The sequence below is a fragment of the Streptomyces sp. 1222.5 genome, from assembly GCF_900105245.1.
GTDB lineage: Bacteria > Actinomycetota > Actinomycetes > Streptomycetales > Streptomycetaceae > Streptomyces > Streptomyces albidocamelliae.
The window spans coordinates 4937647-4993319 of sequence record NZ_FNSZ01000001.1; the positions used below are offsets into that span (position 1 = coordinate 4937647).

Consider the following 55673-nt stretch of genomic DNA (forward strand, 5'->3'; position numbering starts at 1 on the left):
GCTGAAGAAGCGCCGCTTCCGCGCCCACACCGCCGGTGACGCCGTCGCCGCCGAGAAGGGCTATCTGCGCGAGGTCGGCAACCTGGTCTTCCACATCGCGCTGATCGTGCTGCTGGTCGCCTTCGCCTCCGGCCAGCTGTACAAGTCGGACGGCACCAAGCTGATGGTGGAGGGCGACGGCTTCGCGAACGCGCTGCCCATGTACGACGACTTCAAGTCCGGCAGCCTGTTCCAGAACGACGACCTGGTGCCGTTCAGCTTCGATCTCAAGGACTTCACGGCCACCTACGAGACCAGCGGCCCCAACAAGGGCACCCCGCGCACCTTCGAGGCGAAGATCGCCTACGGCGTGGGCGCGTACGGCAAGCAGCGGACGACCAGCGTCAGGGTCAACCAGCCGCTGAAGATCGACGACGCCAAGGTCTACCTCGTCAGCCACGGGTACGCGCCCGTCGTCACCGTCCGCGACGGCAAGGGCAAGGTCGTCTACCACGACGCCGTACCGCTGCTGCCGCTCGACGGCAACGTCACCTCCAACGGCGTGGTGAAGGTGATGGACGGCTACCGCGACGCCCGGGGGAAGAAGGACCAGCTCGGTTTCCAGGCCTTCTTCGTGCCGACCTTCGACCCGAAGAGCGGCACGATGCTCTCGCAGTTCCCGGCGCTGGTGAACCCGCTGCTCGCGGTGAACGCGTACCACGGCGACCTCGGCGTCGACACGGGCACCCAGAACGTGTACCAGCTCGACAAGACCCATATGAAGGCGTTCAAGGACGCCAAGGGCCAGCTGCTGAAGAAGCTGCTCCAGCCGGGCGACACCATGAAGCTGCCCGACGGCGCCGGTTCCATCACGTTCGAGAAGGACGTCAAGGAATGGGCCGGCTTCGAGATCGTCCAGGAGCCGGGTGGCGGCTGGGCGCTCGGCGGTGCCTTCGCGGCGATCTTCGGGCTCGCCGGGTCCCTGTTCATCCAGCGCCGCCGCGTCTGGGTGCGGGCGGTGCGCGGTGCCGACGGCGTCACGGTCGTCGAGATGGCCGGGCTCGGCCGCAGCGAGTCCGCCAAGGTGCCCGAGGAGCTGGGCGTGCTCGCCGGAACCCTCTACGACCACGCGCCGGGGGCCCCCGAACCCGACGACGCCAACGAATCCACCGTCGTACCTGCCGAAGGGGCTGAGAAGTGACTCTCGCCGCCGCGACCAACGAACACCTGGCGAGCATCAGCAACACGCTGATCTACTCGTCGATGGCCGTCTACACCCTGGCCTTCTTCGCGTACATCGCCGAATGGCTCTTCGGCAGCCGCAGCAAGGTCGCCCGTACGGCCGCCGCGCTGACCACGGACGGCGCACGGCAGGGCGGCGCCCCCGCCGTCACCGTGCGCAAGGCCGGCGGTACGGCCGTCCTGGAGCGGCCCAAGGTCGTCGTCCGCTCGTCGTCCGGCACGCGGGACGTGCCGGACGGGCCGGGCGCCCACGGCGGTGACGTGCAGGGCGACCTCTACGGGCGGGTCGCCGTCTCGCTCACCGTGCTCGCGTTCCTCGTGGAGCTGGGCGGGGTCGTCACCCGCGCGGCCTCCGTGGAGCGGGCGCCGTGGGGCAACATGTACGAGTTCAACATCACCTTCTCCACGGTCGCCGTCGGCGTCTACCTCGGGCTGCTGGCGCTGAAGAAGAACGTGCGCTGGCTCGGCCTGTTCCTGATCACCACGGTCCTGCTGGACCTCGGTCTCGCCGTCACCGTCCTGTACACCGCGAGCGACCAGCTGGTGCCCGCGCTGCACTCGTACTGGCTGTACATCCACGTCTCCACCGCGATCTTCTGCGGTGCGGTGTTCTACGTCGGCGCGGTCGCCACGATCCTGTACCTGTTCAAGGACTCCTACGAGAACAAGCTCCAGACCGGCGGCAAGCCGGGCGCGTTCGCGAGCTCGGTGCTGGAGCGCCTGCCCTCCTCCGCGTCCCTGGACAAGTTCGCCTACCGGGTCAACGCGGCCGTGTTCCCGCTGTGGACGTTCACGATCATCGCGGGCGCCATCTGGGCGGGCGACGCCTGGGGCCGCTACTGGAACTGGGACCCGAAGGAGACCTGGTCCTTCATCACCTGGATCGCCTACGCCTGCTACCTGCACGCCCGTGCCACGGCCGGCTGGAAGGGCCGCAAGGCCGCCTACCTGGCGATGATCGCCTTCGGCTGCTGGCTGTTCAACTACTACGGCGTCAACATCTTCGTCAGCGGCAAGCACTCCTACGCGGGCGTGTGACCACCCCGTCGGTGACACTGGTGTCATGAGCGGTTCCATCGAACAGGGCATGAGCCAGACGCACGGGAACACGCACATACTCCACTTCCTGGTGCGGATCCCGCTGCGCATGGAGGACGTCTGGCCGGCGGTGGCCACCCCCGAGGGCCTCGGGGCCTGGTGCACCGCCGTCGACGTGCTCGAACCCCGGCTCGACGGCATGGTCGCTATGCGTGACCTGGGCACCGGGCAGGTCACGGCGTGGGACGTGGACCGGGTCGCCGAGTACACCGTCGGCAGCGGCGGCCGCATCCGGTTCCACCTGGAGCGGGAGGGGGCGGCGGAGAGCGCGCTGCGCTTCACCCACGAGTTCCAGGGCGAGGGGGAGTCGGAGGCCGGCTGGCGGGCCCGATTCGAACGGCTGATCGCCCATCTGGGGGGTCCGCAGGGCCCCTCCGGGCCGGAGCCGGAGCCTTCGGAGCCCCTCCCCGGCCAGTTCACCTAGGACGGCGGCGGCCGGTTCAGGAGGCCGCCGGGAGGCTCCCGTGGGCCACCGAGGCGATGTGGTCCCGCAACCGCTCCACGTAGAGCCGCAGGTTCTTCGCCGCCACATCGGTGTCCGGGTAGCGGCTCGCCAGCCACAGCCCCTCGTGCAGCCGGTTCACCCACACGCACACCTGGTCGCCGTACGAGACCCGGAGCAGGCCGTGCGCCTTCAGCTCCGCCCACCGCTCGGCGCCGGGGATGTCCCGGGCGTCGACGTAGGAGACGATCGAGTACAGGTCCGGTGAGGTCGGCCGGAAGTCCGCGCCGAGCAGGCTCAGCACCCGGGCCAGCGGCATCCGGGACAGCGGCCGGTTCGCCTGGAGCTCGGCCCGCACCGCCCGCAGCGTGTCCCGGAGGCCGGGGCCCGGGCCCACGGGCACCTCGATCGGGGCGCCGCCCACGTACCAGCCCACCGAGTCGTTCCACCGCGACTTCACCCGGGTGTGGAACGGCACCACCGTCCGGTACACCGACTGCCCGCCCAGTTCTCGGACGATGAGCGCGGTCGCGGCCAGCAGACCGACCAGGCTGCCGCCGTAGGGCCGGCAGTACGCCTCGAACGCCGCCGCCTCGTCCGCGTCCGCCAGCGGCTCGCACAGCATCCGCTGCGGGGGCAGCGGGCCGCCCGGCTCCAGGCCGAGGTCGACCGGGAAGCCCGGCAGCGTCCCGTCGCAGCGGTGGATGAACTGGCGCCAGCGCTCCACGACGGCGTGCCGCCCGTCGATGCCGTCGGCGTCCGCCCGCTCGATCTCGCAGAAGTCCACGTAGCTCGCGGCCGGGGCGGGGCGGTCCGCGGCGACTCCGGCCGGGCCCGCCGCGTACAGCTCGTGGATCTCGGCGGCGATCCGGTGCAGGGAGTAGGCGTCGACGTTGCTGTGGTCGAAGGCCATGTACACGCTGACGCCGTCGTCCCGCACGACCGCCGTGTAGATCAGGTTCGGCCAGCGCAGCGCGTCCGCGACGGTGTCGAAGCGGTCCTGGAGGTGCCGGACGAGGTCGTCGGCGTCGGGGAAGTCGCCCACGTCCTCGCGGCACAGCGTCACGTCGGCGGCGTCGAGGGTGAACCGGCGCAGTTCCTCGCCCGCCCAGCGGAAGCCGCTGCGCAGCGTCTCGTGCCGTACGGTCCAGGCGCGCAGCGCCTCCTGCAGCCTGTCGAGGTCGGCCGGGCCGGGGATGTCGAAGGCGGTGCCGAGCCAGGTCGGCACGAACAGCCCGTCCTCCCGGACGCTCCGGGCCGTCCTGATGTGCGACTCCTGGATGTAGGCCGGTCGCCGGGAGTCCTCCGGCAGTGCGGTCGCCACCGCTACGGTCGCCGGGCTCAGCGTCCACTCGACGAGCCGTCCCGGCCGGACCTCGCAGCGCTGGATGTCAGTGATTCGCACGCGTCTCCCATCACAGAAGGGGGCCCCTGGTTGCGGGTCCCCCTCAGGCAATGCCGAGGGACGCGGCCGGGACATGCCCGTCGGGTTCATTTCAACGGAACGGGTGGCAGGCCGAACGCGGAAGTGATTAACCGACGGTGCGGTTCGGGGCTCAGCCGACGCTGATCGAATCGAGCTTCTCGCGCAGGTACACGTGCGAGTCGACCGGCGGGTACGCGACCCGGCCCACCGGCGCCGGTACCGACTCCACAAGGGTGCCCGGGGTGCACTCGCCGAAGTAGACGAGAGACATCAGCTCCTCGGCGGGCGCGTCCACGGGCGGGGGCAGCACCCGGTGCCGTCCCGACCGCCACCGGTCACCGGTCCAACGGGCGAGCAGGTCACCGATGTTGACGGTCAGGGCCGCCGGGTCCCAGGGCGCGTCCTGCCAGCCGGCGCCGCCGTCCGCGGGGTCGGTGTACACCTGGAGTCCGCCCCGGCCCGTCTGCCGGTCCAGGATGGTGACGGTGCCGAAGTCGGTGTGCGGCCCGATCCGGAACTGCCCAGGCCGCGGCCGGCCGACCACCTCCGTGCCCGGGTACCAGTTGATGTTGAAGCCGTACGTCGGACGGTCCATGTGCCGGGAGAAGATGTCCGGTTCCAGCCCGAGCGCGTGGCCCAGCAGGGACAGCAGCTCCTTCTCCAGCCCGGCCATCCGTGCCAGGTACTCCTGGCACAGCGGACGCAGCCCGGGGACCTCGGCGGGCCACACGTTGGGCGCGTACCACTCGGCGTCGACGGCCGGGTCGCCGAAGGGCTCGTCCGTGGCGAAGGTCAGCGACTCCTTCAGGTCGGGCGGCGTCTCGGTGCCCTCCGCGTACCCGTTGGCCTCGGCGCCGGGGCCGAGCCAGCCGCGTCCGCCGACCCGGGCCGCGTACCGCCGCTTGACCCCGGGCGGGAGCAGGAAGAACCGCCGGGCCGCGGACCGGATCCCGGAACGCAGGAGCGGGTCCACACCGTGCCCGGTGATCAGCAGGAACCCGGCGGTCTGCAGGGCCCGGTCGACGGTGCGGGCGAGGTGCGCCCGGGCCTCGGCGTCCCCGTCGCGCCACGGACGCAGGTCGACGGCCGGGATCGGGGCGGGCGTCTCAGTCACCGATGTCCTCGTTCCACAGGTCCGGCTGGTCCTCGACGAAGGAGCGCATCATCGCCGTGCACTCCGCGTCGTCCACGACCAGGATCTCCACTCCGTGCGCGGCCAGCCAGTCGTGCCCGCCGTGGAACGTCCGGGCCTCGCCGACCACGACCCGGGAGATGCCGAACTGGCGGACCAGGCCGCTGCAGTACCAGCAGGGGGACAGGGTGGTGACCATGGTCGTGCCGCGGTACGTGCGCTGCCGGCCCGCCGCGCGGAAGGCCGCCGTCTCCGCGTGCGCCGAGGGGTCGCCGTCCTGGACCCGGCGGTTGTGCCCGCGGCCGAGGAGGGCACCGTCCGGGCCGTACAGCGCGGCGCCGATCGGGATGCCGCCCTCGGCGAGGCCGGCCCGGGCCTCCTCGACGGCGGTGGCGAGCCAGACGCGGACCTGTCGTTCGTCCATGACCTCACTCTGCCTCCGGGACGGGCCGGCGTCACGCACCGAAGGGGTGAGGCGGGCCTTCCACAATTATCTGACGGTCCTTCACATGCGCGTGGCCGCACGTTGGTTGGGCGTTCCGCCGGCCGTCGTCTCGGACGGCGACGATCCTGCCCCCGCTGACGCAGGAGAAACGGGTGGCCACACACAGAGCCGAGACCGACAGACCCCGTCAGGCCGGCGAGCCGCGCCTGAAGGTCGGCGCCCCGGCCGTCACACCCCGGCGGCGCTCGCCGGCGCGCAGGCTGATCCCCCGCGCCGTCGCGGCGGCCACCGCCCTGTGCGCGATCGTCGTCCTCGCCCGGGGGCACGTCGGACTGCCGTTCGCGCGCATCGTCACGATCCAGGCCAAGATGGCCTCGAAAGCCGACTGCTTCGAGGACCCCGAGGTCCAGCGGCTGCTCGTCCGGCACGGCTTCCGCGTGCACATCACCCGCATGGGATCCCGCGGCATCGCCCAGCAGAGCTACGACGACTACGACATCGTCTTCCCCTCGGGCCAGCCCGCCGCCGACCTGATCACCCGCAGACGCGCGGCCGAGGGCCACCCGGCGACGACGTACCACCCCTTCGTCAGCCCGATCGTGCTCGGCACCTACCGCGAGTACGCCGAGACCCTCCGGGCGGCCGGGATCGCCACCCCGCTCCCCGGCGCGCCCGCCGGAGCCCGGCCGCTGTACTACTCGCTCGACATGGCGAAGTTCCTGCGGGCGACCGCCGACGGCCGCCGCTGGGACGGCCTCGGCATCGACCGGCACGGCATCCACAACGGCAACAAGGTGCTCGCCCAGACCTCCGACATCTGCGAGGCCAACTCCGCCGGCACCTACCTCGGCCTCGTCTCCTACGTGTGGAACCACGACAACATCCCGCAGACCCCGGCCGAGGCGACCCGCTTCGCCGAGCGGATCCGGCTCCTCCTCAACGACCAGGGCATGCCGTCCTCGGAGAAGAACGAGACCTACGTCTCCGCCGAGGGCAAGAGCATCTCGCCCATCGCGGTGATCTACGAGCACCAGTTCCTCGCCCACCAGATCGCCGCCCGCGCCGGCACCGGACACGTCGACGGCGAACGGGTGCTGCTCTACCCGTCGGCACGGTTCGTCACCGAGCCCCAGCTCATCGCGCACCGGCCGCCGAGGTACCGCTCAGCGAGATCGGCGAGTTCGTCATGGTCACCGGACGGTTCGAGGCCGGCGACCGGCGCGAGGCGACACTGGTGATGCGGGCACCCTACGGGGACGGCGGACCGGCCGCCCGTCTGCGGGTCGTGCCGCGCGCCGACGGACTGCTCACCCCCGAAAGGGAGCTGCCCGAGGGCCAGTTCCAGGCGCACTGCCTGGGCAAGGTGACCAGCTGGGACCCCCGGGCCCGCCAGATCGTGCTCCAGTACCCGGTGGCCGTCTTCCGCTGACCCGCCCGCGCCCGGCCCGGCCCGTGCCCCGCATCGGGCAGGCCGTCACTCGGACCCGGGCTCGGGCTCGTCCTTCCTGAGGGACTTGAGGAACTCGGGGTTGTCGTCGGGGGCGACCCAGCCGGCACCCGCGGTGCCGTGCCCGTCCGGCGAGGCGGAGCCGTACGCCCCGGCGCCCCGCGCCTTGCCGGTGATCAGCCAGGCGACCGGCCCGACCAGGACCTCGCCGAAGAGCAGGATGATGATCACCCACACCACCTTCGGCAGGTGGCGCACCTCTTCCTCGGGGGTGTTCAGACAGTCCACGAACGCGTAGATCCACAGCGCCAGGACCAGCAGGAACGGCAGATACCTGAGCATGGTCGTGCGATCTCCCGACGGTGTGAGGCGGCCCCGGTGACCGGGCCAGGGTAGCGGGTGGCCATGATGGTTGTTCCTTGATCGCCGATGACCGACGGCGGATCGAAGGGAACGGGGGAAGGCGCGATGGGAGTGCGTACACGCAGGCGCCGGGCGGCGGCCGGGGTGGCCGCCGGCGGGCTGCTCCTCGCCGGGCTGCTGGTGGCGCGGGAGCTGTCCTCGCCGGTGTTCGGCCTGCGGCAGGGGCCGTTGGCGAAGGACGCGGCGTGCACGCGGATCGCGGACCGCTACCCGGACCGGCTGGACGGCGACCGCCGCGACCGGGTCACCTTCGAGGGCCTCGCGGTGTGGGGCCACGGGGCGGTGCGGCTGCGCTGCGGCCTGACACCGCCGGTGCCCACGAAGGACCCGTGCTTCTCCGTGAACGGCGTGGACTGGGTACTGAGGGAGGCCGCGTCCCGGGACGGGCGGAAACTCGTCGTCACCTACGGCAGGCGCCCCGCCGTGGAGCTGTCGATCGCGGACTCGGTACGGCAGCCCGACGCCGTCCTGACGGAGGTGAGCCGGCTGGTCGCGCCGGTCCGCCAGAACGACCACTGTCTGCGGAGCGGTTGACCGGTCAGCGGGCCTTCTCGCGCAGCAGTGGGCGGGTGAGGCCCGTGACCTCCGCCTCCGTGAGGGGGCTGACGCACAGGCCCGCCAGCTTCCCGTTCCGGTCGATGAGCAGGGTGTACGGCAGCGACTGGGGCCGGAACTCCCGGGGCAGCCGGGTGAGCAGCCGGCCGCCGGGGTCGTGCAGGCTCGGGTAGGCCAGGCCGTGGTCGCGCTGGAACGCCAGGCCCGCCCCGCGCTCCGCGTCCGTCTCCAGGCCCAGCACCTGTACGCCCTTCGCCTTCAAATGCTTCTGCGCACGGGAGAGTTCGGGCGCCTCGGCACGGCAGGGGCCGCACCAGGGCGCCCACACGTTCAGGACCACGACCTTCCCGCGGTAGTCGGAGAGGCGCACGGACCGGCCGTCGAGGGTGCTGCCGGCGAGGTCCGGCGCGGCACCGCGGTCGGCCGCCGGGACGCTCCTGAGCGGCGGCCCGGACGCGCCGCCCGGCTCCGTCGCGGGCGCGCACCCGGCCAGGGCGAGCAGCAGGGCGAGAAGCGGCAGCCGGCGGTGACGTCTCATGATCGACGAGTATTCCAGCCGCGCCACCGGCGAACGGGCGGGGGTGGCGCCGGGACAAAGCGGTACGTCGGCGATACTTGGCCCCATGGCTTACGACGATCTTCGCTCCCTGCTGCGGGCGCTGGAGCGCGAGGGTGACCTCAAGCGCATCAAGGCCGAGGTCGACCCCTACCTCGAAGTCGGGGAGATCGTCGACCGGGTACAGAAGTCCGGGGGCCCGGCGCTGCTCTTCGAGAACGTCAAGGGCTCCGCGATGCCCCTCGCGATGAACGTCTTCGGCACCGACCGGCGGCTGCTCAAGGCGCTGGGCCTGAAGTCGTACGGCGAGATCTCCGAGAAGATCGGCGGCCTGCTGCGGCCGGAGCTGCCGCACGGCTTCGTCGGCGTGCGCGAGGCCTTCGGGAAGCTCGGCGCCATGACGCACGTGCCGCCGAAGAAGGTGAAGTCCGCGGCCGCGCCGGTGCAGGAGGTCGTCCTGCACGGCGACGAGGTCGACCTGGACCGGCTCCCGGCGCTCTTCACCTGGCCCCAGGACGGCGGCTCCTTCTTCAACCTGGGCCTGACCCACACCAAGGACCCCGAGACCGGCATCCGCAACCTCGGCCTGTACCGCCTCCAGCGCCACGACAGGCGCACCATCGGCATGCACTGGCAGATCCACAAGGACAGCCGGAACCACTACCAGGTCGCCGCGCGCCGGGGCGAACGGCTGCCGGTCGCGATCGCCTTCGGCTGCCCGCCGGCGGTGACGTACGCCTCCACCGCCCCGCTGCCCGGGGACATCGACGAGTACCTCTTCGCCGGGTTCGTCTCCGGCAGGAGGATCGAGATGGTGGACTGCAAGACGGTTCCGCTCCAGGTCCCGGCGAACGCCGAGGTCGTCCTGGAGGGCTGGCTGGAGCCGGGCGAGATGCTGCCCGAGGGGCCGTTCGGCGATCACACCGGTTTCTACACCCCGCAGGAGCCCTTCCCCGCGCTGAAGATCGACTGCGTGACGATGCGGAAGCGGCCGCTGCTCCAGTCGATCGTGGTCGGCCGCCCGCCCACGGAGGACGGCCCGCTCGGCCGCGCCACGGAACGCTTCTTCCTCCCCCTGCTGAAGATCATCGTCCCGGACATCGTGGACTACCACCTGCCCGAGGCCGGCGGCTTCCACAACTGCGCGATCGTCTCGATCGACAAGAAGTACCCGAAGCACGCGCAGAAGGTGATGCACGCGATCTGGGGGGCGCACATGATGTCCCTGACCAAGCTGATCGTCGTCGTGGACGCCGACTGCGACGTGCACGACCTGCACGAGGTCGCCTGGCGCGCCCTCGGCAACACCGACTACGCCCGTGACCTCACGGTCGTCGAAGGCCCCGTCGACCATCTCGACCACGCCTCCTACCAGCAGTTCTGGGGCGGCAAGGCGGGCATCGACGCGACGAAGAAGCTGCCCGAGGAGGGCTACACGCGCGACGGCGGGTGGCCGGACATGGTCCTGTCCGACCCGGATACGGCGGCCCTGGTGGACCGCCGCTGGAAGGAGTACGGCCTGTGAGCAGCGCGTCCGCCGCGATCCCCCGGCCGGGGCGCACCAAGGCGTTCCTGCGGCTGGTGATGATCGAGCACTCGGTCTTCGCCCTGCCCTTCGCGTACATCGCCGCCCTCACGGCGATGTACCAGTGGGACAGGAACATCCACTGGGGCCGGCTGCTGCTGGTCACCGTCTGCATGGTCGGCCTGCGCACGTTCGCGATGGCCGTCAACCGGATCATCGACCGCGAGGTCGACGCCCGTAACCCGCGCACGGCCCACCGCGAACTGGTGACGGGCGCGATGTCCGTGCGCCACGCCTGGACCGGCGCCCTCGTCGCTCTGGTGGTCTTCCTCGGGTCGGCCGCCCTGCTGAACCCGCTGTGCCTGGCCCTCGCGCCGGTCGCGGTGATCCCGATGGTGGTCTACCCCTACGGGAAACGGTTCACCGACTTCCCGCAGGCCATCCTCGGTCTCGCCCAGGCCATGGGCCCCATCGGCGGCTGGCTGGCCGTCTCCGGGTCCTGGTCGTGGGACTCGGTGATCCTCGGCCTCGCCGTGGGCGTCTGGATCGGCGGCTTCGACCTGATCTACGCCTGCCAGGACGTCGAGACCGACCGTGAGATCGGCGTCAGGTCGGTGCCGGCCCGCTTCGGCATCCCGGCGGCGATCTGGGGTGCGCGCGCCTGCCACACCGTCACCACGGCGCTCTTCGTCTGGTACGCCCTGGCCACCCACGCCGGCGCGTTCTTCTGGCTGGGTCTGGCGATCGTGGCGGGCGCCTTCGTCTACGAGCACCGCATCGTCCGCCCGCACGATCTGTCCCGCCTCGACCGGGCGTTCTTCTCGGTCAACGGCTTCATCGGCATCGCCCTGTTCGTGTGCGCGCTGCTGGACCTCCTGGTGCGTGGTCTGACCGTCTGACCGGCCGGCCTGACACCCGGATTCCGCGCGGTGGGCGACCCGGCCTGAGGCATGGGCGACCCGCCGGTACGCTCAAGGTGTGAACGCAGGAGAATCGCGGCGCGAGCCTTGGATCGTGGGGGTGTCCGGAGCTTCCGGTACGCCGTATGCGGCTGCCGTGCTGCGGGCGCTGCTGGGGGCGGGGGAAGCGGTCGACCTGGTGGTCAGCCGGGCCTCGCGGCTGACGCTGCTGGACGAGACGGGGATCTCGTTCCGTGACGCCCACTGGCAGGAGGACCTGCGGGAATGGCTTGCCCGGGGCGCCGACGGCAAGCCCGGGACCTTCGACGTGGACGTCAGCGGGGTGCGGTACTGGGGCGCGGGCGACCTCGCCGCCGGGCCGTCCTCGGGGTCGTACCCGGCGAAGGGGATGCTCATCGTGCCGGCCTCCACGGCCTGTGTGGCCGGTGTGGCGCTCGGCCTGTCCAAGGACCTGCTCCAGCGGGCGGCGAGCGTCACACTGAAGGAGCGCCGCACCCTGGTCGTCGCCGTGCGGGAGACCCCCCTGAACGGACAGACACTGCGGCATCTCGTCGCGCTGGACGACGCCGGCGCCACGGTCGTGCCGGCCTCGCCCGCCTTCTACGCGGGCGCCACCCACATCCAGGACCTGGTGGACTTCGTCGCCGGCCGGGTGCTGGACGCGGCGGGCGTCGGACACGGCCTGTACCGGCGGTGGCGGGGCGAGCTGGGCGGCGGCACAGCCGGCCGGTAGCGCCCGCCGGGAGCAAGGCGCAGTACCTCTCATCACACTTCGGAACTCTTCAGCGGAAGGCTTCGATCGCATGGACGCGGTGGACAGGCAGCTCATCCAGGCCCTGAGGGAGAACGGCCGGGCCTCCTACGCGGAGCTTGGGCGCCTCGTCGGCCTGTCGGGACCCAGCGTCACCGACCGCATCAACCGGCTGGAGGCGGCGGGAGTCATCACCGGCTACCGCGCCACGGTGAACGCGGCCTCCCTCGGCCTCGGCGTCATCGCGCTGATCGGCATCTCGCTCTCCGACGCCGCCGACCACGAGGACGTGGCCCAGCGGCTGCGGGACCTGCCGGAGATCGAGGACTGCTGGTTCATCGCCGGTGACGACTCCTTCATGCTCAAGGTGCGTTCGACGGACGTCGACGGCCTGGAGAAGACGATCAGGCGGCTCAGCGGCACCAAGGGCGTCTCCCGCACCCGTACCACGATCGTGCTGTCCACGAAGTGGGAGAACCGGGTCGGGGAGCTTCCCGAAGAGGTCTAGGGATACCGTTGGTCGGGCTGTCGGAGAAAGGTGTTGGCATGGACGTCGGTCTCAAGCGCGAGCTGGAGGAGAAGGTCCGCTCCGGTGAGCGGCTGTCCCGCGAGGACGGCATCGCGCTGTACGAGTCGGACGACCTGGCGTGGCTCGGCGGGCTCGCGCACGAGGTGCGGACCCGCAAGAACGGTGACGTGGTCCACTTCAACGTCAACCGGCACCTGAACATGACCAACGTGTGCACGGCCTCCTGCGCCTACTGCTCGTTCCAGCGCAAGCCGGGCGAGAAGGACGCGTACACGATGCGCATCGAGGAGGCCGTCAAGCTCGCCAAGGCGATGGAGTCGGACAACCTCACCGAGCTGCACATCGTCAACGGCCTGCACCCGAACCTGCCGTGGCGGTACTACCCCCGGTCGCTGCGCGAGCTGAAGGCGGCCCTGCCGAACGTCTCGCTGAAGGCGTTCACGGCGACGGAGATCCACCACTTCGAGACGATCTCCGGTCTGTCGGCCTCCGAGATCCTGGACGAGCTGATCGACGCCGGTCTGGAGTCGCTGACCGGCGGCGGCGCCGAGATCTTCGACTGGGAGGTCCGGCAGCACATCGTGGACCACCGGACCCACTGGGAGGACTGGTCGCGCATCCACCGGCTGGCGCACGAGAAGGGTCTGAAGACCCCGTGCACCATGCTGTACGGCCACATCGAGGAGCCGCGGCACCGGGTGGACCACGTGCTCCGTCTCCGCGAGCTGCAGGACGAGACGAACGGCTTCCAGGTCTTCATCCCGTTGCGCTACCAGCACGACTTCGTGGACATGAAGGACGGCAAGATCCGCAACCGCCTTCAGGCCCGTACCCAGATGGCTACCGGCGCGGAGGCCCTGAAGACCTTCGCGGTCTCCCGTCTGCTCTTCGACAACGTGCCGCACGTGAAGGTGTTCTGGGTGATGCACGGCGTGCAGACCGCCCAGCTGGCCCTCCAGCACGGCGCCGACGACATGGACGGTTCGGTCGTCGAGTACAAGATCACGCACGACGCGGACAACTACGGCACGCCGAACAAGCTGACCCGCGAGGACCTGCTCGACCTGATCCGCGACGCGGGCTTCCGCCCGGTGGAGCGCAACACCCGCTACGAGATCATCCGCGAGTACGACGGCCCGGACCCGGCCCGCCGCGACTCCCCCCAGCCGATGCGAGTCTGACCTCCTGACCGGCGCCCGCTGTCCCCACCCAGGGGCGCGGGGAACTGCGCGCCCGGCCACCGCGCACCCGCGGACGACACACGGCCCGGGTGCGCCGACGGGCGGTGCCTTCCCGGTCGGCGCCCGCTGTCCCGACCCAGGGGCGCGGGGAACTGCGCGCCCGGCCACCGCGCACCCGCGGACGACACACGGCCCGGGTGCGCCGACGGGCGGTGCCTTCCCGGTCGGCGCCCGCTGTCCCGACCCAGGGGCGCGGGGAACTGCGCGCCCGGCCACGAGGCACCCGCGGACGACACACGGCCCGGGTTCCGCCACCACGCACCCGCGGACGACACACGGCCCAGGCCCCCGCGGCGGGTACTCGGTCCCCATGGCCACCCGAACCCCCGAGGACGCGTACACGGCGGAGCCCTTCGTCCCCGCCCGCAAAGGACTCGCCGCCCTGCGCCGGGCCGCCGCCGACTGCCGCGGCTGCCCCCTGCACCGGGACGCCACCCAGACCGTCTTCGGAGCCGGCAAGGCCTCCGCCCGCGTGATGCTCGTCGGCGAGCAGCCCGGCGACCAGGAGGACCGTCGGGGCAGGCCCTTCGTCGGCCCCGCCGGCAGACTCCTCGGCCGCGCCCTCGAAGAGGCCGGCCTGAACCCGGCGGACGCCTACGTCACCAACGCCGTCAAGCACTTCAAGTTCACCCGGTCCGAGCCGGGCAAGCGACGCATCCACAAGCCGCCGACGCTGCGGGAGGCAGCCGCCTGCGCCCCGTGGCTCGCGGCCGAGCTGGCCGTCGTGGAGCCGGAGCTGATCGTGATCCTGGGAGCCACGGCCGGCAAGGCGCTGCTCGGCTCCTCGTTCCGGGTGGGCCCGGTGCGCGGGACCGTGCTGGAGGAGGAGATCCACGGGCGCCCGGAGCGGCTGGTGCCGACCGTGCACCCCTCGGCCGTGCTGCGCGCGGACGACCGGGAGGGCGCCTACCAGGGCCTGGTGGCCGATCTGAAAGTGGCTGTGCAGGCCCTCGGGTAATAGATACACTCCCGCCATGCCCCTTACCTTCACGCTGAACCCGGCCCTCACCCCTGCCCTGCGCGACGGCATCCTCGATCTGTGGACGGACGTCTCCAACGCGGGCGGAGCCGTCGGCTTCGTGCCCCCGGTGACCCGCGAGCAGGTGCGGCCGGAACTGGTGCGGCATCTCGCCCAGATGACCGAGGGGCGTACCCGGCTCGTCGTCGGTCACGACGAGGGCGGCGAGGTGGCCGCGACCGCCTTCCTCACCCACAACACGCACCGGCTGATGACGCACTGGCTGTGGCTGTACACGGTGATGGTCCACCCGAGGCACCAGGGCAAGGGGTACGGCCGCGACCTGCTGGCCGCCGCCGCGGACGCGGCCCGCGGTCTCGACGGCATCGAGGCGATACGGCTGACCTGCCGGGGCGGGCTCGGCCTGGAGCGCTTCTACGGCTCCTGCGGCTACAAGGAGGTCGGCCGGGTGCCCGCCGCCATCCGCGTCGCCCCGGACGACGACCGCGACGACGTCACCATGCTGCTGCCGCTCGGCTGACCCCGCTGAATGATCGCCTGCCGGCCGTGCTTCACTGGACGATGACCCTTTTTGGAATCGGAAGACTGGATTGAGATGCTCCGCTACACGCTGATGCGCTTCGGCATCTTCGCCGGCTGCCTCGTCGTCGTCTGGGGAGCCGTCTACTCCGGCATCTTCCCGCGGGGCTACGGCAACGCCAACTTCTTCTGGGTCCTGCTGCTCTCCCTGGTCCTCTCCGCGCCGGTCAGCTGGGTGGTCCTGCGCAAGGAGCGCGAGCGGGCCTCGGTGCACGTCGCCGGCCGGGTCGACCGGATCAAGGCCAACCTGGACGCCAACCGCAACCAGGAGGACGGCGTCGAGGACCCGGCCGCCGCGCAGGGCCGCGCATCCTGACCGAGTACCCGACTCCCGGTGCCCCCGGCCCCAACTAGGCTTGTCCCATGGGTGCCGTGAAGACCAAGCGGATGCCGCGTGCGGTGCGGGAGCAGCAGATGCTGGACGCCGCCGTACGGATTTTCGGCCGACGCGGGTACATGGCGGCGTCGATGGACGAGATCGCCGAACTGGCGGGCGTGTCCAAGCCGTTGGTGTACCTGTACCTGAATTCCAAGGAAGACCTGTTCACCGCGTGCATCCGCCGGGAGGCCGCCGCGCTGACCGAGGCGGTGCGCACCGGCGTGCGGCCGGACCTGCCCGCCGACCGGCAACTCTGGGACGGGCTCCAGGCGTTCTTCGCGCACACCTCGGAGCATCCCGACGCCTGGTCCGTGCTGCATCTGCAGGCCCGTACCCACGGTGAGCGGTTCGCGGCCGAGGTCGCCTCGATGCGCGAGGAGATCGTGGCGTTCGTGACCCGGCTGATCGCGGTCGCGGCGCGGGACGCCCACGGGGATCCGCACCTGCCCGAGCGTGAGGTCGCCGGGCTCGCCGAGGCGCTGGTCGGCGCGGCCGAGTCCCTCGCCGCGTGGGCCAACACCACCGCCGGCGTCACGGTCCGTCAGGCGGCGGCCACCCTGATGAGCTTCGCCTGGTCGGGCCTCGGCGCCCTGCTGGGCGGCCAGGTGTGGACCCCGCCCACGACCGAGGCCTAGGGGCGTCTCGTTTGGATCATGCCCGCGTCGCGCGAAAAGGCACCGTGAGCCAGGCCGGCCTGATCCACACGACAGGCCCTAGTAGTGCTTCGTTAGGTTCTCAGTCTGGTTCTGTTGCGGGGCAGGGTTCGGCCGCAGGTAGTGCAGGTGCCGGTCCAGCACTTCAGCAGGTCCTGGAGTGTGTCGAGGACCTGGTAGAGGGTCAGGCCGGCGTCTGGGCTTTTGGGTCGAGTCGCCTGAGGGTGAGGAAGGCCTGGGCGGCGGTGACGAGGGTGACGTGGTGGTGCCAACCGCGCCAAGTGCGGCCCTCGAAGTGGTCCAAGCCCAGGCCGTGTTTGAGTTCGCGGTAGTCGTGCTCGATCCGCCAGCGCATCTTCGCCCACCTCACCAGGTCGGCGATCGGGGTGCTGGCTGGCAGGTTGCTCATCCAGTAACCGGTTGGTTCGGCCGCGTCTTCGGGCTGTTCGACGAGCAGGGTCCGCAGCGGCAGCACTCCGTCCCAGCGGCTGCGTCCGCCGGCCTGTTCTTGCGCGGTGCGGGTGGCTTCCTTGCCCGACGGCCGCACCTTCAGCATGGCGAAACGCGAGGTCATTCCACCTTTGCTGCCCTGCCGCCAGGTGACCTCCTCGAAGCGGGTGCGGGCGTCGATGAGGTCGGGCAGGGGCCGGGCCGGCTCGCGGTAACGGGGCAGTGTGGGCGGCCCCAGGCCGCCATAGGCAGGCTGAGACGGCTCAGCCGTCGCAGGTCGAACGATCTCTTTGGGATCCACCGCCATCACGTAGGACCAGCGGCGTTCCTCGAGCGCGAGCCGGAAGGAGACGCTGCGGCCATAGCCGGCGTCCGCCACGATCACCGGCACCACCAGCCCCTGGTCGGCGAGCCGGTCCAGCAGGCCGAGTGCCAGACGTGTCTTGGACGCGTGGTCGACCTCGTCGGGCACCCCGGCCCGTCGGCGCCGCAGCTGGTCCCCCGCCCATTCCTCGGGCAGGAACAAGTCCCACTCCAGTGGGCACGAAGCGGTGTCGGTGGCCGCGTGGACACTGACCGCGACCTGGCAGTTCGCCCGCTTGCCCAATGCTCCGCAGTACTGCCGGGCCACCCCGACCGACGCGGTGCCGCACTTGGGGAACGACACGTCGTCGACCACCCACACATCGGGAGCGATCACCTCGCACAGCCGCTCGGCGATCCGCCGCCGCACCGGCGACCACTCCCACGGCGACTGGTTCACGAACTGCTGCAGGGCCTGCATGTTCCCGTCCGGCAGCCGTTCCGCCATCGGCTGGATCGACTTGCGGCGGCCGTCCAGCATCAGACCCCGCAGATAACACTCGCCCCAGCGGCGTTGATCCCGCCGCGGCACCGACTCGAACACATCGGCAACGAACTCCGCTAACTCACCCCGGAGCAGTTCCACTTCCCCCAACCTCATACCGGAAAGGCTGCCCACCACCAGGCGAGATCACCCAACGTAACGAAGCACTACTAGGGGGCTTCGCCCCGAACGCCGCCGGACAGCGGAACCACCTCGCCGGTGAGGTGGAGCCTGCCGTCCGGGCCCCGCAGGGAGAAGCGGCCGGCGCCGTCGGCCCCGTACGTCACCGCCCCCGGCAGCAGCACCGGCGCCCGGAACTCGGCCCGCACCACGGCGGAGCCCGCCGTGCCGTGGGCGGCCAGGCAGCGGGCCACGGTCCACATGCCGTGCGCGATGGCCCGCGGGAAGCCGAACAGGCGGGCGGTGAACGGGTGCAGGTGGATGGGGTTGCGGTCGCCGGAGGCGGCTCCGTACCGGCGTCCCACGTCCCCGGCCAGCCGCCACTCGGCGACGGCGGGCAGCGCGGTGTCGTCCCGCCGCGCCCCGGCTGCCGTACCGCCCTCGGTGCGGTGCCGGGCCAGGTAGGTGCTGCGGGACTCCCAGACGAGGTCGCCGCCGGACCGCAGCCCGGTCACCACGGTGGCCTCGGTCCCGCGCCGGTGCGGGGTGAGTCCGTCGACGTGCACGGCGAGTTCGTACTCCCCGGTGGCGGGCAGGTCGGCGTGGCGGACGATCTCGATGGACGTGTGGACGAGGCCCAGCAGCGGCAGCGGGAAGTCCCGGTCGCTCATCAGGCGCATGGCGAGCGGGAATCCGAGGACGTGCGGATAGGTGACGGGCAGCGCATCGGCGCCGGTGGCGAAGCCGCACACCCGCTCGTACGCGGCCAGTCTCGCGAGGTCGACGCGGAGGCCGGGGAGCAGGAGCCGGGTGCGCGGGTGGCCGGCGCCCCGGGCCGGGCGCTTGAAGGGGGAGCGCAGGGCGCCCCGGGCCAGCAGCGGGGCCAGTGCCGGGGGCGCGCTCAGGGTGACGGTGCTCATCTGGGGCTCCGGTGGCGGTCGGCCATGTGTGACTCCCGCGCGGCTCGGTTCCGAAGGGCTGACAAATTCTTACTCCAGAGTAAGGTTACCGGAGGTAAGTCAAAAGTGAGCCCCCCTCACATAACCCGTGAGGCTGCACATCCCCGGCCCCGGACCCTTCCCGAACCCGCACAACCCCCTCACGGCGGACCCGTACGATCACCTGCCTAACCGTCGGTAACCCTCATTTCGGTGGCCACCGCCGGTGTACGCACGCCTGAGGAGCCGCCCGTGTCCACCCCGTACCAGAACGCCCCCGTCTCCTCCGGCGCCCCGGTCTCCGCCACCGACTACGACGGCCGCCCGGTCCTCGTGGAACCCGAGGTCCGGCGCCTCGACGGGGCCGTCCGGGAGGCGTCCGTACCGCCGTTCGCGCCACCGGTCACCCATGGCTCGCTGGCCGACCTGCCGTTCGAGAACGCCGAGGCGGCCCCCGGTGCCGTCGCGCTCAGCCGCCGACTGCCCGACGGCAGTTGGGCGGACGTCACCGCCGCGCGGTTCGCCGAGCAGGTGCTCGCGGTGGCCAAGGGGCTGATCGCCGAAGGACTGCAGCCGGGCGACCGGATCGCCGTGATGGCCCGCACCCGGTACGAGTGGACCCTGCTCGACTTCGCCTCCTGGGCCGCGGGCCTCGTCACCGTCCCCGTCTACCCCACCTCCTCCGTCTTCCAGACCCGCTGGATCCTGCACGACTCCGGCGCGGTCGCCCTGGTCACCGAGACCGCCGCGCAGGCCGCCGCCATCGGCCCCGAACTCCAGCACCTGCCCGACCTCAGGCACCTGTGGGTGATGGACAAGGACCACGTGGAACGGCTCGCCGAGGCGGGCGCGGAGGTGCCGGACGGCGAGGTGGCCGTACGCCGGGGCATGCTCGGCCCCGACACCCTCGCCACGCTCATCTACACCTCGGGCACCACCGGCCGCCCCAAGGGCTGCGCCCTCTCGCACGGCAACTTCTTCGCCGAGGTCGACAACGCCATCGAACTGCTCCACCCGGTCTTCAAGGCGCGGGGCGAGGAGCCGTCGGTCCTCCTCTTCCTGCCCATGTCCCACGTCTTCGGCCGGATGGTGGCCATCGCCTGCGTCCGCGCAGGTGTCCGCCTCGGCCACGCGCCCAGCCTGGCCGCGGACGACCTGCTGCCGGACCTGGCCGCCTTCCGGCCGACCGCGCTGCTGACCATCCCCTACATGCTGGAGAAGATCTTCAACTCGGCCCGCGCCAAGGCGGAGGCGGGCGGCCGGACGGCCGTCTTCGACCGGGCGGTCGCCGTCGCCCGCCGCTACGGCGAAGCCCTCGAAGCCCGCCAGACCGGCACCGGCAGCGGACCGAACCGCGCCCTGAAGACCCAGCGCACCCTCTACGACCCGCTCGTCTACCGCCGTCTGCGCGCCGCCATGGGAGGCCGCGTCCGGTACGCGATCTGCGGCGGCTCCCCCCTCGGCCGGCGCCTGGCCGCCTTCTACGCCGGAGCCGGCATCGAGATCTTCGAGGGGTACGGCCTCACGGAGACCACCGGCGCCTCCACGGTCACCCCGCCGCTCAAGCCCCGCCTCGGCACCGTCGGCTGGCCGATGCCCGGCACCCGGGTCCGGATCGCGGCCGACGGCGAGATCCTGCTCGCCGGCGACCACGTGCTGCGCGGCTACTGGGACCCGCAGGCGGGCGGAGTCGTCCCGGCGACCCGGGACGGCTGGCTGGCCACCGGCGACCTCGGCGAACTGGACGACGAGGGCTATCTGACCATCACCGGCCGCAAGAAAGAGCTGCTGATCACTGCGGGCGGCAAGTCGGTGGCCCCGGCCCCGCTGGAGAACTGGCTGCGCCAGCACCCGCTGATCTCCCAGGTGATGCTGGTCGGCGACGGACGCCCGTACGTCGGCGCGCTGATCACCCTCGACCCCGACGGCATCACCCACTGGCGCCAGATGATCGGCAAGCATCCCGTGCCGCCGGAACTCCTCACCGGCGACCCGGAGCTCGCGGCCGTCCTGCAGCGCGCGGTGGACGAGGCGAACAAGCTGGTCTCCCGGCCCGAGTCCATCCGCCGGTTCGCGGTGCTGCCCGTGGACTTCACCGAGTGGTCCGGCCATCTCACCCCGTCGATGAAGCTCCGCCGGGACCAGGTCATGCGGGACTTCGCGAAGGACGTGGAGAGCCTGTACGAGCGCCGCTGACCGACGGTCGGCACCCGCTCCTCGCCGGTCCCGTCTCGTCCGGACTCGACGGGGCGCGGAGCGGGTTGCCGCCTGGGTCGGTCGCGGCCCGCACACGATCCTCGTACGCGCCCAACGCCCAGTCAATCCTTGGGTTTTCTCCTCAACCCCAAGTGCTAGCTTGGGTGTTGTGACCCTGGACGATCTCCGTGTGTTCGTGGCCGTGTGCCGCGCGGGCAGCCTGAGTTCGGTCGCCCGCGACCTCGGCTGCACCCAGTCGGCCGTCAGCCAGCACGTCAAACGGCTGGAGCGGGAGACCGGGGTGGCGCTGCTGGAGCGCCGCCCGCGCGGAGTCGTCCCGACCGGGGCCGGCCGGCTGCTGGAAGCCGCCGCGGCCGAGGGCATCTCCGGTCTCGACCTCGCCGTACGACAGCTGCGCGACCTGGTCGACGGCCACGGCGGCCACGTCCGCGTGGCCACCGGCGCGACCACCGTCCGGCACTTCATGTCCGACGCGGTCGTCACGTTCCGCCACCGCCACCCCCGGGTCAATCTGGAGTTCCGCACGGTCAGTTCGGGCCGGGGCGCCTTCGACGCCCTCGCCGACGGCACGCTGGACCTGGCCTGGATCACCATCGGTCCGCCGGTGCGGGGCATCGAGCAGCGGACGGTCGCGCAACTGCCGTGGCTGCTCGCGGTCCGCGCGGACGACCCGCTCGCCGGCCGCCCGCGCCTGGACCCCGCGGAACTCGCCGACGTCCGCCTCATCCGGCTGCCACCCAACTCCACGTCCGCCGCCCATCTCGAAGCGGCGTGCGCGGAGCGGGACGTGCGGTTCTCCTACGAGCCCAGCGTGGCCGACTGGGACACGGCGCTGCTCCTCGCCGAGCTGGGCGTGGGCCGGGCGGTCGTCCCCGCCGTACCCGGCCTGCCCGTCCCCGGCGAGGGCCCGTTGCGGCTGGTCCCGCTGCCCGGCCTGCGGCCGTTGCCCGTCGGCTGGGCCGTCCGCCGCTGGGACGCGCTCAGTCCTCCGGCGCGGGCGTTCGCGGACACGGTCGCCGCCTCGCGCTGAGCGGCAGCTCCGCCCAGACGGTCTTGCCGACGTCCCGCGTGGTGACGCCCCACAGCGCGGACAGCACCTGGACGACGACGAGTCCGCGACCGTGCTCGTCCAGCAGGCCGCCGTCCAGGAAGCGCAGGGGCCGGTCGCTCCGGGTGTCGCTCACCTCGATGCGCAGGGTGTCCCTGCCGGGCAGGAGTGCCAGTCGCAGCTCGAAGTCCCGGCCCGGGACGCGACCGTGGGTGACGGCGTTGGCGGCGAGTTCCGCGACGAGGAGCTGGGCGGTGTGGCTGAGGTCGCCGTCGTGCGGGAACCCCCAGGTGGCGAGCGCGCCGCCGGTCAGCCGACGGGCCAGCCGGGCGCCGCGGGGCGTGGCGCTGAGCCGCTGCACGAGTTCGGTCCGGGGGGTGGAGATTTCTACGTTCACCTCACCGAGCGTGGCCGGTTCTCCCTACGCTGACCAGGGATGACCCGGCGACTGTGCGTAGCCGTACGGGTGCGGTGGGTCCGGTGTACGGCTTGTCGGAGGGTGGCGTGGCGGAGGAGCGGAGGCCGGAGACACCGGCGGAGGCTAACGGGGCGGCGGCGGTCTTCGTCGTCCTGGGCAAGCAGCTGAGGTTGATGCGGGAGCGGGCGGGCCTGAACCAGCGGGAGTTCGGCAACCTGGTGGGGTACGGCCCCGACCAGATCTCGGCGGTGGAGCGAGGGGTACGGACACCGAGGCCGGAGTTCCTCCAGCGGGCGGACGAAGTCCTCCGGGCGGAGGGCTTGTTCACGGAGGTCATCCCGCAGGTGGAGGAGGCGATGACGAAGGCACGGACTCGGCATCCGGAGTGGTATCGGGGGTATGCGGCGCTGGAGGCACAGGCCGTCTCCCTGCACGACTACAGCACCATGGGTGTGCTGGGGCTGCTGCAAACCGAGGACTACTCGCGTGCGGTGTTCACACAGCGACACCCACCTCTCGATGAGGAGACCATCGAGAGGCGAGTGGCGGACAGGCTTTCGCGCCAGCAGATCTTCGAAGAGTGGCCGCCACCGGAGTTCAGCTTCGTCATGGAGCAGGCTGTGCTGGAACGGCCCATCGGTGGGCCGAAGGTGCACACGGACCAGCTGAGGATGCTGCTGCGGATCGGGTGCATGCGGAACGTACAGCTTCAGGTCATGCCGACAGGCCGGGAAGTGCACCCCTCACTTGGCGGCTCTTTCACCTTGCTGATCCCGAAGGGGAAGGAGCAGGTTGCGTACATGGAGGTTCAGGGCCACCCCAAGCTGATCACCGACCGAGAAGAGGTCCGCGTTCTCGCTGCTCGCTATGGGATCATCCGGGCGCAGGCCCTCAACCCGCATGAGTCCCTGGCCCTGATCGAGGAGGTGCTGGAAGAGCGATGAACATAGAGCAGTTGACCTGGTCCAAGTCCAGCTACAGCGACGGCGAGGGCGGCCAGTGTGTCGAGGTCGCCCTAGAGGCCACCGCCATCCACATCCGCGACTCGAAGCGGCGGCCCACCGCCCCCCATCTCACCGTGACGCCCACCGCGTGGTCACTCTTTCTTCTGGGCGAGAAGGAACGCCTGCGGGACTGACTCGCCCCACGCCTCCACGGGTTCCCGGACGGTGACGGCGCGAAGGGCGAACCCGGCGCCGGACAGCAGTTCCGCCATCCGCTCGGGGCGGCGCCGGTGGAAGTCGAGGACCACGGGCCGGCCCCAGGGACGGTCGAGGCGGAGCGGCACGTCACCGGACTGGAAGGCGAGCAGCGCGAGGCCGCCGGGAGCCAGTACACGGTGGAACTCGGCCAGCAGCACGGGGAGTCGTTCCACCGGCGTGTGGATGCTGGAGTACCAGGACACGACACCGGCCAGCGAACCGTCGGTGAGGGGCAGCTCCAGCATGGAACCTTGCTGGAACCGGACCGCGGGGTTGTCCCGGCGGGCGATGGCGATCATGGACGCGGACAGGTCGAGGCCGAAGACGGACAGGCCCAGCCCGGCCAGGTGTCCGGTGATCGCCCCGGGACCGCAGCCGAGGTCGGCGACCGTGCCGTCGGGCCCCACCTGCTCCGCGAACGCGCCGAGCAGCGCCCGCTCCAGCGGCCTGTCGTCGAGCGGGTTCCGGAAGTGGTCGGCGTAGTCCTCGGCGATGGTGTCGTAGAAGGAGCGGGTGGCGGTCAGGAAGTCCTCGGTCTCGGTCATGGGGAGGGACCGTAGCGAGCGGCACTGACATCCCCTCTAGGCTGCTGCCGTTGGCCGATGCATTTAGCGGGGGGTTGTGGGCCGATGGACCAGGCGACGGAGGTCTTCCAGCCGCTTCAGGCGGACGACCCGCCCGTGGTGGCGGGTTACCGGCTCGCCGCCCGGCTGGGGGCCGGCGGCATGGGCCGGGTCTACCTCGCGCACACCCGGGGCGGCCGGCCGGTCGCCATCAAGGTGGTGCGGCCGGAGCTGGCGGACGACCCGGACTTCCGGCGCAGGTTCGGCCGGGAGATCAAGGCGGCCCGGCGGGTGCGGGGCGCGTACACCGCCGAACTGATCGACGCGGACGCGGACGCCGTACCGCCGTGGCTGGCCACCCTGTACGTGCCCGGACCCTCGCTGACCGAGGCCGTGGCCCGGCGCGGGCCGCTGCCGGTGGCGGCGGTGCTGTGGCTGATGGCCGGGGTGGCCGAGGCGCTTCAGGCCATCCATGCCGAGGACGTCGTGCACCGGGACCTGAAGCCGTCGAACGTGCTGCTGGCGGCCGACGGGCCGCGAGTGATCGACTTCGGTATCGCGCTGGCCGCCGACGGGACCTCGTACACGGCGACGGGCGGCACGATCGGCACGCCCTCGTTCATGGCGCCGGAGCAGGCGTCCGGGGGTGATGTCACGGCGGCGACCGACGTCTTCGCGCTCGGCCAGACCGCGGCGTTCGCGGCGCTGGGCCGACCGCTCTACGGCGAGGGCGCGGCCCTCAACGTGCTGTACCGGATCGTGCACTCCGCACCCGACCTCGCCGCGCTGCCCGAGCCGCTGCGTCCGCTGTTCGCCCGCTGCCTGACCGCCGACCCGGCGGAGCGGGCCACCCCGGCGGAGATCGTCCAGTGGTGCCGGCAGCGGCTGGGGGCGGACGCCGATGCGGGCGGGGGACCGGCCGTGTGGCGGGAGATCATCGGGCCGGACGTCACGGTTCCGGCGCCGGTGCCCGACCCCACGCCCGTCGTCCCGCAGCCGCTGATCGCGTATCCGCAGCGGCCGACGGCGGCGCAGGGCGGCACCCGGAGGCGTCGCGCGCTGATGACCGGCGCGGGGGTGGCCGGCGGCGCACTGCTGCTGGTCGCCCTGGCGTGGTCGCTGATGGACGCGGGGTCTCCGGCGGGCGGCAAGGACGCGGACCGCGCCCGGACTTCCGCGACGGGACCGGCGGCACGGTCCTCTTCCTCCTCGGCGCCCGCGAAGGGCTCCTCCGGCTCGGCGCGACCGGCCGGGGAGGGGGAAGCCGGCACCTCGCCGTCCCCGGCGGCCTCGCCCCGGCGGCCGCGGGCCGATGTGTACGCCCCGCTGACGGTGGACGCGCAGCATCCGCTGAACCTCGACGACCCGGACGGCGGAGCGAAGAACGGCAAGGACGCCGTCCGCTTCGACTGCCGGGAGCCCAGCTGTGAACTGACGAGCGGCACGGCCGCGTTCGTCCAGATCGTCGGCGGTCACGGCACGACGCTCGACATGTGCCGCCTCATGCTCAGGAGCGGCAAGTACCACGACTGGACGCTGGCCTCGGTGGCCGCCGGCAGCGAGATCTGCATGAAGGACACCAAGGGGAACATCGGGCTGTTCGTGGTCCAGACGAAGTCGACCGCGATCGCGGACCTCGCCTTCCTCCAGGGCGACCTGACCGTCTGGCGGAAGGCCGCCTAGGCCACCCCCGCCAGCCGCAGCAGCGCCGTGGTCGCCGCCGCGGCCAGGACCACGAGCGCGAAGGGCGCCCGGCGCCAGGCCAGGACGCCCCCGACCAGGACCCCGGCGGGGCGGGACCAGCCCGCGAAGCCGCCGCCCTCGGTCAGCGCGCCCGTGGTCAGCAGGGCGACGAGGAGCACCACCGCGCCGGCCGAGGCGAGTTCCTGCACCCGGGGCGGGACGGTGACCCGCCCGTGCAGCACCGGCCCGACGAGCCGGAAGGCGTACGTGCCCACGGCCAGGGCGAGGATCACGGCGAGTGTGGCGTTCATGCCGCGGCCCCCCTTCCGGCCGGGCGGCGGTGGAGGAACAGCCCGGCGAGGGCGAGCAGCACCGGCACCCCGGCCGGGACGGCGGGCGTGACCGCCAGCGCGACCGCCGCGCCGAGCAGGGCGCACCGCCGTACCGCCGCGTCCGCGCGCACGGCGGGCAGGACCAGCGCGACCAGGACGGCCGGGAAGGCGGCGTCCAGTCCGTAGCGGGCGGTGTCGCCGAGCGCGCTCCCGGCCAGCGCCCCGACCGCCACGCCCACGTTCCACACGGCGAACAGGCCGAGCCCGGAGATCCAGAACGCCCTGCGTCGCCGTACCGGATCGGACTGGGCGAGAGCGAAGGCGACCGTCTCGTCGGTGACCAGGTGGGCGCCGAGGAGACGGGTGGCGCGGCCGGAGCCGATGATCTCCGCGACGGCCAGACTGAAGGCCGCCGTCCGCGTGTTCAGGAGCAGCCCGGTGACCGCGGCCGCGACCGGCCCACCCCCGGCGAGCAACACCCCCACCGCGCTGAACTGGGCCGATCCCGCGTACACGATCGCGGACATGAGTACGGGCACCCACACCGGCAGCCCGCCGGCGACGGAGACGGCACCGAAGGACACACCGACGATGCCGCCGGCCAGCCAGACCAGTGAGCTGTCCCGGACGAGGGAGCCGTCGCCTGACTCCAGGGGTAGGGGTGTTCGTTGCAGCGAACGCATGTTCTCTACAATGAACAGCAGACGGCCGGTCCGTCAAGGCGAACGATCGTACCGATGGAGCGAACGACATGTCCGAGGTCCCCGCCCGGCTCCCGATGGAGTGGATCGCCGCGTCCCTCAAGCGCGAGCGCGCCCGTGCCGGGCTGTCCCTGTCCGAGCTGGCCAAGCGCGCCGGCATCGCGAAGTCGACGCTCTCCCAGTTGGAGGCGGCGGGCGGCAACCCGAGCATGGAGACGATCTGGGCGCTCGCGGTGGCACTCGGCGTGCCCTTCAGCGTGCTGGTGGAACCGCCCGCTCCGGCGGTCCAGGTGATCCGCGCCGGCCAGGGGCCCACGGTCCACTCCGAGCAGTCGAGCTACCTCGCCTCACTGCTCTCCGCCTGTCCGCCCGGCGCGCGCAGGGACATCTATTACGTGTGGCTGGAGCCGGGCTCCGTGCGGGATTCCGCACCGCACATTCCCGGGACCACCGAGCACATCGTGGTCGCGGAGGGCGGCGTGAAGGCGGGGCCGCGAGGGCAGGAGGTCGAACTGGAACCGGGCGATTACCTGTCCTACCGCGGAGACGTGCCGCACGCCTACGAGGCGCTCGCCGACGGAACGAAGTTCGTCCTGATCATGCAGCACATGTAAACCGGAAATGAACGGGAAAAGGCAGGAGCCCCATCGCCGTACGGCGCGGGGCTCCTTGGGTACTGCACTCAGGTTCTGCGATCAGGCAGTGATCAGACGGGGGTGACGTTCTCCGCCTGCGGACCCTTCGGGCCCTGCGTCACGTCGAAGCTCACCTGCTGGTTCTCCTCGAGGGAGCGGAAGCCGGAGGCGTTGATCGCGGAGTAGTGAACGAAGACGTCGGGGCCGCCGCCTTCCTGGGCGATGAAGCCAAAGCCCTTTTCGGCGTTGAACCACTTCACGGTTCCGGTAGCCATAAGCCCTCCTTGGGCCCAAAAGGGTTGCCCTGCTCCAGAACCTGCACGTGCGAAACGGTGCTGCACAACTGCATTCGTCTGAAAACGACGAGAGCCCGCGGTCACATGCTCCGCAGGCTCTGTACTGCAAGGGAAACCAAACTGCAACTTGCGGCGAGCCTAGCATGTGGACAGCCGAATGCAATAGGGATCAAGATCACGTCACCCGGATGTTTGAACCATCGCTAGCCCGTTTGGCGGTGGGGTCGGTCCCGGCACCGTACAGCACGGGGTCTAGTCTCGCGATGTGGACAATTCTCGCACCCGGCCGCGTGTCGGCCACATCCAGTTCCTGAACTGCCTCCCCCTCTACTGGGGCCTCGCGAGAACCGGCACGCTCCTCGACTTCGAGCTCACCAAGGACACCCCGGAGAAGCTCAGTGAGCAGCTCGTGCGCGGCGACCTCGACATCGGACCCGTCACCCTGGTCGAGTTCCTGCGCAACGCCGACGACCTCGTCGCCTTCCCCGACATCGCCGTCGGCTGCGACGGCCCGGTGATGTCCTGCGTGATCGTCTCCCAGGTCCCCCTCGACCGGCTGGACGGCGCCCGGGTCGCCCTCGGCTCGACCTCCCGCACCTCGGTCCGCCTCGCCCAGCTCCTGCTCGCCGAGCGGTACGGGGTCCAGCCCGACTACTACACCTGCCCGCCCGACCTCAGCCTGATGATGCAGGAGGCGGACGCCGCCGTCCTCATCGGCGACGCCGCCCTGCGCGCCAACCTCCTCGACGGCCCGCGCTTCGGCCTGGAGGTGCACGACCTCGGCGCCCTCTGGAAGGAGTGGACCGGCCTGCCGTTCGTCTTCGCGGTCTGGGCGGCCCGCCGGGACTACGCGGCACGCGAGCCCTCCATCACCCGCCAGGTCCACGAGGCCTTCCTCGCCTCCCGCAACCTCTCCCTGGAGGAGGTCGGCAAGGTCGCCGAACAGGCCGCTCGCTGGGAGGCCTTCGACGAGGTCACCCTGGAGCAGTACTTCACCACCCTCGACTTCAGCTTCGGCGCGCCGCAGCTGGCGGCCGTCGCCGAGTTCGCCCGCCGGGTGGGCCCGACGACGGGCTTCCCCGCCGATGTGAGGGTGGACCTGCTGCGGTCGTAGCCGCGCGTCACTACGCTGCTGCCCACGAGGCGTTGGGGGGAGCGTGCGCCATGCAGCCGCTGGAAGTCGATGAGCCGGCCGTCGTCGGGCCCTACCGGCTGCTCGGCCGGCTCGGTTCCGGCGGCATGGGCCGGGTCTACCTGGGTCGCAGCGCGGGCGGCCGCACGGTCGCCGTGAAGATCGTGCACCCGCACTTCGCGCTGGACGAGGAGTTCCGCGCCCGGTTCCGGCGCGAGGTGGACGCCGCCCGGCGGGTCGGCGGCGCCTGGACCGCGCCCGTCCTGGACGCGGACCCGGACGCCCGGGTGCCCTGGGTCGCCACCGCGTACGCGGCCGGGCCGTCCCTCGCGGCGGCCGTCACCGACGACGGCCCGCTGCCCGCGCACACCGTGCGGGCCCTCGGCGCGGGCCTCGCCGAGGCGCTGGCGGCGGTGCACGAACTCGGCCTCGTCCACCGGGACGTGAAGCCGTCCAACGTGCTGCTGACCCTGGACGGCCCCCTCCTCATCGACTTCGGGATCGCCCGCGCCATGGACGGCACGGCGTCCCTGACCTCCTCCGGGGTGTCCATCGGCTCCCCGGGCTACATGTCGCCCGAACAGATCCTCGGCAAGGGCGTCACCTGCGCCGCCGACGTCTTCTCCCTCGGCGCCGTCCTCGTCCACGCGGCCACCGGTGAACCGCCCTTCCGCGGCGACTCCTCGGCCGCCCTGCTCTACAAAGTGGTCCACGAGGAACCCGAACTGGGCCCGCTCACCGGTGAGCTGGGAGCCCTCGCGGCGGCCTGCCTGGCCAAGGACCCGGCGGCCCGGCCCGGCCCCGCCGAGGTGGGCCGGCGGCTCGCCCCCGACGGAGCCTCGCGTCTGATCGCGGGCGGCTGGCTGCCGGGCCCCCTGGTCGAACAGGTCAGCCGCAGCGCCGTACGCCTGCTCAACCTGGACACGGGGGAGACGGCCGGGGCACCGCATTCGGGCCCGGTGCCCTTCAGCAGCCCATCGGTGGGCGGCCCCGCTGTCGCGGCCGGGGCGAAGCCCGGTGGTGGGGCGGGGGTGTTCGGGCCCGCGCCCCTGATGGACCAGGGGGTGGCGGCCGGCAGCCCCGGCGCGGTGCTCGGCGGCAGCGGCACGCCTCCGGGGGCGGCCGGGGCACCGACCGGTGCGGCCGGGGGAGCGTTCGGGGCGTCGACCGGCACCGCCGGGGGGCCGTTCGGGGTGCCGACCGGTGCGGCGGGAGTGCTCGGGGTGCCGACGCCCGCGGACGGGGTGCCCTCCGGTACGCCGACCGTCGTGCCCGCGCCGCGGGACGCTCCGCCGCCCGGCCGGGTCTCCGTCAGCGTCGCGGCGGACTCCGCCCCGACGGAGGGCGGCCGTGGACGCAGACTGAGCTGCACGGTCGTCCTGGCGGTCGCCGGCGCGCTGGCCGTGGCGACCCTCGGCGTCGGCGCCCTGCTGAAGCCCTGGTCCCAGGAGAGCGACGGCGACTCGAACGCCGGCAGCGGCAGCGCCCAGTCCCCGGCGCCCAGCGCGGCGTCGAGCGGCACCGCCGCGAGCGGCGCGCCCGGCCCGATCCCCGCCCGCTACCTCGGCACCTGGGAGGGCCCGGCCACCGGACTCGGCGGCAGCCTGCCCATGGGCACCTTCCGGGTCACCGTCCACCAGGCCGCCGTAGGACAGGAGTTGGGGCGGATGCGGCAGACCGACCCGATCGGCGCCGTCTGCACCGACATCCTCACCCTGAAGAAGGTGACGAAGACCCGGCTCCTCGCCACCTCGAAGGGCGCCGGGACCAACCACGCCGGCTGCAACCCCACCCCGCACCAGGTGGAGCTGACACCGGCCGGCGACGACCTGAAGTACACCTCGGACAGCTCGGCCGAGGGCAACCCGGTGGCCCGTATGACGAAGGTCCGCTGACCGCCGTACGGACCAGGCACGACACAGCACGGGGGATTCGCGGATGTCGACGGGAAGCGGGACCGGATGAGCGCGGGCGGGATCACCACGGGCGTACTGGCGCTCACGGCCGGTGCATGGGGCGCGCTCGCGGGCACGCTGCTGCCCCGGGCCGCGCACCGGTTCGCCGTACCGAGCGGGGAGCCCTGGCGGGAACGGTGCCCCGGCGGCCACCGGATCCGGGGATGGCTGGGTGGCGCGGACTGCGGCGCGTGCGCGCACGACGGGACACCCGCGGACCCCGGCCCCGGCGGGAACACCCCCTCCGTCGTGCGCCTCGCCACGGCGACCGTCCTCGTCTGCGCCGCGCTTGCCACCGCCACCGGCACCCGGCCCGAACTGGCCGTCTGGCTGCTGCTCGCACCCGTCGGGGTGCTGCTCGCCGCCGTCGACCTCCGGGTGCAGCGGCTGCCCGACCCGCTCACCCTGCCGCTCGCCCCCGCGGCCCTCGCCCTGCTGGGCCTCGCCGCCGTGCTGCCCGAGCACGCCGGCTACTGGCTCACCGCGCTCCACGGCGCGCTCGCGCTCGGCGGCGGCTACTACCTGCTGTACCGGATCAACCCCGCCGGCATGGGCCTGGGCGACGTGAAGCTGGCCGTCGGCATGGGCGCCGTACTCGGCTGGTACGGCTGGCCCACCGTGCTGCTCGGCACGTTCGCCGGGTTCCTGCTCGGTGCCCTCTACGGCGGCGCGCTCGTCGTGGCCCGGCGGGCCGGGCGCAAGTCGGCGATCCCGTTCGGCCCGTTCCTCATGGCCGGCGCCCTCGCCGGGCTGCTGGTCGGCGCGTACACGGCCTGACGTCCTCGGAGGAAACACGCTGGCGTAGGCTGGTTCGGTCCGTCCAACCCCTTGACGAAAGGGACGCCCCGGTGACCGAGAAGGCCGACCTCACTTCTTCTGATGTCACAGCCGTCCTCGACCGTGCCGCAGCCGGTGGGCGGATCACCCCGGAGGAAGCGCTCGTCCTCTACCGCGACGCCCCGCTGCACGCCCTGGGCGCCGCCGCCGACGCCGTACGCCGCCGCAAGTACGCCGGCACCGAGCACATCGCGACGTACATCATCGAGCGCAACATCAACTACACGAACGTGTGCGTCACCGCGTGCAAGTTCTGCGCCTTCTACGCGGCCCCCAAGGACACCGCGAAGGGCTGGACCCGCGACCTCGACGACATCCTGCGCCGCTGCGCGGAGACCGTCGAGCTGGGCGGCACCCAGATCATGTTCCAGGGCGGTCACCACCCGGACTACGGCGTCGAGTACTACGAGAAGCACTTCAAGGCCATCAAGGACGCCTTCCCGCAGCTGGTGATCCACTCGCTGGGCGCGTCCGAGGTCGAGCACATGGCCCGGATCTCCGGCGTCTCGGTGGAAGAGGCCATCACCCGTATCCACGAGGCCGGCCTGGACTCGTTCGCGGGCGCCGGCGCCGAACTCCTCCCCGAGCGGCCCCGCAAGGCCATCGCCCCGCTGAAGGAGAGCGGCGAGCGCTGGCTGGAGATCATGGAGACCGCGCACCGGCTGGGTGTCGAGTCGACCTCCACCATGCTCATGGGCACCGGTGAGACGAACGCCGAGCGCATCGAGCACCTGCGGATGATCCGGGACGTACAGGACCGCACGGGCGGCTTCCGCGCGTTCATCCCGTACACCTACCAGCCGGAGAACAACCACCTGAAGGGCCGCACCCAGGCGACCCTCTTCGAGTACCTGCGGATGATCGCGATCGCCCGGCTGTTCATGGACAACATCCAGCACATCCAGGGCTCCTGGCTCACCACCGGCAAGGAGGTCGGCCAGCTCTCGCTGCACTACGGCGCGGACGACCTCGGCTCGATCATGCTGGAGGAGAACGTGGTCTCCTCGGCCGGTGCCAAGCACCGCTCCAACCGCCTGGAGATCATCGACCTCATCCGCAAGGCGGGCCGCGTCCCGGCGCAGCGCGCCACGACGTACGAGCACCTCGTCGTCCACGACGACCCGGCCAACGACCCCGTCGACGACCGCGTGGTCTCCCACATCTCCTCCACGGCGATCGAGGGCGGCACGGCCCACCCCGAGCTGAAGCTGCTGGCGTCCAACTAGGACCGGCCGGGCGTTCCGTGCTGACACTTCACGTTGCCGAACAGTCGCCCGAGACGGCGGTGCTGGTCGACGGGGCGTCCGTCGCCGCCGTCGGCCGGTACGAGGAACTGGCCGACGCCGACCCGCGGGCGCGGGTGCGGCGCTGGCCCGGCATCCTGACGCCCGGACTGCTGAACCCGTACGGTCCGGAGCTGCTGGAGGCCACGTACCACCCCGACCCGCGCGAGGCCGACACCCTCGGAACCGAGCCCATCGGCGGCGAGCGGGCGCGGGCGATCTTCCGCGCCGACCCCGCCCGCCTCGGCGCGAGCGCGCGCCGCGGGGTGCAGCGGATGCTGGCGCACGGCACGGTGGCGGTGGCCGGCGAGCTGCGGTCCAGGGCCGTCGTCGACGCCGTGCGCAGGGCCGGACTGGCGGTGGGACAGCGGCCGGACCGTCTGCCGGGCCCGGCGGCGCTGTCCCCGACCCCGCTGATCCTGCTGCCGAGGGTGGTGCCGGGCGGACCCGCCCGGTTCGCCGTGTTCGACGTCGCGGACCGCGCCGAACTGGTCCGGCGCGGTGCCGGCACCTGCGTGGCGACCGTGATCGGCGGGCGGCTGGTGTACCGCGGCCGCTGACGCACGGCCCCGGGCCGGACGCCGGCTCAGCCCGCGAAGGCCTCCGCGAACGCCCCCGCGCCCTGCGCCACCCCACTGCAGTCGGTGGCCGCGTCGTCCTGCCCAAACTCCCCGTCCTCGCACGGCCGATCGCGGAAGGTCGCCCACATGGACACCCGGGCGATCCCCTCGCGCGCCGCGAACCTCCGCACCCGGGCGGCGTCGGAGAGCGTGAACGTCTCCCCGGCCACGTCGTTGACCCCGAGCATCGAGGTGAGCGCCATCCCCTGCCAGGCACCGGCGTCCGACAGCCCGAACGCCTTCCTCAGCTGGGCGTGCGCGGCCTTCGCCGAGGTGACCGCGTAGCCGCCCATGTCTTTCTGGCAGGTGCCCGCATTCGAGGCGTACCTGCCGCTGGACAGCCAGTGGTTCCTGTTCGGTGTCGGCTGGCTGCTGATCGCCGTCCTGGTCCTGCTGTGCGGCTGGGTGGACGACGTCGCGGCACGCAGGAAGCCCAGGCTCCTGGCGTGAGACCGGGCTGCAACAATGGGCGGGTGACCCGCGCTTCCCTGAACAAGCAGCCGCACGAAGTCGCCTCGATGTTCGACGACGTGGCGGAACGGTACGACCTGACGAACGACGTGCTGTCGCTCGGCCAGGACCGGCGCTGGCGCAAGGAGGTGGCGAAGGCGGTCGACGCCCGCCCCGCGCAGAAGGTCCTCGACCTCGCGGCGGGCACGGCCACCTCCTCGCTGCCCTTCGCGCGGACCGGCGCGTACGTCGTCCCCTGCGACTTCTCGCTCGGGATGCTCCAGGTCGGCAAGAGGAAGCACACCTGGCTGCCGTTCACGGCGGGCGACGCGACGAGGCTGCCGTTCAAGGACGACACCTTCGACGCCGTCTCGATCTCCTTCGGCCTGCGCAACGTGCAGGACACGGACGCGGCCCTGCGGGAGATGTACCGGGTGACCCGGCCCGGCGGACGCGTGGTGATCTGCGAGTTCTCGCACCCGACGTGGGCGCCCTTCCGGACCGTCTACACCGAGTACCTGATGCGGGCGCTGCCGCCGGTCGCCCGCAAGGTGTCCTCGAACCCGGACGCCTACGTCTACCTCGCCGAGTCCATTCGCGCCTGGCCCGATCAGCCCGCCCTCGCCGAGAAGCTGCGCAAGGCGGGCTGGTCGAAGGTGGCGTGGCGCAACCTCACCGGCGGAGTGGTCACGCTGCACCGGGGCTTCAAGGAGGCCTGAGCCTCACGGGGGTCCGGGTGGTGAGCGTCGCGGGGGCCCTCCGGTGCCGCCCGGGCCCCACCTGCCGATCACCTGTTGATCATCTCGAAGGCGTCGCTGGGTTCGCCGAGCTCGCGCTCCATCCCGCCCGTGGGCGGCTGCGGGACGCGTGGCTCGCGCACGCCTCCCCCGCCCTCGCCCTCGCCGAAGTCGAACCACACGTACACCATCGAGTCCGGCGGCACCTCGGCCCCGGGCTGCGGATACTGGCGTACGACGTACTCGACGACCGTGCGATGGAAGTCCGGGCGGTCCGGCGCATTGAGGAACAGGCCTCTCGCCCGGGCCGTTTCGCGCGCGTCCATGGCCATCAGACCGACCAGACGCGGAACGCGCACTTCGGGTGTTTGCGGTGGTATGCGCACAGATGTCACCCCCAGCGGTACTGGCAGGGTAACTCCCGGGTGCCCCACCCGGAAGGCGCCGGTGTCTTTCTGTAACAGACGACTACCGTGCGTGATCGAGGGGGAGTCGGAAGCAGAGCGCGGGCTCGTTCAGCGTGGGGTGCTCGTAGGTCTCCGCGGGCTCCATGCCGAGCCGGCGGGTCACCGCGATCGAGCGCTCGTTGCCCGTCCGCACCATGGCCACCACCCCTGGCACCCCGGCCTCCCGCACCCGCACGAGGGTCTCCCGCGCCGCCGCGGTGACGTATCCCCGGCCCCAGTACGCGCGGCCGAGCCGCCAGCCGATCTCCGTCTCGCCGACCGGACCCCAGTCGGGCCGCCACGGCTGGGCTCCGGTGAAGCCGATGACGTCCCCGGACTCGTCCAGCAGCGTCCACAGGCAGAAGCCGAGCTCCGCGTCGTGCCGCCGCTGGCGCGCGGTGAGTTCCTCGTAGACCGACAGCGCCGCGGGCCTGCCGCCGTAGAACTCCATGACCTCGGGGTCGGCGAAGATCCGGTGCCAGGCGACCGCGTCCTCGTGGGTGGGGACGCGCAGCCGTACCGCGGGGAGAGGTCGGTTCACAGGGCAGCCCTTCAGCCGGGTGATCAATTCTGCTGAATAGACTGCCCATGTCCAGTGCCGGTCGGCACACAGATTTCAGAACCTTGGGGAGATCCCGCCGTGACCGAGCCCCTCTCCGAAAACACCGCCGATGTGATCGTCGTGGGCGCGGGGCCAGCCGGCTCCACGACCGCGTACCACCTCGCCAAGGCCGGTCTCGACGTACTGCTCCTGGAGAAGACCGAGTTCCCGCGCGAGAAGGTCTGCGGCGACGGCCTCACCCCGCGCGCGGTCAAGCAGCTCGTCGCCATGGGCATCGACATCTCCGAGGAGGCCGGCTGGCTGCGCAACAAGGGCCTGCGCATCATCGGCGGCGGCAGCCGTCTCCAGCTGGACTGGCCGGATCTCGCCTCCTTCCCGAACTACGGTCTGGTCCGCAAGCGCGACGACTTCGACGAGCAGCTCGCCCGCAACGCCCAGAAGGCCGGCGCCCGCCTCTTCGAGCGCTGCAACGTCTCCGGCCCCGTCGTCGACGACCGCACCGGCCGCATCACCGGTGTGACCGCCAAGCTCGGCGAGGAGAAGCGCGAGGTCACCTTCCGCGCGCCGCTCGTCGTCGCCGCCGACGGCAACTCCACCCGCCTGTCCCTCGCCATGGGCCTGCACCGCCGCGAGGACCGCCCCATGGGCGTCGCGGTGCGCACGTACTTCACCTCGCCCCGCCACGACGACGACTACCTGGAGTCCTGGCTGGAGCTGTGGGACCGGCGCGGCGCCCAGGACCGCCTGCTGCCCGGCTACGGCTGGATCTTCGGCATGGGCGACGGCACCTCCAACGTCGGCCTCGGCGTCCTCAACACCTCCGCCTCCTTCAAGGAGCTGGACTGGCGCGAGATCCTCAAGGCCTGGTGCGCCTCCATGCCGGAGGACTGGGGCTACACCCCGGAGAACATGACCGGCCCCATCCGCGGCGCCGCCCTCCCCATGGCCTTCAACCGCAAGCCGCACTACACCAAGGGCCTGCTCCTCGTCGGTGACGCCGGCGGCCTCGTGAACCCCTTCAACGGCGAGGGCATCGCCTACGCCATGGAGTCCGGCCAGCTCGCCGCCGACGTCATCGTGCAGGCCCACGCGCGGGCCACGCCCGCCCAGCGCGAGATCGCCCTCCAGCGCTACCCGCGCGTCCTGAGCGACACCTACGGGGGCTACTACAACCTGGGCCGCGCCTTCGTGAAGCTCATCGGCAACCCGAAGGTCATGCAGATCGCCACCCAGCGCGGCCTGACTCACCCGGTGCTGATGAAGTTCACCCTGAAGCTGCTCGCCAACCTCACCGACCCCACGGGCGGCGACGCGATGGACCGCATCATCAACGGCCTGAGCAAGGTGGCCCCGAAGGCCTGAGAGGGCGCCCTGCGGGGCGCCGAGAGGCGCCCGGCGGGCGCGGGTGAAGCGCTAGGAGAAAGCGCTGGGAGAAAGCACCGAGAGAAGCCGCGTCGGCGGCCCGGCGGGACGAGGTGTCCGCTGGGCCGCCGTTTGCAGTGATGCGCCCTTTTTCCGCCGGTCCGCTCGTCCGTCGGCAGGTCTCACCCGCTCGGCTGGCCGGACCGGTTGACGATGTGTCCGACATGCCCGACACGGTCGCCGTCACGGCAGTTGCCCTCGTACGGGACGCGGGTGCGAGCGCCGCGGGAACGACGCAAGGGCCGCTGCCCCCGAGCGGCTGCGGCCCTGTGCGCGTGAGAGGCGCCTGGTGCGGTCAGAGCACCCGCACGGCCCCGGTGGGCGGGTCGTACGACAGCGGCTTCTCCGCGACGCCGGTGGAGGGGTTCTGCGCGCCGACGAACATGCCGTCGCCGACGTACACCGCCACGTGGTACGCGCTTCCCGCGCTGCCCCAGTAGAGGATGTCACCCGGCTGCAGGTTGCTCAGCGAGACCTGGGTGCCGGCCGTCGACTGGTCCTGCGAGACGCGCGGCAGGCTGATGCCGACCTGCTTGAAGGCCGTCTGCACCAGGCCGGAGCAGTCGTAGGCGGAGGGACCGGTGGCACCGGACACGTACGCCTTGCCGACCTGCGCCTTGACGAAGCTGATGACCGCGGCGGCCGAACCGGTGGCCGTGGACGTGCCGGTGGAGGTGGACGTGGAGGTCGAGCCGGCGTCCGCCGTGGTGGAGAGCGTGGTGCGCTCGGCGTTGCGGGAGGCGCGGGCGGCGGCCTCCTTGCGAGCGGCCTCCTCGGCCTTCTTCTTGGCCGCGGCTGCCTTCTGCTTGGCCTCGGCGAGGTCCGACTTGGCCTGCTTGGCGGCCTTTGCGGCGGCCGCGTCGCGCTCGGCCTGCAGCTGGTAGTTCGCGGCGGCCTGCTGGGTCGCGTCCGCGGACTGCGCGGCCTGGGCGGCCAGGTCTGCCGTCAGGGTGGGCAGTTCGAGGGTCTGCGTCACCGGCTCGGCTGCGTTCGCCGAACCGGCTGCCCCGGCGACTGCCAGGGTGCCGAGGACGCCACCGGCAACTCCGGCCCGCATCGCGAGGGTCGACGCGCTGCGGCGGGGCTTCCGGTGGCTGCGTATGTGAGCGGTGTGGGACATGGGAACAACCGGTACCAGGGGCTCCTTCATATCTTCAAGAAACGTGTGGTGCGCCACAATTGCTCAACGGAAGCCCCGAATCCCGGGCGTGTCGCTCTTTATTGACGCCGTAACGGACATTGCGGACGCCTGTGATCACGCCCTTGATCACGGTCTTTGATCATTAAGTCCGAATTGCCCCGCGCCTACCACCGGTTGGAGTGGTTGGCCAAGCCCGGTTCTCAGGGATCTCTCATCGGTGTGGCGGACGTCACGGAACGGCCACCGGAAGGGCTGCGTCCGCTGCACGCGGAGCTCGTGAACGCGTGCACGCGCCGAGGCGGCGTGGAGGCCGCGTCCACATCGCACCCCCGGCCTCCCTCTGATGTGTGAACGCGATCCACTATCAGCCCCTCCCATCCAGCACCAATTTGCATGCAGCGGAAGTCTCTTGATATGGAGACGCCCCCTCCGGCCTGCGAAGACAAGCAAAAATGTCACTTCTGGTGATCAACTGAACGCTTCGCGTATGAAGATCACTCATCATCCGACTTCATGATCCTTCGTCAGGTGGTGGAGATCACAAAGCTTGTGGAATACCCCGTGTCGCAGATCACAGAGCGGCGGGCATAAGATGCGAGGCAGTTGGGCTTGTGACCTGCTTCACATGTTCTCGATCTTCGCCGGGACGAGCGGGGTTCGTGGGACCGGTGAGGCGGAAGTGAGCCCAGTGCAACCGCCAGCAGTCAGCGCCGACTGAGAGGAGCGAGGAGCGGTGAACGCGTATGCGCCCATCCTCGTACTGGGAGCCCTCGGGGCAGGCTTTGCGATCTTCTCCGTGGTCATGGCCACGCTGATCGGTCCGAAGCGGTACAACCGCGCCAAGCTCGAGGCCTACGAGTGCGGTATCGAGCCGACCCCCACGCCGGCCGGCGGCGGGCGCTTCCCCATCAAGTACTACCTGACGGCGATGCTCTTCATCGTCTTCGACATCGAGATCGTCTTCCTCTACCCCTGGGCCGTCACCTTCGACGCCCTGGGGATCTTCGGGCTCGTGGAGATGCTGCTCTTCGTGCTCACCGTCTTCGTCGCGTACGCGTACGTATGGCGGCGCGGCGGCCTGGAATGGGACTGAGGGGCCTTTGACATGGGACTCGAAGAAAAACTGCCGAGCGGCTTCCTGCTGACCACCGTCGAGCAGGCCGCGGGCTGGGTGCGCAAGGCGTCCGTCTTCCCGGCGACCTTCGGCCTCGCCTGCTGCGCCATCGAGATGATGACCACGGGCGCCGGCCGGTACGACCTGGCCCGCTTCGGCATGGAGGTCTTCCGCGGCTCGCCGCGCCAGGCGGACCTGATGATCGTGGCCGGCCGGGTCAGCCAGAAGATGGCGCCGGTCCTGAGGCAGGTCTACGACCAGATGCCCAGCCCGAAATGGGTGATCTCCATGGGCGTCTGCGCCTCCTCGGGCGGCATGTTCAACAACTACGCGATCGTCCAGGGCGTCGACCACATCGTCCCGGTCGACATCTACCTGCCCGGCTGCCCGCCGCGCCCCGAGATGCTGATGGACGCGATCCTCAAGCTCCACCAGAAGATCCAGTCCTCCAAGCTCGGCGTCAACGCCGAGGAAGCGGCCCGCGAGGCGGAGGAGGCGGCGCTCAAGGCCCTGCCCACGATCGAGATGAAGGGGCTGCTGCGGTGAGCGACGCGAACGGTACCAACGGCGCGAACGGGGTGAACCCCGAGAAGGACCTCGCCGCCTCCAACCTCCCCGGCCAGCGCGGCCAGGGCGGCGAGGAGATCCGCGTCCAGCGCGGCATGTTCGGCGCCAACAACGGCGGCGACACCTCCGGCTACGGCGGCCTGGTGCGCTCGGTCCGGCTCCCGGGACCGGCGAGCCGCCCCTACGGCGGCTGGTTCGACGAGGTCGCCGACGAACTCGAGGGCGCGCTGGAGGAGCAGGGACTCCTCCCCGGCAACGCCATCGAGAAGACGGTCGTCGACCGGGACGAGCTGACCTTCCACATCGAGCGCGAGCACCTGGTCCGCATCGCCCGCACCCTGCGCGACGACCCGGCCCTGCGCTTCGAACTGTGCACCGGCGTCAGCGGCGTCCACTACCCCGAGGACAAGGGCCGCGAGCTGCACGCCGTCTACCACCTGCGCTCGATCACCCACAACCGGCTCGTCCGCCTGGAAGTCAGCGCCCCCGACAGCGACCCGCGCATCCCGTCCCTGGTCCCCGTCTACCCGACCAACGACTGGCACGAGCGCGAGACCTACGACTTCTTCGGAATCGTCTTCGACGGCCACCCGGCCCTGACGCGGATCATGATGCCGGACGACTGGCAGGGCCACCCGCAGCGCAAGGACTACCCCCTCGGCGGCATCCCCGTCGAGTACAAGGGCGCCCAGATCCCGGCTCCGGACCAGCGGAGGTCGTACTCGTGAGCACGCAGTCAGCATCCGACGCGTCGGCCGCCGCGGCGCGCGAGACCACCGAGGGCACCGTATATACGGTCACCGGTGGCGACTGGGACGAGGTCGTCCAGTCCGCGGCCCGCGCCGACGACGAACGCATCGTCGTCAACATGGGTCCCCAGCACCCGTCCACCCATGGAGTGCTCCGCCTGATCCTGGAGATCGAGGGCGAGACCGTCACCGAGGCCCGCTGCGGCATCGGCTACCTCCACACCGGCATCGAGAAGAACCTCGAGTTCCGCACGTGGACGCAGGGCACCACCTTCGTCACGCGCATGGACTACCTGACGTCCTTCTTCAACGAGACCGCGTACTGCCTCGCCGTCGAGAAGCTCCTCGGCATCGAGGACCAGATCACCGACCGCGCCACGCTCATCCGGGTGCTCCTGATGGAGCTGAACCGGATGTCCTCCCACCTGGTGTGCATCGCCACCGGCGGCATGGAACTCGGCGCCACCACGATCATGATCTACGGCTTCCGCGATCGTGAAATGATTCTCGACCTCTACGAGCTCATCACGGGCCTGCGGATGAACCACGCGTACATCCGCCCCGGCGGACTCGCCCAGGACCTGCCGCCCGGCGCGGTGGACCAGATCCGCGAGTTCGTGAAGAAGATGAAGAAGAACCTCCCGGAGTACGACAAGCTCGCCACCGGGAACCCCATCTTCAAGGCCCGCATGCAGGACGTCGGCTACCTCGACCTGGCAGGCTGCATGGCCCTCGGCGCGACAGGCCCGATCCTGCGCTCCACCGGCCTGCCGCACGACCTGCGCAAGGCCCAGCCGTACTGCGGCTACGAGACGTACGACTTCGACGTCCCGACCGCCGACAGCTGCGACTCCTACGGCCGCTTCCTGGTCCGTCTGGAGGAGATGCGCCAGTCGCTGCGGATCATCGAGCAGTGCCTGGACCGGCTCCAGCCCGGACCGGTCATGGTCGCCGACAAGAAGATCGCCTGGCCCGCCCAGCTCGCCCTGGGACCCGACGGGCTCGGCAACTCCCTCGACCACATCAAGAAGATCATGGGCACCTCCATGGAGGCCCTGATCCACCACTTCAAGCTGGTCACCGAGGGCTTCCGCGTGCCGCCGGGACAGGCGTACGCGGCCGTCGAGTCGCCGAAGGGCGAGCTCGGGGTGCACGCCGTCTCGGACGGAGGCACCCGCCCCTACCGGGTCCACTTCCGTGACCCGTCCTTCACCAACCTGCAGGCCATGGCGGCGATGTGCGAGGGCGGCCAGGTCGCCGACGTCATCGTCGCCGTCGCGTCCATCGACCCCGTGATGGGAGGCGTCGACCGATGACCACCTCTTCTTCCGAGCGGGGCGTCAGCCTGGGCATGCCCCAACTGCCCGCGCCCGCGTACCCGGACGACGTCCGGGCCCGGCTGGAGACGGACGCGCGCGAGGTGATCGCGCGCTACCCCGACTCCCGGTCCGCCCTGCTGCCGCTGCTCCACCTCGTGCAGTCCGAGGAGGGCCACGTCACGCGCACCGGAATGCAGTTCTGCGCGGACATGCTGGACCTGACCACGGCCGAGGTCACCGCCGTCGCCACCTTCTACACCATGTACCGGCGCAAGGCGTCCGGTGACTACCAGGTCGGCGTCTGCACCAACACGCTGTGCGCGGTGATGGGCGGCGACGCGATCTTCGAGACCCTGCAGGAGCACCTGGGCGTCGGCAACGGAGAGACCACCGACGACGGCAAGGTCACCCTGGAGCACATCGAGTGCAACGCGGCCTGCGACTTCGCACCGGTCGTGATGGTCAACTGGGAGTTCTTCGACAACCAGACGCCGGGCAGCGCCAAGCACCTGGTCGACGACCTGCGGGCGGGGCGCCCCGTGCAGCCCACGCGCGGGGCGCGGCTGTGCACCTTCAAGGAGACCGCGCGAATCCTGGCCGGCTTCCCCGACGAGCGGCCCGGGGCCGTCGAGGAGGGCGGCAGTGCGGGACCCGCTTCGCTGGTGGGCCTTCGCCTGGCAAGGGGAGAGGCCGCACCCGCGCGCGTGGTCCATCCGCGCGGAGGTCCGCATGGGGATCCGCAGGACAGGGTGCACCAGCCGTCGCCGGCCGAGCACCTCAGCTCCCATGACGCGCCGCAGGACACATCGGCCTCCGACCCCGCCCACCCGGCAGGGCCTACCGCCGAGGAGGGGGAGTGATGACCGTGGTACCCGAGGTCAAGGACACGAGCCCGGAGAAGCTGCTCGCACCCGTGCTGTCGGCCTTCTGGGACGAGGACCGGGCCTGGAGCCTGGACGTCTACCGGAGGCACGAGGGGTACGAGGGGCTCCGCAAGGCGCTCGCCATGTCACCGGACGACCTGATCGCGTACGTCAAGGACTCCGGGCTGCGAGGCCGCGGCGGCGCGGGATTCCCGACCGGAATGAAATGGCAGTTCATTCCGCAGGGTGATGGAAAACCGCATTATCTAGTTGTCAACGCCGACGAATCGGAACCCGGGACGTGCAAGGACATCCCGCTCCTCTTCGCGAACCCGCACAGCCTCATCGAGGGCATCGTGATCGCGTGTTACGCCATCAGGTCGTCGCATGCCTTCATCTATCTGCGTGGTGAAGTCGTCCCCGTTCTGCGGCGGTTGCACGAGGCCGTGCGCGAGGCCTACGCGGCCGGCTACCTCGGCGAGAACATCCTGGGCAGCGGACTCGACCTCGAACTCACCGTGCACGCGGGCGCGGGCGCGTACATCTGCGGTGAGGAGACCGCACTGCTCGACTCGCTCGAAGGCCGCCGTGGTCAACCGCGGCTCCGTCCCCCTTTCCCAGCCGTCGAAGGGCTCTATGCCTGCCCGACTGTTGTGAACAACGTCGAGTCGATCGCGTCGGTTCCCGCCATCCTGAAAAACGGGAAAGACTGGTTCAGGTCGATGGGCAGCGAGAAGTCCCCGGGCTTCACGCTCTACTCGCTCAGCGGCCACGTCGCGAGCCCCGGCCAGTACGAGGCCCCGCTCGGCATCACGCTCCGCCAGCTCCTCGACATGAGCGGCGGCATGCGGTCCGGGCACCGCCTCAAGTTCTGGACGCCGGGCGGCTCCTCGACGCCGATGTTCACCGACGAGCACCTCGACGTCCCCCTCGACTACGAAGGGGTCGGCGCCGCCGGATCCATGCTCGGCACCAAGGCCCTGCAGTGCTTCGACGAGACGACCTGCGTGGTGCGGGCCGTGACCCGCTGGACCGAGTTCTACGCCCACGAGTCGTGCGGCAAGTGCACCCCCTGCCGTGAGGGCACGTACTGGCTGGTGCAGCTGCTGCGGGACATCGAGGCCGGCAAGGGCGTCATGTCCGACCTCGACAAGCTGAACGACATCGCCGACAACATCAACGGCAAGTCCTTCTGCGCCCTCGGCGACGGCGCGGCCTCACCCATCTTCTCCTCGCTGAAGTACTTCCGCGAGGAGTACGAGCAGCACATCACGGGCCGGGGCTGCCCCTTCGACCCGGCCAAGTCGACGGCCTGGGCGGACCGCCCGGAGGTGAACGCATGACCGTGACCACCAGTGCTCCCTCCGGAGGGGGAGAGGCGGCGGTCCCGCCGGAAGACCTCGTCACGCTGACGATCGACGGCGCCGAGATCAGCGTGCCCAAGGGCACCCTGGTCATCCGGGCCGCCGAGCAGCTCGGCATCGAGATCCCGCGGTTCTGCGACCACCCCCTGCTGGACCCGGCCGGCGCCTGCCGCCAGTGCATCGTCGAGGTCGAGGGGCAGCGCAAGCCCATGGCGTCCTGCACGATCACGTGCACCGACGGCATGGTCGTCAAGACCCACCTCACCTCGCCGGTCGCCGAGAAGGCCCAGCACGGGGTGATGGAGCTGCTCCTCATCAACCACCCGCTGGACTGCCCGGTCTGCGACAAGGGCGGCGAGTGCCCCCTGCAGAACCAGGCCATGTCCCACGGCAACGCCGAGTCCCGCTTCGAGGGCAAGAAGCGCACCTACGAGAAGCCCGTACCGATCTCCACTCAGGTGCTCCTCGACCGCGAGCGGTGCGTGCTGTGCGCCCGCTGCACCCGCTTCTCCAATCAGGTCGCCGGCGACCCGATGATCGAACTGGTCGAGCGGGGCGCGCTCCAGCAGGTCGGCACCGGCGAGGGCGACCCGTTCGAGTCGTACTTCTCCGGCAACACCATCCAGATCTGCCCGGTCGGCGCCCTGACCTCGGCGGCCTACCGGTTCCGCTCCCGCCCCTTCGACCTCATCTCCTCGCCGTCGGTCTGCGAACACTGCTCGGGCGGCTGCGCCACCCGCACCGACCACCGGCGCGGCAAGGTCATGCGACGGCTCGCGGCCAACGACCCCGAGGTCAACGAGGAGTGGATCTGCGACAAGGGACGCTTCGCGTTCCGGTACGCGCAGCAGAAGGACCGCCTCGACACCCCGCTGGTCCGCAACGCCGACGGCGTCCTGGAGCCCGCCTCCTGGCCCGAGGCGCTGGAGGCGGCCGCACGCGGACTGACCGGCGCCCGCTCCCGGGCCGGCGTCCTCACCGGCGGCCGGCTGACCGTCGAGGACGCCTACGCCTACAGCAAGTTCGCGCGCGTGGCACTCGACACGAACGACATCGACTTCCGCGCGCGCGTGCACAGCGGCGAGGAGGCCGACTTCCTCGCGGCCCACGTGGCGGGCCACGGCCGCGACCTCGACGGCGGCGGCGTCACGTACACCGCCCTGGAGAAGGCGCCCGCCGTCCTGCTCGTCGGCTTCGAGTCGGAGGAGGAGGCGCCCGGCGTCTTCCTGCGACTGCGCAAGGCCTGGCGCAAGCACAAGCAGCGGGTGTTCTCGCTGGCCACCCACGCGACCCGGGGCCTGCAGAAGACCGGCGGCACCCTGCTGCCGGCCGCGCCGGGCACCGAGACCGAATGGCTGGACGCCCTCGCGAGCGGTGTCGGCCTGGAGGACCCCGGCACCCTGGCCGCCGAAGCGCTGCGCGCCGAGGGCGCGGTCATCGTCGTCGGCGAACGGCTCTCCTCCGTCGCGGGTGGCCTCACCGCCGCCGTACGCGCGGCCACCGCGACCGGCGCCCAGCTGGTGTGGATCCCGCGCCGGGCCGGAGAACGCGGCGCCGTCGAGGTGGGCGCGCTGCCGTCGCTGCTGCCGGGCGGCCGCCCGGCCACCGACCCGCGCGCGCGGGACGAGGTCGCCGCCGTCTGGGGGCTCTCCGAACTCCCGCACCGCTACGGCCGCGACACCCACCAGATCGTCGAGGCCGCCGCGAACGGCGAACTCTCGGCACTCGTGGTCGCCGGCGTGGAGGTCACGGACCTGCCCGACCCGGCACGCGCGCGTGCCGCGTTCGCGGACGTCGGCTTCCTGGTGTCGCTGGAGCTGCGGCCCAGCGAGGTCACCGAGCACGCCGACGTGGTCCTGCCGGTCGCGGCGGTCGCCGAAAAGGCCGGCACCTTCCTCAACTGGGAGGGCAGGGTGCGCTTCTTCGAGGCCGCGCTCAAGCCCGACCAGATGACCCGCCGCCTCGCGCCGACCGACGCGCGCGTGCTGCAGATGCTGGCCGACGCCATGGACGTCCACCTGGGCCTGCCCGATCTGCGCACCACGCGCGCGGAGATCGACCGGCTCGGCTCCTGGGGCGGCCCGCGCGCCGCCGCGCCCTTCGAGACCGCGGGCGTCCTGCCCCGCCCCGCCGCAGGCGAGGCGGTTCTCGCCGGGCACCGGCTGCTGCTCGACCACGGTGTCCTGCAGGAGGGCGACGAGGCACTCGCCGGAACCCGGCACGCCGCACGCGCGCGCGTGTCGGCCGCGACGGCCGCCGAGGCGGGCGTCGCGGAGGGTGAGGCCCTCTCCGTCACCGGCCCCGAAGGCACGGTCCGACTGCCGGTACAGATCACCGAGATGCCCGACCGGGTGGTGTGGCTCCCGCTGAACTCCGTCGACGCGGGCGTCGCCTCCGGCACCGGCGCACAACCCGGATCCCTCGTCCGCATCGGCCCGGCGGCAGTCGCCGAAGAGGCCCCCAAGGAGGTGGAGGCATGAGCCCGTACCTCGCCGCTGAAGACCTCTCGATGTTCGGCCGCGACCCTTGGTGGCTGGTCGTCGTCAAGGCCGTCTTCTGCTTCGCCTTCCTGATGGTGACCGTGCTGTTCTCCATCGTCTGGGAACGCAAGGTCGTCGCCTGGATGCAGCTGCGCATCGGCCCCAACCGGCACGGCCCCTGGGGCATGCTCCAGTCGCTCGCCGACGGTGTGAAGCTGATGCTCAAGGAAGACATCATCGTCAAGCGCGCGGACAAGGTGGTCTACGTCCTCGCGCCGATCGTCGCGGCCGTCCCGGCCTTCATGGCGATCGCGGTGATCCCCTTCGGGCCGGCCGACAACGAGATCTCGATCTTCGGCACACGCACCACGATGCAGCTCACCGACCTGCCGATCGCGCTGCTCTACATCCTCGCGGTCGCCTCCGTCGGCATCTACGGCATCGTGCTGGCGGGTTGGAGTTCCGGATCCACCTACCCGCTCCTCGGCGGCCTGCGCTCCTGCGCGCAGATGATCTCGTACGAGATCGCCATGGGCGCCGCGTTCGCCTCCGTGTTCCTGTACTCGGGGTCGATGTCGACGTCCACGATCGTCGAGCAGCAGCACGACCGCTGGTACATCCTGCTGCTGCCGGTCTCGTTCATCCTCTACATCGTCACGATGGTCGGCGAGACCAACCGCGCCCCGTTCGACATGCCGGAGTCCGAGGGCGACCTCGTCGGCGGCTTCAACACCGAGTACTCGTCGATCAAGTTCGCGATGTTCATGCTCGCCGAGTACGTGAACATGGTGACGGTCTCGGCCGTCTCGACCACCCTCTTCCTCGGCGGCTGGCGCGCCCCCTGGCCGATCAGCGGCTTCTGGGAGGGCGCGAACCACGGATGGTGGCCGCTGCTCTGGTTCGTCATCAAGGTCCAGCTGCTGCTGTTCTTCTTCATCTGGCTGCGCGGCACCCTGCCCCGCGTCCGCTACGACCAGCTGATGAAGCTCGGCTGGAAGGTTCTCATCCCGGTCTCGGTGACCTGGCTGATGCTGGTCGCGACCGTGCGCGCGCTGCGCAACGAGAACTACGACTTCGCCGACATCGCCCTCTACGTCGGCGGCGGTGTCCTCGCCCTGCTGCTGATCTCCTTCGTCGCCGACATGTTCCGCGACAAGGGCAGGGCGGCCGAACAGGCCGCCACCCAGCCGGCCGGCTTCGACCCGATGGCGGGCGGATTCCCCGTCCCGCCGCTTCCCGGACAGGAGCTGCCGCCGGTGCCCAGGCGCCGCTCGCACCGTGACCGCGAGCTGATTGTCAGTGGCGGGCCGGACACTGTCAGTGACGGACCTACGGATGGAAAGGAGGCGTCCGATGGCTGAGGAACCCAAGGAGACCAAGCCCGGTTTCCAGAACCCCGTCGCCGGCTTCGGCGTGACCTTCAAGGCCATGTTCAAGAAGCGGCTGACCGAGCAGTACCCGGAGCAGAAGAAGACCACGGCTCCGCGGTTCCACGGACGGCACCAGCTCAACCGCCATCCGGACGGCCTGGAGAAGTGCGTCGGCTGCGAGCTGTGCGCCTGGGCCTGCCCCGCCGACGCCATCTACGTGGAAGGCGCCGACAACACCGACGAGGAGCGCTACTCGCCGGGCGAGCGGTACGGCCGCGTCTACCAGATCAACTACGCCCGCTGCATCCTGTGCGGGCTGTGCATCGAGGCGTGCCCCACGCGCGCGCTGACGATGACCAACGAGTTCGAGCTGGCCGACTCCAGCCGCGCGAACCTCATCTACACCAAGGAGCAGCTGCTCGCCGGCCTCGAGGAGGGCATGGTCGACACGCCCCACTCGATCTTCCCGGGGACGGACGAACAGGACTACTACCGGGGCCTGGTGACGCAGGCCGCGCCCGGTACGGTCCGGCAGGTCGCCGTCTCCGAGGGCGAGGTCCCGCAGGAGGCCGCGTCCACCTTCGGCGAGGACGAGCCGGCCTCCGGGAAGGTGATCGGCCGATGAACGCGACGCAGCTCGCCGCCTACACCACCTCCACCGGTGAGGCCTTCCAGTTCTGGGTCCTCGGCACCGTCGCGGTGATCGGCGCCTTGTGCACCGTCTTCATGAAGAAGGCCGTGCACAGCGCGCTCTGCCTGGCCGGCACCATGATCGTCCTGGCGGTGTTCTACCTCGCCAACGGCGCCTACTTCCTGGGCATCGTGCAGATCGTCGTCTACACCGGCGCGATCATGATGCTGTTCCTGTTCGTGGTGATGCTCGTCGGCGTCACGGCCGCGGACTCGCTCAAGGAGACCATCAAGGGCCAGCGCTGGCTGGCCCTCCTCTGCGGGGTCGGCTTCGGCGTCCTGCTGTTCGCCGGCATCGCGAACGCCTCCCTGAAGGACTTCGACGGCATCGGCCAGGCGAACGCCAACGGCAACGTGGAGGGCCTCGCGGCCCTCATCTTCACCAAGTACGTGTTCGCCTTCGAAATCACCGGCGCCCTGCTGATCACGGCCGCCGTCGGCGCCATGGTGCTCACGCACCGCGAGCGCACCGAGCGCGCCAAGACCCAGCGCGAGCTGGCCGAACAGCGCATCCGCGAGGGCGTGCACATTCCGCCGCTGCCCGCCCCCGGCGTCTACGCCCGGCACAACGCCGTGGACATCGCGGGACTGCTGCCCGACGGCACCACGTCCGAGCTGACCGTCAGCAAGACGCTGCGCGAGCGCGGCCAGATCCGTGACGTGTCCACGGAGGCGCTCAACGACCTGAAGGCGCTGGAGCAGCGCGCGGAAGAACGCCTGGAGCGCCGGGCGGTCGCACCGGCCACGTTCAAGAGGTCCGAGGAGGCGTCGAAGTGAACCCGGTCAACTACCTCTACCTCGCCGCCCTGCTGTTCACGATCGGCGCGACGGGCGTACTGATCCGGCGCAACGCCATCGTGGTCTTCATGTGCATCGAGCTGATGCTGAACGCCTGCAACCTCGCGTTCGTCGTCTTCTCCCGGATGCACGGCAACCTCGACGGCCAGATCATCGCGTTCTTCACGATGGTCGTCGCCGCCGCGGAGGTCGTGGTGGGCCTCGCGATCATCGTGTCGCTGTTCCGCACCCGCCACTCGGCCTCGGTCGACGACGCCAGCCTGATGAAGCTGTAAGGGGTCGGAAGAATCGTGGAGAACCTGATCGCGCTGCTCATCGCGGCGCCCCTGCTCGGAGCGGCCGTCCTCCTGGTCGGCGGCCGGCGACTCGACCGCGTCGGCCACTGGCTCGGCACCGTCATGTCGACCGCCTCCTTCGTGTTCGGCCTGATCCTCTTCGCCGACCTGCTCGGCAAGGAGGCCGAACAGCGCACGCTGACCCAGCACCTGTGGACGTGGATCTCGGTCGGCAGCTTCCAGGCGGACGTCACCTTCCGCCTCGACCAGCTGTCGATGACCTTCGTCCTGCTGATCACCGGCGTCGGCTCGCTGATCCACCTGTACTCGGTCGGGTACATGGAGCACGACGAGCGCCGCCGCCGCTTCTTCGGCTACCTCAACCTGTTCCTCGCGGCGATGCTGCTGCTCGTCCTCGCGGACAACTACCTGCTGCTGTACGTCGGCTGGGAGGGCGTCGGTCTCGCCTCGTACCTGCTGATCGGCTTCTGGCAGCACAAGCCCAGCGCGGCCACGGCAGCCAAGAAGGCCTTCCTGGTCAACCGTGTCGGCGACATGGGTCTGTCGATCGCGATCATGCTGATGTTCACGACGTTCGGCAGCTTCGCCTTCGGCCCGGTCCTCAGCCACACCGGCGACACCTCCGAGGGCAGGCTCACCGCCATCGGCCTGATGCTGCTGCTCGCCGCCTGCGGCAAGTCGGCCCAGGTGCCGCTGCAGTCCTGGCTCGGGGACGCCATGGAGGGCCCGACCCCGGTCTCGGCCCTCATCCACGCCGCGACGATGGTGACGGCGGGCGTGTACCTGATCGTCCGCTCCGGAGCCATCTTCAACGCCGCCCCCGACGCCCAGCTGACCGTCACCGTGGTCGGCGCGGTCACGCTCCTCTTCGGCGCGATCGTCGGTTGCGCCAAGGACGACATCAAGAAGGCGCTGGCCGGCTCGACCATGTCGCAGATCGGCTACATGGTGCTGGCCGCGGGCCTCGGCCCCATCGGCTACGTCTTCGCGATCATGCACCTGGTGACGCACGGCTTCTTCAAGGCCGGGCTCTTCCTCGGCGCCGGCTCGGTCATGCACGGTATGAACGACGAGGTCGACATGCGCCGGTACGGCGGCCTGCGCAAGTACATGCCGATCACCTTCATCACCTTCGGCCTCGGCTACCTGGCCATCATCGGCTTCCCGTTCCTGTCCGGGTTCTACTCCAAGGACGCGATCATCGAGGCCGCCTTCGCCAAGGGCGGCACGCAGGGTTGGATCCTCGGCGGCGTGGCCCTGCTGGGCGCCGCCATCACCGCCTTCTACATGACGCGCGTGATGCTGATGACGTTCTTCGGCGAGGAACGCTGGCGGAACCAACCCACCCGCTCCCCGGAGGCCCCGAGCGCCGAGCCCGCGGCCGAGCACCACGGCGAGCACGCCGAGCCGCACCCGCACGAGTCGCCCAAGGTCATGACGATCCCCATGGTCGTGCTGGCCGTCGGATCGGTCTTCGCCGGCTTCTTCTTCCACCTCGGCGACCGCTTCGTGAACTGGCTGGAGCCCGTCACCGGCCACAGCGAGGGCGACTCGCCGCTCAGCGCGACCACGGTCACCGGCGCGACCATCGTCTGCCTGGTCGTCGGCGTCGGCATCGCCTACGCCCAGTACGGCCGCAAGCCCGTCCCGGTCGTCGCCCCACGCGGTTCGCTGCTCACCCGCGCGGCCCGCCGCGACCTGCTCCAGGACGACTTCAACCACGTCGTCCTGGTGCGCGGCGGGGAGCACCTCACGCGCTCCCTTGTGTACGTCGACCACACCCTGGTCGACGGCGTCGTCAACGGCACGGCGGCCGGCTTCGGCGGCCTGTCCGGACGGCTGCGCCGGCTCCAGAACGGCTTCGCCCGCTCCTACGCGGTCTCGATGTTCGGCGGTGCGGCACTCCTGGTCGCCGCGACCCTGCTGATGAGGGCGGTCTGATACCGATGTCCTTTCCTCTGCTGACAGCGACGGCGGCGCTCCCGGCGCTCGGGGCCGTCGCCACGGCCGCCGTACCGGCCGCACAACGTACCGCCGCCAAATGGCTGGCGCTGGTCGTCTCGCTCGCGACGCTCGCCCTGGCGGCCGTCGTCCTGGTCCGCTTCGACCCCGACGGCGCCCGCTACCAGCTCACCGAGTCCCACCCCTGGATCGCGGACTTCGGGGTGCGCTACGAAGTGGGCGTGGACGGCATCGCGGTGGCGTTGATCGCGCTGACCGCCCTGCTCATCCCGTTCATCGTCCTGGCCGGCTGGCACGACGCCGACCCGCTGGAGACCGGCAGCCGCCGCTGGCGCCCCACCCAGGGCTTCTTCGCGCTGATCCTCGCCGTCGAGGCGATGGTGATCATCTCCTTCGAGGCCACCGACGTCTTCGTCTTCTACATCTTCTTCGAAGCCATGCTCATCCCGATGTACTTCCTCATCGGCGGCTTCGGGGACCGTGCCCACGAGCACGGCGAGGAGACGGCCGCCACCCAGCGGTCGTACGCGGCGGTCAAGTTCCTGCTCTACAACCTGGTCGGCGGCCTGATCATGCTGGCCGCGGTGATCGGCCTGTACGTGGTCGCCGGGAACTTCTCCCTCCAGGAGATCGCCGAGGCACGCGCCAACGGTTCGCTGCACATGGCGACGAACACCGAACGCTGGCTGTTCCTCGGCTTCTTCTTCGCCTTCGCGGTCAAGGCGCCGCTGTGGCCGCTGCACACCTGGCTGCCCAACGCCATGCAGGAGTCCACCGCCCCGGTCGCCGTCCTCATCACGGCGGTCGTCGACAAGGTGGGCACCTTCGCGATGCTCCGCTTCTGCCTTCAGCTCTTCCCGGAGGCCAGCAAGTGGGCGACGCCCGTGATCCTCGTCCTCGCGCTCATCAGCATCGTCTACGGCGCCCTGCTCGCCGTCGGCCAGCGGGACATCAAGCGGCTGGTGGCGTACGCGTCGATCTCGCACTTCGGCTTCATCGTCCTCGGCATCTTCGCGATGACCAGTCAGGGCCAGTCCGGCGCCACGCTCTACATGGTCAACCACGGCATCTCCACGGCCGCGCTGATGCTGGTCGCCGGCTTCCTGATCTCCCGGCGCGGCTCGCGGCTCATCGCCGACTACGGCGGCGTCCAGAAGGTCGCCCCGGTGCTCGCCGGCACCTTCCTGATCGGTGGTCTCGCCACCCTCTCCCTGCCGGGGCTCGCGCCGTTCGTGAGTGAGTTCCTCGTGCTGGTCGGCACGTTCACGCGCTACCCGGCCGTGGGCATCATCGCCACCTTCGGCATCGTGCTTGCCGCGCTCTACACCCTCGTCCTCTACCAGCGGACGATGACCGGCCCGGTGAAGCCCGAGGTCTCGGCGATGCCCGACCTCCGCGCGCGTGAGCTCGTGGTCGTCGCCCCGTTGATCGTTCTGCTGATCTTCCTGGGCGTCTACCCGAAGCCCGTCACGGACATCGTCAATCCGGCGGTCAAACAGACCATGTCCGACGTCCAGAAGAAGGACCCCAAGCCCGAGGTGGAGGCGGCCAAGTGAGCGCAGCAGCCGTCCACAGCCTGTGGACAACCGCGGCCGACCCGATCTCGAAGATCGACGCGCCGAAGATCGAATACGGACAGCTGTCGCCGACCCTGATCGTCGTCGGCGCCGCGCTGGTCGGCGTGCTCGTCGAGGCGTTCGTCCCGCGCAAGTCCCGGTACTACGCGCAGGTGTTCGTGTCCGCCGTGGCCCTGTGCGCCGCGTTCGCCGCGGTCGTGGCACTCGCGGCCGACGGATACGGCACCACCAAGGCGCACATCGCCGCCATGGGCGCGATCGCGGTCGACGGACCGTCCCTGTTCCTCCAGGGCACGATCCTGCTGGCCGGCCTGGTCGGCCTGTTCACGTTCGCCGAACGCCGCCTCGACCCGGCCGCCCACGGCAACCGGGTCGACTCCTTCGCCGCACAGGCCGCGTCCGTGCCCGGCAGCGACAGCGAGAAGGCCGCCGTCAAGGCCGGGTTCACCACCACCGAGGTCTTCCCGCTGCTGCTCTTCGCGATCGCGGGCATGCTGGTGTTCCCCTCGGCCAACGACCTGCTGACGCTGTTCGTGGCCCTGGAGGTCTTCTCCCTGCCGCTGTACCTGCTGTGCGCGGTCGCCCGCCGCAAGCGGCTCATGTCGCAGGAGGCCGCGGTCAAGTACTTCCTGCTCGGCGCGTTCGCCTCCGCGTTCACGCTGTTCGGCATCGCCATGCTGTACGGCTACGCGGGCTCCGTGTCGTACGCGCGCATCGCGCAGGTCGTCGACGGCACCGTCACCAACGTCGACCCGGCACTCGCCGGCACCATGGGCAACGACGTACTGCTGCTCATCGGCACCGCCCTGGTCGTGATGGGCCTGCTCTTCAAGGTCGGCGCGGTGCCGTTCCACATGTGGACGCCCGACGTCTACCAGGGCGCGCCCACCCCGGTCACCGGCTTCATGGCGGCGGCCACCAAGGTCGCCGCGTTCGGCGCGCTGCTCCGCCTGCTGTACGTCGTCCTGCCCGGGATGCGCTGGGACTGGCGGCCGGTCATGTGGGCGGTGGCGGTCATCACCATGCTGGGCGGTGCGATCGTCGCCATCACGCAGACCGACATCAAGCGACTGCTGGCGTACTCGTCCATCGCGCACGCCGGATTCATCCTCGCGGGTGTCATCGCCACCTCGAAGGACGGCGTCTCCTCCGTCCTCTTCTACCTGGCCGCGTACTCCTTCGTGACGATCGGCGCGTTCGCCGTGGTCACGCTGGTGCGCGACGCGGGCGGAGAGGCGACCCACCTGTCGAAGTGGGCGGGACTCGGGCGCCGGTCGCCGCTGGTGGCGGCCGTGTTCGCGGTGTTCCTGCTGGCCTTCGCCGGTATCCCGCTGACCTCCGGGTTCGCCGGGAAGTTCGCCGTGTTCAAGGCGGCGGCGGAGGGCGGTGCGGCCCCGCTGGTCGTCATCGGTGTGATCTCCTCGGCGATCGCCGCGTTCTTCTACATCCGGGTGATCGTGCTGATGTTCTTCAGCGAGCCGAGGCCGGAGGGCCCGACCGTGGCCGTCCCCTCACCGCTGACCATGGCGGCGATCGGCGTGGGCGTGGCGGTGACGCTGGTGCTCGGCGTGGCGCCGCAGTACTTCCTGAACCTGGCGAGCCAGGCGGGAGTCTTCGTGCGCTGACGCGCACGGCAGGTCGTACGGCCCCGGTTCCCGCTCGGGAGGGGAACCGGGGCCGTCGCACGTAGGCCGGGCTCCGCCGGGCGCCCGTCCCCCGGTGCGATACGACAAGCACACCAGGCCTGTGGGCAACCGTCCGGCACTGTCGGCGCAGGCGCCTATGGTGGACGCAGTGGTCGACGGACGACACACGCGGGGGACCGGCGGGGGACAGGACGATGGGCGCGACGGGCGGAATCAGCGAGATGCCAATGGTGACCGAAGGGCCGGGCGCGGCCGACAGCGAGGCGCTGGCCACACTGCACCGCGTCTTCGGATACGAGGCCTTCCGGGGCGAGCAGCAGGGGATCATCGAGCACGTGGTGGCGGGCGGTGACGCCGTCGTCCTCATGCCCACCGGTGGCGGAAAGTCCCTCTGCTACCAGATCCCGGCCCTGGTCCGGCCCGGCACCGGCGTGGTGGTCTCACCGCTGATCGCCCTGATGCAGGACCAGGTCGACGCCCTGCGCGCCCTCGGCGTGCGGGCCGGCTTCGTGAACTCCACCCAGGACTTCGACGAGCGGCGC

General features: G+C 71.0%; 58 protein-coding genes and 2 pseudogenes (2 of these 60 only partly in view). 44 read left to right on the plus strand and 16 right to left on the minus strand.

The features are described from left to right. The 3 genes in view from BLW57_RS22220 to BLW57_RS22230 are tightly spaced (at most 25 nt apart) and all read left to right on the plus strand, a layout consistent with a single transcriptional unit that may run on beyond the window. Positions 1–1180, plus strand: partial view of a cytochrome c biogenesis protein ResB gene (locus tag BLW57_RS22220; protein ID WP_093476793.1) — the 3' portion only. Its footprint begins 536 nt before the window's first position; only the last 1180 of its 1716 coding nucleotides appear in the window; the start codon falls outside the window, past its left edge; it ends in the stop codon at positions 1178–1180. Next, the gene (gene ccsB, locus BLW57_RS22225; protein ID WP_093476794.1) at positions 1177–2259 is read left to right on the plus strand and encodes a c-type cytochrome biogenesis protein CcsB; all 1083 of its coding nucleotides are present in this window, start codon (positions 1177–1179) and stop codon (positions 2257–2259) included. Before BLW57_RS22220 ends, ccsB begins: the two co-directional genes overlap by 4 nt. 25 nt (positions 2260–2284) lie before the next feature. After that, the gene (locus tag BLW57_RS22230) at positions 2285–2743 is read left to right on the plus strand and encodes an SRPBCC family protein (RefSeq protein WP_093476796.1); all 459 of its coding nucleotides are present in this window, start codon (positions 2285–2287) and stop codon (positions 2741–2743) included. Between the two features lie 16 nt (positions 2744–2759). On the opposite strand, the gene BLW57_RS22235 is transcribed toward BLW57_RS22230, so the two are convergent. From BLW57_RS22235 to BLW57_RS22245, 3 genes are all read right to left on the minus strand, one after another. Continuing rightward, positions 2760–4166: a condensation domain-containing protein gene (locus tag BLW57_RS22235; protein WP_093476797.1), complete on the minus strand. Its 1407-nt coding sequence runs from the start codon at positions 4164–4166 to the stop codon at positions 2760–2762. Positions 4167–4317: 151 nt separating this feature from the next. Next, complete coding sequence (locus tag BLW57_RS22240; protein ID WP_093476799.1) at positions 4318–5301, minus strand: isopenicillin N synthase family dioxygenase; 984 nt, start codon at positions 5299–5301, stop codon at positions 4318–4320. Beyond that, a complete protein-coding gene (locus BLW57_RS22245; RefSeq protein ID WP_093476800.1) occupies positions 5294–5743 on the minus strand; it encodes a nucleoside deaminase in 450 nt (149 codons plus the stop codon). The genes BLW57_RS22240 and BLW57_RS22245 overlap by 8 nt, the downstream gene beginning before the upstream one ends. A 173-nt stretch (positions 5744–5916) precedes the next feature. Between BLW57_RS22245 and BLW57_RS22250 the strand changes: the two genes are divergently transcribed. Together BLW57_RS22250 and BLW57_RS22255 are read left to right on the plus strand one after the other, a co-directional pair. After that, positions 5917–7002: a hypothetical protein gene (locus tag BLW57_RS22250; RefSeq protein WP_093476801.1), complete on the plus strand. Its 1086-nt coding sequence runs from the start codon at positions 5917–5919 to the stop codon at positions 7000–7002. After that, positions 6999–7193 carry a hypothetical protein gene (locus BLW57_RS22255; RefSeq protein WP_218138117.1) on the plus strand — a complete coding sequence of 65 codons (195 nt, stop codon included), beginning with the start codon at positions 6999–7001 and terminating at the stop codon, positions 7191–7193. Before BLW57_RS22250 ends, BLW57_RS22255 begins: the two co-directional genes overlap by 4 nt. A 45-nt stretch (positions 7194–7238) precedes the next feature. Here the strand turns inward: BLW57_RS22255 and BLW57_RS22260 are convergent, their stop codons facing one another. Next, complete coding sequence (locus BLW57_RS22260; RefSeq protein ID WP_093476804.1) at positions 7239–7553, minus strand: PLD nuclease N-terminal domain-containing protein; 315 nt, start codon at positions 7551–7553, stop codon at positions 7239–7241. Positions 7554–7679: 126 nt separating this feature from the next. On the opposite strand from BLW57_RS22260, the gene BLW57_RS22265 reads away from it, so the two are divergent. Continuing rightward, entirely contained in the window at positions 7680–8168 is a 489-nt protein-coding gene (locus tag BLW57_RS22265; RefSeq protein WP_093476805.1) for a DUF3515 family protein, read from the plus strand. 4 nt (positions 8169–8172) lie between these two features. On the opposite strand, the gene BLW57_RS22270 is transcribed toward BLW57_RS22265, so the two are convergent. After that, positions 8173–8727, minus strand: a complete 555-nt coding sequence (locus tag BLW57_RS22270) for a TlpA family protein disulfide reductase (RefSeq protein ID WP_093476808.1) — start codon at positions 8725–8727, stop codon at positions 8173–8175. 85 nt (positions 8728–8812) lie between these two features. Between BLW57_RS22270 and BLW57_RS22275 the strand changes: the two genes are divergently transcribed. The 9 genes from BLW57_RS22275 (at position 8813) to BLW57_RS22315 (ending at position 16283) form a co-directional block, all read left to right on the plus strand. Next, positions 8813–10270, plus strand: coding sequence for a menaquinone biosynthesis decarboxylase (locus BLW57_RS22275; protein ID WP_073901829.1), 1458 nt, complete (start codon positions 8813–8815; stop codon positions 10268–10270). Beyond that, complete coding sequence (gene mqnP / locus BLW57_RS22280; RefSeq protein WP_093476811.1) at positions 10267–11169, plus strand: menaquinone biosynthesis prenyltransferase MqnP; 903 nt, start codon at positions 10267–10269, stop codon at positions 11167–11169. Before BLW57_RS22275 ends, mqnP begins: the two co-directional genes overlap by 4 nt. Positions 11170–11248: 79 nt before the next feature. After that, on the plus strand, positions 11249–11923 hold the full coding sequence (locus tag BLW57_RS22285) for a UbiX family flavin prenyltransferase (RefSeq protein ID WP_093476813.1): 675 nt from the start codon (positions 11249–11251) through the stop codon (positions 11921–11923). Positions 11924–11993: 70 nt separating this feature from the next. Then, positions 11994–12449: an Lrp/AsnC family transcriptional regulator gene (locus BLW57_RS22290; RefSeq protein ID WP_073901832.1), complete on the plus strand. Its 456-nt coding sequence runs from the start codon at positions 11994–11996 to the stop codon at positions 12447–12449. Between the two features lie 38 nt (positions 12450–12487). After that, positions 12488–13651 (plus strand): aminofutalosine synthase MqnE, encoded by a 1164-nt coding sequence (gene mqnE, locus BLW57_RS22295; RefSeq protein ID WP_093476816.1) that lies wholly within the window; start codon positions 12488–12490, stop codon positions 13649–13651. Positions 13652–14021: 370 nt separating this feature from the next. Further along, a complete protein-coding gene (locus BLW57_RS22300; RefSeq protein ID WP_093476818.1) occupies positions 14022–14669 on the plus strand; it encodes a UdgX family uracil-DNA binding protein in 648 nt (215 codons plus the stop codon). 16 nt (positions 14670–14685) lie between these two features. Then, positions 14686–15210, plus strand: coding sequence for a GNAT family N-acetyltransferase (locus tag BLW57_RS22305; RefSeq protein WP_093476820.1), 525 nt, complete (start codon positions 14686–14688; stop codon positions 15208–15210). Positions 15211–15285: 75 nt separating this feature from the next. Further along, a complete protein-coding gene (locus BLW57_RS22310) occupies positions 15286–15585 on the plus strand; it encodes a DUF4229 domain-containing protein (protein WP_093476823.1) in 300 nt (99 codons plus the stop codon). 47 nt (positions 15586–15632) lie between these two features. Next, on the plus strand, positions 15633–16283 hold the full coding sequence (locus tag BLW57_RS22315; RefSeq protein ID WP_093476826.1) for a TetR/AcrR family transcriptional regulator: 651 nt from the start codon (positions 15633–15635) through the stop codon (positions 16281–16283). A gap of 202 nt (positions 16284–16485) precedes the next feature. On the opposite strand, the gene BLW57_RS22320 is transcribed toward BLW57_RS22315, so the two are convergent. After that, positions 16486–17715, minus strand: coding sequence for an IS701 family transposase (locus BLW57_RS22320; RefSeq protein ID WP_093476828.1), 1230 nt, complete (start codon positions 17713–17715; stop codon positions 16486–16488). 53 nt (positions 17716–17768) lie between these two features. Next, positions 17769–18638, minus strand: coding sequence for a MaoC family dehydratase (locus BLW57_RS22325; protein ID WP_093476831.1), 870 nt, complete (start codon positions 18636–18638; stop codon positions 17769–17771). Positions 18639–18908: 270 nt separating this feature from the next. Between BLW57_RS22325 and BLW57_RS22330 the strand changes: the two genes are divergently transcribed. Next, a complete protein-coding gene (locus BLW57_RS22330) occupies positions 18909–20852 on the plus strand; it encodes an AMP-dependent synthetase/ligase (protein WP_093476833.1) in 1944 nt (647 codons plus the stop codon). 169 nt (positions 20853–21021) lie between these two features. After that, positions 21022–21903, plus strand: coding sequence for a LysR family transcriptional regulator (locus BLW57_RS22335; RefSeq protein WP_176985684.1), 882 nt, complete (start codon positions 21022–21024; stop codon positions 21901–21903). Here the strand turns inward: BLW57_RS22335 and BLW57_RS22340 are convergent. Then, the gene (locus BLW57_RS22340) at positions 21854–22318 is read right to left on the minus strand and encodes an ATP-binding protein (RefSeq protein ID WP_093476835.1); all 465 of its coding nucleotides are present in this window, start codon (positions 22316–22318) and stop codon (positions 21854–21856) included. The two genes, BLW57_RS22335 and BLW57_RS22340, sit on opposite strands and share 50 nt — an antisense overlap. Before the next feature lie 107 nt (positions 22319–22425). Here BLW57_RS22340 and BLW57_RS22345 point away from each other — a divergent pair, with 107 nt between their 5' ends. Further along, the gene (locus tag BLW57_RS22345; protein ID WP_256339555.1) at positions 22426–23283 is read left to right on the plus strand and encodes a helix-turn-helix domain-containing protein; all 858 of its coding nucleotides are present in this window, start codon (positions 22426–22428) and stop codon (positions 23281–23283) included. Further along, positions 23280–23477, plus strand: a complete 198-nt coding sequence (locus tag BLW57_RS22350; protein WP_093476839.1) for a DUF397 domain-containing protein — start codon at positions 23280–23282, stop codon at positions 23475–23477. Before BLW57_RS22345 ends, BLW57_RS22350 begins: the two co-directional genes overlap by 4 nt. Here the strand turns inward: BLW57_RS22350 and BLW57_RS22355 are convergent. Then, complete coding sequence (locus tag BLW57_RS22355; RefSeq protein ID WP_176985685.1) at positions 23436–24086, minus strand: class I SAM-dependent methyltransferase; 651 nt, start codon at positions 24084–24086, stop codon at positions 23436–23438. The genes BLW57_RS22350 and BLW57_RS22355 overlap by 42 nt on opposite strands. A gap of 84 nt (positions 24087–24170) precedes the next feature. Between BLW57_RS22355 and BLW57_RS22360 the strand changes: the two genes are divergently transcribed. Next, positions 24171–25787 carry a serine/threonine-protein kinase gene (locus BLW57_RS22360; RefSeq protein ID WP_093476841.1) on the plus strand — a complete coding sequence of 539 codons (1617 nt, stop codon included), beginning with the start codon at positions 24171–24173 and terminating at the stop codon, positions 25785–25787. Here BLW57_RS22360 and BLW57_RS22365 read toward each other — a convergent pair. After that, the gene (locus BLW57_RS22365) at positions 25784–26098 is read right to left on the minus strand and encodes an AzlD domain-containing protein (RefSeq protein WP_093476844.1); all 315 of its coding nucleotides are present in this window, start codon (positions 26096–26098) and stop codon (positions 25784–25786) included. The two genes, BLW57_RS22360 and BLW57_RS22365, sit on opposite strands and share 4 nt — an antisense overlap. After that, positions 26095–26802, minus strand: a complete 708-nt coding sequence (locus BLW57_RS22370) for an AzlC family ABC transporter permease (protein WP_093476845.1) — start codon at positions 26800–26802, stop codon at positions 26095–26097. The genes BLW57_RS22365 and BLW57_RS22370 overlap by 4 nt, the downstream gene beginning before the upstream one ends. 68 nt (positions 26803–26870) lie before the next feature. Between BLW57_RS22370 and BLW57_RS22375 the strand changes: the two genes are divergently transcribed. Next, positions 26871–27434, plus strand: a complete 564-nt coding sequence (locus BLW57_RS22375; RefSeq protein WP_093476848.1) for a helix-turn-helix domain-containing protein — start codon at positions 26871–26873, stop codon at positions 27432–27434. Between the two features lie 92 nt (positions 27435–27526). Here the strand turns inward: BLW57_RS22375 and BLW57_RS22380 are convergent, their stop codons facing one another. Beyond that, positions 27527–27730, minus strand: a complete 204-nt coding sequence (locus BLW57_RS22380; protein ID WP_003992177.1) for a cold-shock protein — start codon at positions 27728–27730, stop codon at positions 27527–27529. Positions 27731–28016: 286 nt separating this feature from the next. On the opposite strand from BLW57_RS22380, the gene BLW57_RS22385 reads away from it, so the two are divergent. The 5 genes from BLW57_RS22385 (at position 28017) to BLW57_RS22405 (ending at position 33518) form a co-directional block, all read left to right on the plus strand. Beyond that, a complete protein-coding gene (locus BLW57_RS22385; protein WP_093476850.1) occupies positions 28017–28865 on the plus strand; it encodes a menaquinone biosynthetic enzyme MqnA/MqnD family protein in 849 nt (282 codons plus the stop codon). Positions 28866–28915: 50 nt separating this feature from the next. Next, positions 28916–30778: a protein kinase domain-containing protein gene (locus BLW57_RS22390; protein WP_093476852.1), complete on the plus strand. Its 1863-nt coding sequence runs from the start codon at positions 28916–28918 to the stop codon at positions 30776–30778. A 66-nt stretch (positions 30779–30844) separates the two neighbouring features. After that, positions 30845–31615: a prepilin peptidase gene (locus tag BLW57_RS22395; RefSeq protein ID WP_256339556.1), complete on the plus strand. Its 771-nt coding sequence runs from the start codon at positions 30845–30847 to the stop codon at positions 31613–31615. Positions 31616–31686: 71 nt separating this feature from the next. After that, on the plus strand, positions 31687–32901 hold the full coding sequence (gene mqnC / locus BLW57_RS22400) for a cyclic dehypoxanthinyl futalosine synthase (protein ID WP_093476854.1): 1215 nt from the start codon (positions 31687–31689) through the stop codon (positions 32899–32901). A gap of 17 nt (positions 32902–32918) precedes the next feature. Beyond that, on the plus strand, positions 32919–33518 hold the full coding sequence (locus tag BLW57_RS22405) for a hypothetical protein (protein ID WP_093476856.1): 600 nt from the start codon (positions 32919–32921) through the stop codon (positions 33516–33518). A gap of 26 nt (positions 33519–33544) precedes the next feature. Here BLW57_RS22405 and BLW57_RS22410 read toward each other — a convergent pair. Beyond that, positions 33545–33874, minus strand: a pseudogene (locus BLW57_RS22410) (hydrolase); the annotation flags it as partial. Position 33875: 1 nt separating this feature from the next. Between BLW57_RS22410 and BLW57_RS40615 the strand changes: the two are divergent. Together BLW57_RS40615 and BLW57_RS22415 are read left to right on the plus strand one after the other, a co-directional pair. Then, positions 33876–34028, plus strand: a pseudogene (locus tag BLW57_RS40615) (acyltransferase); the annotation flags it as partial. 23 nt (positions 34029–34051) lie between these two features. Next, a complete protein-coding gene (locus BLW57_RS22415; protein ID WP_093476859.1) occupies positions 34052–34747 on the plus strand; it encodes a demethylmenaquinone methyltransferase in 696 nt (231 codons plus the stop codon). A gap of 68 nt (positions 34748–34815) precedes the next feature. Here the strand turns inward: BLW57_RS22415 and BLW57_RS22420 are convergent, their stop codons facing one another. Both BLW57_RS22420 and BLW57_RS22425 read right to left on the minus strand, forming a co-directional pair. Next, on the minus strand, positions 34816–35124 hold the full coding sequence (locus tag BLW57_RS22420) for a PASTA domain-containing protein (RefSeq protein WP_107450024.1): 309 nt from the start codon (positions 35122–35124) through the stop codon (positions 34816–34818). Between the two features lie 109 nt (positions 35125–35233). Then, the gene (locus tag BLW57_RS22425; RefSeq protein ID WP_093476860.1) at positions 35234–35752 is read right to left on the minus strand and encodes a GNAT family N-acetyltransferase; all 519 of its coding nucleotides are present in this window, start codon (positions 35750–35752) and stop codon (positions 35234–35236) included. 99 nt (positions 35753–35851) lie between these two features. Here BLW57_RS22425 and BLW57_RS22430 point away from each other — a divergent pair, with 99 nt between their 5' ends. Then, the gene (locus BLW57_RS22430) at positions 35852–37135 is read left to right on the plus strand and encodes a geranylgeranyl reductase family protein (protein WP_093476863.1); all 1284 of its coding nucleotides are present in this window, start codon (positions 35852–35854) and stop codon (positions 37133–37135) included. A gap of 355 nt (positions 37136–37490) precedes the next feature. On the opposite strand, the gene BLW57_RS22435 is transcribed toward BLW57_RS22430, so the two are convergent. Next, the gene (locus tag BLW57_RS22435; protein WP_093476865.1) at positions 37491–38315 is read right to left on the minus strand and encodes a C40 family peptidase; all 825 of its coding nucleotides are present in this window, start codon (positions 38313–38315) and stop codon (positions 37491–37493) included. Positions 38316–39069: 754 nt separating this feature from the next. Here BLW57_RS22435 and BLW57_RS22440 point away from each other — a divergent pair. From BLW57_RS22440 to recQ, 15 genes are all read left to right on the plus strand, one after another. After that, entirely contained in the window at positions 39070–39429 is a 360-nt protein-coding gene (locus BLW57_RS22440; RefSeq protein ID WP_003992243.1) for an NADH-quinone oxidoreductase subunit A, read from the plus strand. A gap of 12 nt (positions 39430–39441) precedes the next feature. After that, positions 39442–39996: a NuoB/complex I 20 kDa subunit family protein gene (locus tag BLW57_RS22445; protein ID WP_030742960.1), complete on the plus strand. Its 555-nt coding sequence runs from the start codon at positions 39442–39444 to the stop codon at positions 39994–39996. Further along, positions 39993–40745: an NADH-quinone oxidoreductase subunit C gene (locus BLW57_RS22450; protein WP_093476868.1), complete on the plus strand. Its 753-nt coding sequence runs from the start codon at positions 39993–39995 to the stop codon at positions 40743–40745. The genes BLW57_RS22445 and BLW57_RS22450 overlap by 4 nt, the downstream gene beginning before the upstream one ends. Continuing rightward, a complete protein-coding gene (locus BLW57_RS22455; RefSeq protein ID WP_093476870.1) occupies positions 40742–42082 on the plus strand; it encodes an NADH-quinone oxidoreductase subunit D in 1341 nt (446 codons plus the stop codon). Before BLW57_RS22450 ends, BLW57_RS22455 begins: the two co-directional genes overlap by 4 nt. After that, entirely contained in the window at positions 42079–42945 is an 867-nt protein-coding gene (nuoE, locus tag BLW57_RS22460; protein WP_093476872.1) for an NADH-quinone oxidoreductase subunit NuoE, read from the plus strand. Before BLW57_RS22455 ends, nuoE begins: the two co-directional genes overlap by 4 nt. Then, a complete protein-coding gene (nuoF, locus tag BLW57_RS22465) occupies positions 42945–44291 on the plus strand; it encodes an NADH-quinone oxidoreductase subunit NuoF (protein WP_073901858.1) in 1347 nt (448 codons plus the stop codon). Before nuoE ends, nuoF begins: the two co-directional genes overlap by 1 nt. Further along, entirely contained in the window at positions 44288–46792 is a 2505-nt protein-coding gene (locus BLW57_RS22470; protein ID WP_093476874.1) for an NADH-quinone oxidoreductase subunit G, read from the plus strand. Before nuoF ends, BLW57_RS22470 begins: the two co-directional genes overlap by 4 nt. Continuing rightward, positions 46789–48153, plus strand: a complete 1365-nt coding sequence (nuoH, locus tag BLW57_RS22475; protein WP_093476877.1) for an NADH-quinone oxidoreductase subunit NuoH — start codon at positions 46789–46791, stop codon at positions 48151–48153. Before BLW57_RS22470 ends, nuoH begins: the two co-directional genes overlap by 4 nt. Then, on the plus strand, positions 48146–48787 hold the full coding sequence (gene nuoI / locus BLW57_RS22480) for an NADH-quinone oxidoreductase subunit NuoI (RefSeq protein ID WP_093476879.1): 642 nt from the start codon (positions 48146–48148) through the stop codon (positions 48785–48787). Before nuoH ends, nuoI begins: the two co-directional genes overlap by 8 nt. Further along, on the plus strand, positions 48784–49629 hold the full coding sequence (locus BLW57_RS22485; RefSeq protein ID WP_093476881.1) for an NADH-quinone oxidoreductase subunit J: 846 nt from the start codon (positions 48784–48786) through the stop codon (positions 49627–49629). The genes nuoI and BLW57_RS22485 overlap by 4 nt, the downstream gene beginning before the upstream one ends. Then, positions 49626–49925: an NADH-quinone oxidoreductase subunit NuoK gene (gene nuoK / locus BLW57_RS22490; RefSeq protein WP_073901863.1), complete on the plus strand. Its 300-nt coding sequence runs from the start codon at positions 49626–49628 to the stop codon at positions 49923–49925. Before BLW57_RS22485 ends, nuoK begins: the two co-directional genes overlap by 4 nt. Positions 49926–49940: 15 nt before the next feature. Then, positions 49941–51887 carry an NADH-quinone oxidoreductase subunit L gene (gene nuoL, locus BLW57_RS22495; protein WP_093476884.1) on the plus strand — a complete coding sequence of 649 codons (1947 nt, stop codon included), beginning with the start codon at positions 49941–49943 and terminating at the stop codon, positions 51885–51887. A 5-nt stretch (positions 51888–51892) separates the two neighbouring features. Continuing rightward, the gene (locus BLW57_RS22500) at positions 51893–53464 is read left to right on the plus strand and encodes an NADH-quinone oxidoreductase subunit M (RefSeq protein WP_093476886.1); all 1572 of its coding nucleotides are present in this window, start codon (positions 51893–51895) and stop codon (positions 53462–53464) included. Next, entirely contained in the window at positions 53461–55110 is a 1650-nt protein-coding gene (gene nuoN / locus BLW57_RS22505; protein WP_093476889.1) for an NADH-quinone oxidoreductase subunit NuoN, read from the plus strand. The genes BLW57_RS22500 and nuoN overlap by 4 nt, the downstream gene beginning before the upstream one ends. Before the next feature lie 215 nt (positions 55111–55325). After that, on the plus strand, positions 55326–55673 hold the beginning of the coding sequence (recQ, locus tag BLW57_RS22510; RefSeq protein WP_093476892.1) for a DNA helicase RecQ. 1647 nt of this gene lie beyond the right edge of the window; only the first 348 of its 1995 coding nucleotides appear in the window; the start codon lies at positions 55326–55328; its stop codon lies off the right edge, out of view.

Coding starts and splice junctions, on each gene's coding strand:
- BLW57_RS22230 (WP_093476796.1), top strand. CDS start 2,285: ATGAGCGGTTCCATCGAACAGGGCATGAGCCAGACGCACGGGAACACG.
- BLW57_RS22245 (WP_093476800.1), bottom strand. CDS start 5,743: ATGGACGAACGACAGGTCCGCGTCTGGCTCGCCACCGCCGTCGAGGAG.
- BLW57_RS22260 (WP_093476804.1), bottom strand. CDS start 7,553: ATGCTCAGGTATCTGCCGTTCCTGCTGGTCCTGGCGCTGTGGATCTAC.
- BLW57_RS22265 (WP_093476805.1), top strand. CDS start 7,680: ATGGGAGTGCGTACACGCAGGCGCCGGGCGGCGGCCGGGGTGGCCGCC.
- BLW57_RS22270 (WP_093476808.1), bottom strand. CDS start 8,727: ATGAGACGTCACCGCCGGCTGCCGCTTCTCGCCCTGCTGCTCGCCCTG.
- BLW57_RS22275 (WP_073901829.1), top strand. CDS start 8,813: ATGGCTTACGACGATCTTCGCTCCCTGCTGCGGGCGCTGGAGCGCGAG.
- BLW57_RS22290 (WP_073901832.1), top strand. CDS start 11,994: ATGGACGCGGTGGACAGGCAGCTCATCCAGGCCCTGAGGGAGAACGGC.
- mqnE (WP_093476816.1), top strand. CDS start 12,488: ATGGACGTCGGTCTCAAGCGCGAGCTGGAGGAGAAGGTCCGCTCCGGT.
- BLW57_RS22300 (WP_093476818.1), top strand. CDS start 14,022: ATGGCCACCCGAACCCCCGAGGACGCGTACACGGCGGAGCCCTTCGTC.
- BLW57_RS22305 (WP_093476820.1), top strand. CDS start 14,686: ATGCCCCTTACCTTCACGCTGAACCCGGCCCTCACCCCTGCCCTGCGC.
- BLW57_RS22310 (WP_093476823.1), top strand. CDS start 15,286: ATGCTCCGCTACACGCTGATGCGCTTCGGCATCTTCGCCGGCTGCCTC.
- BLW57_RS22315 (WP_093476826.1), top strand. CDS start 15,633: ATGGGTGCCGTGAAGACCAAGCGGATGCCGCGTGCGGTGCGGGAGCAG.
- BLW57_RS22320 (WP_093476828.1), bottom strand. CDS start 17,715: ATGAGGTTGGGGGAAGTGGAACTGCTCCGGGGTGAGTTAGCGGAGTTC.
- BLW57_RS22325 (WP_093476831.1), bottom strand. CDS start 18,638: ATGAGCACCGTCACCCTGAGCGCGCCCCCGGCACTGGCCCCGCTGCTG.
- BLW57_RS22350 (WP_093476839.1), top strand. CDS start 23,280: ATGAACATAGAGCAGTTGACCTGGTCCAAGTCCAGCTACAGCGACGGC.
- BLW57_RS22355 (WP_176985685.1), bottom strand. CDS start 24,086: ATGACCGAGACCGAGGACTTCCTGACCGCCACCCGCTCCTTCTACGAC.
- BLW57_RS22360 (WP_093476841.1), top strand. CDS start 24,171: ATGGACCAGGCGACGGAGGTCTTCCAGCCGCTTCAGGCGGACGACCCG.
- BLW57_RS22365 (WP_093476844.1), bottom strand. CDS start 26,098: ATGAACGCCACACTCGCCGTGATCCTCGCCCTGGCCGTGGGCACGTAC.
- BLW57_RS22370 (WP_093476845.1), bottom strand. CDS start 26,802: ATGCGTTCGCTGCAACGAACACCCCTACCCCTGGAGTCAGGCGACGGC.
- BLW57_RS22375 (WP_093476848.1), top strand. CDS start 26,871: ATGTCCGAGGTCCCCGCCCGGCTCCCGATGGAGTGGATCGCCGCGTCC.
- BLW57_RS22380 (WP_003992177.1), bottom strand. CDS start 27,730: ATGGCTACCGGAACCGTGAAGTGGTTCAACGCCGAAAAGGGCTTTGGC.
- BLW57_RS22390 (WP_093476852.1), top strand. CDS start 28,916: ATGCAGCCGCTGGAAGTCGATGAGCCGGCCGTCGTCGGGCCCTACCGG.
- BLW57_RS22395 (WP_256339556.1), top strand. CDS start 30,845: ATGAGCGCGGGCGGGATCACCACGGGCGTACTGGCGCTCACGGCCGGT.
- BLW57_RS22435 (WP_093476865.1), bottom strand. CDS start 38,315: ATGTCCCACACCGCTCACATACGCAGCCACCGGAAGCCCCGCCGCAGC.
- BLW57_RS22445 (WP_030742960.1), top strand. CDS start 39,442: ATGGGACTCGAAGAAAAACTGCCGAGCGGCTTCCTGCTGACCACCGTC.
- nuoE (WP_093476872.1), top strand. CDS start 42,079: ATGACCACCTCTTCTTCCGAGCGGGGCGTCAGCCTGGGCATGCCCCAA.
- nuoF (WP_073901858.1), top strand. CDS start 42,945: ATGACCGTGGTACCCGAGGTCAAGGACACGAGCCCGGAGAAGCTGCTC.
- BLW57_RS22470 (WP_093476874.1), top strand. CDS start 44,288: ATGACCGTGACCACCAGTGCTCCCTCCGGAGGGGGAGAGGCGGCGGTC.
- nuoH (WP_093476877.1), top strand. CDS start 46,789: ATGAGCCCGTACCTCGCCGCTGAAGACCTCTCGATGTTCGGCCGCGAC.
- nuoI (WP_093476879.1), top strand. CDS start 48,146: ATGGCTGAGGAACCCAAGGAGACCAAGCCCGGTTTCCAGAACCCCGTC.
- BLW57_RS22485 (WP_093476881.1), top strand. CDS start 48,784: ATGAACGCGACGCAGCTCGCCGCCTACACCACCTCCACCGGTGAGGCC.
- BLW57_RS22500 (WP_093476886.1), top strand. CDS start 51,893: ATGTCCTTTCCTCTGCTGACAGCGACGGCGGCGCTCCCGGCGCTCGGG.